This is a genomic window from Paenibacillus allorhizosphaerae, from assembly GCF_042659105.1.
GTDB lineage: Bacteria > Bacillota > Bacilli > Paenibacillales > NBRC-103111 > Paenibacillus_G > Paenibacillus_G allorhizosphaerae.
In genome coordinates, this window is sequence record NZ_JBHSRV010000013.1 from 1 (window position 1) to 57,671 (window position 57,671).

Annotated in this window: 51 protein-coding genes and 4 pseudogenes (1 of these 55 running past the window's edge); 8 read left to right on the forward strand and 47 right to left on the reverse strand. The window is 47.1% G+C overall.

All coding sequences use genetic code 11. The features are described 5' to 3' along the window. Positions 1-664 (reverse strand): annotated as a pseudogene (locus tag ACFQI7_RS29945) (hypothetical protein); the annotation flags it as partial. A gap of 399 nt (positions 665-1,063) precedes the next feature. Here ACFQI7_RS29945 and ACFQI7_RS29950 point away from each other — a divergent pair. Then, complete coding sequence (locus ACFQI7_RS29950; RefSeq protein WP_218098900.1) at positions 1,064-2,176, forward strand: Gfo/Idh/MocA family protein; 1,113 nt, start codon at positions 1,064-1,066, stop codon at positions 2,174-2,176. 90 nt (positions 2,177-2,266) lie between these two features. Here ACFQI7_RS29950 and ACFQI7_RS29955 read toward each other — a convergent pair whose 3' ends face one another. The 4 genes from ACFQI7_RS29955 to ACFQI7_RS29970 all read right to left on the reverse strand — a co-directional run bounded on the left by ACFQI7_RS29955 (position 2,267) and on the right by ACFQI7_RS29970 (position 5,169). Continuing rightward, positions 2,267-2,551 carry a nucleotidyltransferase domain-containing protein gene (locus tag ACFQI7_RS29955; RefSeq protein ID WP_218098901.1) on the reverse strand — a complete coding sequence of 95 codons (285 nt, stop codon included), beginning with the start codon at positions 2,549-2,551 and terminating at the stop codon, positions 2,267-2,269. Between the two features lie 202 nt (positions 2,552-2,753). Beyond that, entirely contained in the window at positions 2,754-3,848 is a 1,095-nt protein-coding gene (locus ACFQI7_RS29960) for an L-dopachrome tautomerase-related protein (RefSeq protein WP_218099034.1), read from the reverse strand. A gap of 283 nt (positions 3,849-4,131) precedes the next feature. After that, a complete protein-coding gene (locus tag ACFQI7_RS29965) occupies positions 4,132-4,491 on the reverse strand; it encodes a GIY-YIG nuclease family protein (RefSeq protein ID WP_268966822.1) in 360 nt (119 codons plus the stop codon). 396 nt (positions 4,492-4,887) lie between these two features. After that, on the reverse strand, positions 4,888-5,169 hold the full coding sequence (locus ACFQI7_RS29970; RefSeq protein ID WP_218098902.1) for a hypothetical protein: 282 nt from the start codon (positions 5,167-5,169) through the stop codon (positions 4,888-4,890). A 191-nt stretch (positions 5,170-5,360) separates the two neighbouring features. Between ACFQI7_RS29970 and ACFQI7_RS29975 the strand changes: the two genes are divergently transcribed. From ACFQI7_RS29975 to ACFQI7_RS29995, 5 genes are read left to right on the forward strand one after another with little or no spacing between them, the layout of a single operon-like run. Continuing rightward, positions 5,361-5,603, forward strand: coding sequence for a spore gernimation protein GerQ (locus ACFQI7_RS29975; RefSeq protein WP_218098903.1), 243 nt, complete (start codon positions 5,361-5,363; stop codon positions 5,601-5,603). Between the two features lie 12 nt (positions 5,604-5,615). Then, positions 5,616-6,002 (forward strand): spore coat protein, encoded by a 387-nt coding sequence (locus ACFQI7_RS29980; protein ID WP_218092929.1) that lies wholly within the window; start codon positions 5,616-5,618, stop codon positions 6,000-6,002. Further along, positions 5,999-7,135 carry a zinc-dependent alcohol dehydrogenase gene (locus ACFQI7_RS29985; RefSeq protein ID WP_218098904.1) on the forward strand — a complete coding sequence of 379 codons (1,137 nt, stop codon included), beginning with the start codon at positions 5,999-6,001 and terminating at the stop codon, positions 7,133-7,135. The genes ACFQI7_RS29980 and ACFQI7_RS29985 overlap by 4 nt, the downstream gene beginning before the upstream one ends. A gap of 31 nt (positions 7,136-7,166) precedes the next feature. Then, entirely contained in the window at positions 7,167-7,367 is a 201-nt protein-coding gene (locus tag ACFQI7_RS29990) for a hypothetical protein (RefSeq protein WP_218098905.1), read from the forward strand. 11 nt (positions 7,368-7,378) lie between these two features. Continuing rightward, complete coding sequence (locus ACFQI7_RS29995) at positions 7,379-7,675, forward strand: spore coat protein (protein WP_218098906.1); 297 nt, start codon at positions 7,379-7,381, stop codon at positions 7,673-7,675. A gap of 459 nt (positions 7,676-8,134) precedes the next feature. Here the strand turns inward: ACFQI7_RS29995 and ACFQI7_RS30000 are convergent, their stop codons facing one another. From ACFQI7_RS30000 to ACFQI7_RS30105, 23 genes and pseudogenes are all read right to left on the reverse strand, one after another. Further along, the gene (locus ACFQI7_RS30000; protein WP_268966823.1) at positions 8,135-8,500 is read right to left on the reverse strand and encodes a DUF5946 family protein; all 366 of its coding nucleotides are present in this window, start codon (positions 8,498-8,500) and stop codon (positions 8,135-8,137) included. A 638-nt stretch (positions 8,501-9,138) separates the two neighbouring features. Next, positions 9,139-9,417 (reverse strand): annotated as a pseudogene (locus ACFQI7_RS37940) (IS110 family transposase); the annotation flags it as partial. A 249-nt stretch (positions 9,418-9,666) separates the two neighbouring features. Next, entirely contained in the window at positions 9,667-14,871 is a 5,205-nt protein-coding gene (gene hepB, locus ACFQI7_RS30005) for a heparin/heparin-sulfate lyase HepB (RefSeq protein WP_218098908.1), read from the reverse strand. A gap of 110 nt (positions 14,872-14,981) precedes the next feature. After that, complete coding sequence (locus ACFQI7_RS30010) at positions 14,982-17,993, reverse strand: hypothetical protein (RefSeq protein WP_218098909.1); 3,012 nt, start codon at positions 17,991-17,993, stop codon at positions 14,982-14,984. Positions 17,994-18,734: 741 nt separating this feature from the next. Beyond that, positions 18,735-18,995 carry a metal-sensitive transcriptional regulator gene (locus ACFQI7_RS30015; RefSeq protein ID WP_218098910.1) on the reverse strand — a complete coding sequence of 87 codons (261 nt, stop codon included), beginning with the start codon at positions 18,993-18,995 and terminating at the stop codon, positions 18,735-18,737. A gap of 94 nt (positions 18,996-19,089) precedes the next feature. Continuing rightward, positions 19,090-19,569, reverse strand: a complete 480-nt coding sequence (locus tag ACFQI7_RS30020; RefSeq protein WP_377518091.1) for a DsrE/DsrF/DrsH-like family protein — start codon at positions 19,567-19,569, stop codon at positions 19,090-19,092. A gap of 273 nt (positions 19,570-19,842) precedes the next feature. Further along, positions 19,843-20,070: a sulfurtransferase TusA family protein gene (locus ACFQI7_RS30025; RefSeq protein WP_218098912.1), complete on the reverse strand. Its 228-nt coding sequence runs from the start codon at positions 20,068-20,070 to the stop codon at positions 19,843-19,845. Positions 20,071-20,083: 13 nt separating this feature from the next. Further along, the gene (locus tag ACFQI7_RS30030) at positions 20,084-21,229 is read right to left on the reverse strand and encodes an MBL fold metallo-hydrolase (RefSeq protein WP_218098913.1); all 1,146 of its coding nucleotides are present in this window, start codon (positions 21,227-21,229) and stop codon (positions 20,084-20,086) included. A 61-nt stretch (positions 21,230-21,290) separates the two neighbouring features. Further along, a complete protein-coding gene (locus ACFQI7_RS30035) occupies positions 21,291-21,863 on the reverse strand; it encodes a sulfurtransferase TusA family protein (RefSeq protein WP_218098914.1) in 573 nt (190 codons plus the stop codon). A gap of 26 nt (positions 21,864-21,889) precedes the next feature. After that, positions 21,890-22,195, reverse strand: coding sequence for a rhodanese-like domain-containing protein (locus tag ACFQI7_RS30040; protein ID WP_218098915.1), 306 nt, complete (start codon positions 22,193-22,195; stop codon positions 21,890-21,892). 13 nt (positions 22,196-22,208) lie between these two features. Continuing rightward, a pseudogene (locus ACFQI7_RS30045) lies at positions 22,209-22,984 on the reverse strand (sulfite exporter TauE/SafE family protein). 83 nt (positions 22,985-23,067) lie between these two features. After that, the gene (locus ACFQI7_RS30050) at positions 23,068-23,424 is read right to left on the reverse strand and encodes a thioredoxin family protein (RefSeq protein WP_230414918.1); all 357 of its coding nucleotides are present in this window, start codon (positions 23,422-23,424) and stop codon (positions 23,068-23,070) included. A 407-nt stretch (positions 23,425-23,831) separates the two neighbouring features. After that, positions 23,832-25,217, reverse strand: coding sequence for an FAD-dependent oxidoreductase (locus ACFQI7_RS30055; RefSeq protein WP_218098916.1), 1,386 nt, complete (start codon positions 25,215-25,217; stop codon positions 23,832-23,834). A gap of 16 nt (positions 25,218-25,233) precedes the next feature. Next, positions 25,234-26,589: an extracellular solute-binding protein gene (locus tag ACFQI7_RS30060; RefSeq protein WP_218098917.1), complete on the reverse strand. Its 1,356-nt coding sequence runs from the start codon at positions 26,587-26,589 to the stop codon at positions 25,234-25,236. 33 nt (positions 26,590-26,622) lie between these two features. Beyond that, positions 26,623-27,456 (reverse strand): carbohydrate ABC transporter permease, encoded by an 834-nt coding sequence (locus ACFQI7_RS30065; protein ID WP_218098918.1) that lies wholly within the window; start codon positions 27,454-27,456, stop codon positions 26,623-26,625. A gap of 15 nt (positions 27,457-27,471) precedes the next feature. Continuing rightward, positions 27,472-28,356 carry a carbohydrate ABC transporter permease gene (locus ACFQI7_RS30070; protein ID WP_218098919.1) on the reverse strand — a complete coding sequence of 295 codons (885 nt, stop codon included), beginning with the start codon at positions 28,354-28,356 and terminating at the stop codon, positions 27,472-27,474. A gap of 251 nt (positions 28,357-28,607) precedes the next feature. Continuing rightward, complete coding sequence (locus ACFQI7_RS30075) at positions 28,608-30,161, reverse strand: response regulator transcription factor (RefSeq protein WP_230414931.1); 1,554 nt, start codon at positions 30,159-30,161, stop codon at positions 28,608-28,610. Next, positions 30,148-31,950 carry a sensor histidine kinase gene (locus ACFQI7_RS30080; RefSeq protein WP_218098921.1) on the reverse strand — a complete coding sequence of 601 codons (1,803 nt, stop codon included), beginning with the start codon at positions 31,948-31,950 and terminating at the stop codon, positions 30,148-30,150. Before ACFQI7_RS30080 ends, ACFQI7_RS30075 begins: the two co-directional genes overlap by 14 nt. Positions 31,951-32,462: 512 nt before the next feature. After that, positions 32,463-32,768 (reverse strand): Dabb family protein, encoded by a 306-nt coding sequence (locus ACFQI7_RS30085; protein WP_218098922.1) that lies wholly within the window; start codon positions 32,766-32,768, stop codon positions 32,463-32,465. Between the two features lie 916 nt (positions 32,769-33,684). Continuing rightward, positions 33,685-34,152 (reverse strand): phage tail protein, encoded by a 468-nt coding sequence (locus tag ACFQI7_RS30090; RefSeq protein WP_218098923.1) that lies wholly within the window; start codon positions 34,150-34,152, stop codon positions 33,685-33,687. A 24-nt stretch (positions 34,153-34,176) separates the two neighbouring features. Further along, the gene (locus tag ACFQI7_RS30095; RefSeq protein WP_218099036.1) at positions 34,177-34,656 is read right to left on the reverse strand and encodes a GyrI-like domain-containing protein; all 480 of its coding nucleotides are present in this window, start codon (positions 34,654-34,656) and stop codon (positions 34,177-34,179) included. A gap of 205 nt (positions 34,657-34,861) precedes the next feature. Continuing rightward, complete coding sequence (locus ACFQI7_RS30100; protein ID WP_218098924.1) at positions 34,862-35,284, reverse strand: DoxX family protein; 423 nt, start codon at positions 35,282-35,284, stop codon at positions 34,862-34,864. Between the two features lie 23 nt (positions 35,285-35,307). Beyond that, positions 35,308-35,787 (reverse strand): GyrI-like domain-containing protein, encoded by a 480-nt coding sequence (locus ACFQI7_RS30105; protein ID WP_218098925.1) that lies wholly within the window; start codon positions 35,785-35,787, stop codon positions 35,308-35,310. Positions 35,788-35,884: 97 nt separating this feature from the next. Here ACFQI7_RS30105 and ACFQI7_RS30110 point away from each other — a divergent pair, with 97 nt between their 5' ends. Further along, positions 35,885-36,850, forward strand: coding sequence for a helix-turn-helix transcriptional regulator (locus ACFQI7_RS30110; protein ID WP_218098926.1), 966 nt, complete (start codon positions 35,885-35,887; stop codon positions 36,848-36,850). Positions 36,851-37,057: 207 nt separating this feature from the next. On the opposite strand, the gene ACFQI7_RS30115 is transcribed toward ACFQI7_RS30110, so the two are convergent. From ACFQI7_RS30115 to ACFQI7_RS30195, 17 genes and pseudogenes are all read right to left on the reverse strand, one after another. Next, positions 37,058-39,661, reverse strand: coding sequence for a right-handed parallel beta-helix repeat-containing protein (locus ACFQI7_RS30115; protein WP_218098927.1), 2,604 nt, complete (start codon positions 39,659-39,661; stop codon positions 37,058-37,060). Positions 39,662-40,079: 418 nt separating this feature from the next. Next, on the reverse strand, positions 40,080-40,847 hold the full coding sequence (locus ACFQI7_RS30120) for an ABC transporter permease (RefSeq protein WP_218098928.1): 768 nt from the start codon (positions 40,845-40,847) through the stop codon (positions 40,080-40,082). Further along, complete coding sequence (locus ACFQI7_RS30125) at positions 40,848-41,606, reverse strand: ABC transporter ATP-binding protein (RefSeq protein ID WP_218098929.1); 759 nt, start codon at positions 41,604-41,606, stop codon at positions 40,848-40,850. A 15-nt stretch (positions 41,607-41,621) separates the two neighbouring features. After that, positions 41,622-41,972 carry a DUF1048 domain-containing protein gene (locus ACFQI7_RS30130; protein WP_218098930.1) on the reverse strand — a complete coding sequence of 117 codons (351 nt, stop codon included), beginning with the start codon at positions 41,970-41,972 and terminating at the stop codon, positions 41,622-41,624. A 12-nt stretch (positions 41,973-41,984) separates the two neighbouring features. Continuing rightward, positions 41,985-42,332 (reverse strand): DUF1048 domain-containing protein, encoded by a 348-nt coding sequence (locus tag ACFQI7_RS30135; protein WP_218098931.1) that lies wholly within the window; start codon positions 42,330-42,332, stop codon positions 41,985-41,987. After that, entirely contained in the window at positions 42,329-42,658 is a 330-nt protein-coding gene (locus tag ACFQI7_RS30140) for a PadR family transcriptional regulator (protein ID WP_329958224.1), read from the reverse strand. Before ACFQI7_RS30140 ends, ACFQI7_RS30135 begins: the two co-directional genes overlap by 4 nt. A gap of 465 nt (positions 42,659-43,123) precedes the next feature. After that, positions 43,124-45,727 (reverse strand): phosphoenolpyruvate synthase, encoded by a 2,604-nt coding sequence (gene ppsA, locus ACFQI7_RS30145; RefSeq protein ID WP_218098932.1) that lies wholly within the window; start codon positions 45,725-45,727, stop codon positions 43,124-43,126. Positions 45,728-45,987: 260 nt separating this feature from the next. After that, positions 45,988-46,581, reverse strand: coding sequence for a YdeI/OmpD-associated family protein (locus ACFQI7_RS30150; RefSeq protein WP_218098933.1), 594 nt, complete (start codon positions 46,579-46,581; stop codon positions 45,988-45,990). A gap of 284 nt (positions 46,582-46,865) precedes the next feature. Next, on the reverse strand, positions 46,866-47,285 hold the full coding sequence (locus tag ACFQI7_RS30155) for an SRPBCC family protein (RefSeq protein WP_218098934.1): 420 nt from the start codon (positions 47,283-47,285) through the stop codon (positions 46,866-46,868). Then, positions 47,282-47,611: an ArsR/SmtB family transcription factor gene (locus ACFQI7_RS30160; protein WP_218098935.1), complete on the reverse strand. Its 330-nt coding sequence runs from the start codon at positions 47,609-47,611 to the stop codon at positions 47,282-47,284. Before ACFQI7_RS30160 ends, ACFQI7_RS30155 begins: the two co-directional genes overlap by 4 nt. Before the next feature lie 81 nt (positions 47,612-47,692). Beyond that, positions 47,693-48,114: pseudogene (locus tag ACFQI7_RS30165) on the reverse strand (DoxX family protein). A gap of 598 nt (positions 48,115-48,712) precedes the next feature. Next, positions 48,713-50,377: an ABC-ATPase domain-containing protein gene (locus ACFQI7_RS30170; protein ID WP_218098936.1), complete on the reverse strand. Its 1,665-nt coding sequence runs from the start codon at positions 50,375-50,377 to the stop codon at positions 48,713-48,715. A gap of 1,139 nt (positions 50,378-51,516) precedes the next feature. Then, entirely contained in the window at positions 51,517-52,377 is an 861-nt protein-coding gene (locus ACFQI7_RS30175) for a phosphotransferase family protein (protein ID WP_218098937.1), read from the reverse strand. A 237-nt stretch (positions 52,378-52,614) separates the two neighbouring features. Further along, positions 52,615-53,247, reverse strand: a complete 633-nt coding sequence (locus ACFQI7_RS30180; protein WP_377518101.1) for a GGDEF domain-containing protein — start codon at positions 53,245-53,247, stop codon at positions 52,615-52,617. Next, positions 53,244-53,606 carry a hypothetical protein gene (locus tag ACFQI7_RS30185; RefSeq protein WP_218098940.1) on the reverse strand — a complete coding sequence of 121 codons (363 nt, stop codon included), beginning with the start codon at positions 53,604-53,606 and terminating at the stop codon, positions 53,244-53,246. The genes ACFQI7_RS30180 and ACFQI7_RS30185 overlap by 4 nt, the downstream gene beginning before the upstream one ends. 426 nt (positions 53,607-54,032) lie before the next feature. Continuing rightward, entirely contained in the window at positions 54,033-54,521 is a 489-nt protein-coding gene (locus ACFQI7_RS30190) for a EutP/PduV family microcompartment system protein (protein WP_218098941.1), read from the reverse strand. Positions 54,522-54,571: 50 nt separating this feature from the next. Next, positions 54,572-54,916: a winged helix-turn-helix transcriptional regulator gene (locus ACFQI7_RS30195; protein WP_218098942.1), complete on the reverse strand. Its 345-nt coding sequence runs from the start codon at positions 54,914-54,916 to the stop codon at positions 54,572-54,574. Positions 54,917-55,035: 119 nt separating this feature from the next. Here ACFQI7_RS30195 and ACFQI7_RS30200 point away from each other — a divergent pair, with 119 nt between their 5' ends. Beyond that, positions 55,036-55,458: a YybH family protein gene (locus ACFQI7_RS30200; protein ID WP_218098943.1), complete on the forward strand. Its 423-nt coding sequence runs from the start codon at positions 55,036-55,038 to the stop codon at positions 55,456-55,458. 213 nt (positions 55,459-55,671) lie between these two features. On the opposite strand, the gene ACFQI7_RS30205 is transcribed toward ACFQI7_RS30200, so the two are convergent. Then, positions 55,672-56,535 (reverse strand): M15 family metallopeptidase, encoded by an 864-nt coding sequence (locus ACFQI7_RS30205; protein WP_218098944.1) that lies wholly within the window; start codon positions 56,533-56,535, stop codon positions 55,672-55,674. A 230-nt stretch (positions 56,536-56,765) separates the two neighbouring features. Continuing rightward, positions 56,766-57,671 carry the 3' portion of a sensor histidine kinase gene (locus tag ACFQI7_RS30210; RefSeq protein ID WP_218098945.1) on the reverse strand. Its footprint extends 195 nt past the window's final position, so the window shows 906 of its 1,101 coding nt (coding positions 196-1,101); the start codon falls outside the window, past its right edge — the gene reads right to left on this strand; it ends in the stop codon at positions 56,766-56,768.

Below are 57,671 nucleotides of genomic sequence, written 5' to 3' on the forward strand. Positions count from 1 at the left end.
CCAGCTCTTGCTGAAAATCGGCAAGCGTGCATAACCCTTCATACGCCCTGCAGGCCAAAGCTATGGCACGTTCCCGAGCTTCATCCGACAAATCCGCAAACAACCGATTCATCTCGAATGAATAGACGCTAATAGAGGATGTCGGGATATCTGTTTTGGCAGCCAGCTGGTACAATAGCAGTGCCAGCCCCGGTACACCGCGTCGTCCGTACTTTCCCTCCGCCCAAAAATTTATGATCCGCAACCGGCCATTATCTTCAATCCACAGATTTTCCGCGTCAACGGAGCATTCGGGCAGCCGTTTTCGGCGAGCTTCTCGAATTCCTTTGGCCAGCTCGTGCACATACATGAGAGCCTTGTGGCCCGTTATCTCCAAATCTATCAACCGATCAGACAACGGTCTTCCCGTTTCCGCCTGAAGAACGGCAAACAACGATCCGTTTTCCGAACGTGCATCCAGAACGTGCATGAAATGCTCGTCGGACATCTGGGATGCTTTTCTCATCCAACGTAAAGCTTCCTGATGCGCTAGTTCGTCTGTCTCTTGGAATGTATATAGAAGAACACTACGTTTGAAGGTCAGATCCATCCCTCTTAACAATAGCCCGTTTGTAATTTCTTTAATCGGTTGTTCGAGCATATATCGATTCCCAATGTTATCCATGGACGTGTTCCTCCTTATACGTATAGTCTATTCGCCTAACATCCAGTTTTTGCGTCATTAGTGGTTATATTTTCCACAAATAATCGTACAAGTTCTTGTCACAGGAAAGATGAAAAGATCCTGTCCCTATTAAAGAAATAAACCCGCATTTTGGCGGGTTCTAACTTAATATTGAAACAATCCGGTTCCAACTTATTGCCCATACTCCATTATCCTTCCCGTTACTTCCAATAAATGCGTTAAGCATGTTAACCGAACGGAATGACGACAAGTTCCTGTGGGACCTAACTTTACGCAGGAAACTAAGCATCGAATATTTCAGCGGTTTCCACCGGGGGCAAGGTCGCTTATAATTAAATTTATGAATGCACGAAATGCTACGTTAGGGGAGGAACCCGAATGAAGCCGATCAAGTTGGGAATGGTAGGTAGCGGAGATATCAGCAACCGTTTTTTTGAACAAGCGGCCAAGCTAGAGCAGGTCGAGTTTACGGCAACGTGCGCAAGAAGGCTAGAAAACGCCGAGAAAAAAGCCAAGATGTATAATGTGCCCCGATGGTATGACGACTACCACAAAATGATGGATACCGAGGAACTCGACGCCGTCGTCGTCACGACGCCTCATTCGGTGCATGCCGAGGTGGTGCTCGCTGCGCTTGAGCGGGGGCTGCACGTGCTTAACGAAAAGCCGATGGCGACCCGGTTCGAAGACTGCCGCAGCATGGTGGAACTGGCTGAAGAGAAGAGACTCATTTTCATGAGCTTGCCGTACGATTTGAATCCGGGATTAACAACTTCGCTGAACTATGTTAACGAAGAGACGATCGGCAAAATTACCGGGGCTGAGGCGCAGCTCAACATTCCCGGGCCAGGCCGTGACAATTGGTATTATCACAAGGAGATTTCGCATGGCGGCGCCGTCCTTGACTGCCTCGTCTATCCGGTCAGCCGGCTCATTACGCTGCTCGGACCTGCGCGAAGCGTGATGGCGGAGGTAGGGACGCTGATCCCTAACCGCATCGTGAACGGAGGTAAACGCGTACAAAGCGATGTGGACGACAACGCCACTCTCATTGTGGAGTTTGCCGGTGGACAGCATGCTGTGATCCGTACGTTGTGGGGCACGTCCTTCAATCAAAACAATACGCTGATCTACGGCCGCAAAGGAACCGTTGCGCTGAACGACAGCGGATTCCCTCTGGTCATTCACTCTCCGCACACGGCAATTGAGGATGCGAAGCAAGTAACATGGCGGGGCTACGCCAATTGCTACGCTCCGAAGCTACTAGAGCCGCTGGAGTCGGAACAGAACATCATGAGCCACTTTGTCCACTGCCTACGCGCCGATATGCAGCCCAAGCAGCACGGGCGTCAGCAGCTTCACGTGCACGAGGTGATGTTTGGCGCCTATGAATCCGCCGCCAGCGGACTGCGCTACATGATGACCACGACATTCGAAGCTTGGAACAAGCTGCCGGCTTCGATCTTTGATACAAAAAGCGAGTATATTTAAACGGCTGCAGCTTGCCCGGAGCTCCTCCAGGAGAGTTTCGGGCGGCCATCTTAAACCCGTTAGTGTAGTGATCGCCCTTGCTAGATTATATTATTGATAATCTGTCATTCCTTGAATTGGGAAACAGTGTTTGAATGGCATTAAAGAGCCATTAGTGTCTTCTGCGCGATTCTCGACTTGAATATTCCATTCCGTAAAGAATTCAATAAATTCTTTGACATTCTCCCGAAAAACACATATATCTACATCATCATGACGCCGTGTTAATCTTCCCAGTGCAAGGTCAATTGCCCAGCCACCAGAAAAAAACCACGGAAGTCGGTAACCTTCCATAATAGCGGAAACAAAATCCAACTCTTCAGACTCGATTGACATGCCCCCACCCCCAAGCATATGTATCAAGCTCCATAAGCCGATTACTAAGGCGGCCACTCTATTCCTCGCGGTAGCTCCACACTATCGTATCCCGTTAGTTGAACAGGCTGCCGAGCGGCAGCCTCCAAATTCTTAATAACCATAAAGTCATAAAATGCATTTTCTATGCAAATAGAGTCAACTTTGTAAAGTGAAATATTTATCAAAAGGTAGGAGCTGGTAATTCATCAATTTTTATACGAAGTAAACTATAAGGTTTTTGTCGCAGGTCTTTTCCATAATGAAATCTTGCCTGCCGATGTAATTGGTTCACAATAACATATAAGTGTTGATCCGGACCAATAGAAAAAGTATCCGGCCATAAAATTCTCGGATCATGTGCGATGGTTTCCATTATTCCATTCGGCAATATCTTTCGAATACTATCGTTTTCATAGTCTCCAGCGTAAACGTTTCCTTTTGCATCGGTTATCAATCCATCAGACGCACCTTTTTCTCCCCAATACTGCACATGATAACGTAAATTGAAATCCGGTATCGTTCTGTCTCTTAGGGCTTCTGTTGAGATCGAGTATAGATGACGACTGGTTAATGGACAAAAAAATATAATTTTACCATCAGGGGAAATCGCTATACCATCAGATGCCAATCGAAAGGGAGATGTCGAACCATCTGTGTTTCGATTCATCAAAATTTTACCTTCCACTTTCGGTAAAAAATACGGATCGGGTGAAGTTGAATTTGCTCCATTTAACCGTCTAAACGCATTTCCATTTTGTAAATTTACGACTATAATAGAGCCTGGACCTTTGGAAGAAGAATCCGTTATATATGCGTAACCTGATTTACCAACACGAAAATCAAATCGGACATCATTCAGATACGTTGTCGGCAAGACTACATCTTCTGCAAACGTATATACTTTTCTTATTGTATTTGTTTTTAAATCTACAGCGACTAATTTTGCCCCTCCTTTAATAGGCTCAGAAAAATTTGGTGCTGCCGTATCCAGTACCCACAGGGTTCCCCTTCCATCAGCAATTACACTTTGGACACTGATGAAGGACATAGTGATATTCAAAGGGTTTATCAAATTCGTTTCTAAATTAGGATAAGGCTGCAACCGACCCTCAACAATTTCCGCTACCGTAAATCTAACGTCATCTCCCCATTTCGGAAAGCAAATGAAGATACGGCCGGTTTCTGATACGCTAACGCCTGTAGGCATAGCCCCATAAAATGAATACACGAGTTCTAACTTACCGAAATATTCTTCAATAGGTAACATAGGTTTTATGATATCCTCCCCGACATATTAGAACGGATATTACCTATATATGTTTAAAACTTTTTCTAATGCCTCGCTCTTAATGATTCTTTTTCTAACCGAAACGTAGTTTCAATGGCTTGTTTTCGTTTTCAAATTAAAACTAACCGTGTTTACGCTAACGTTCCACGTTAGCGCAATGAGATACGATGCTCTCTGTGTTACGGTTCACCGTAACGGGGCCAACGGCGAAATGAAGGACACCCTTATTGGGCGTCCTTCTCAGTTGGATTAGAGATTTGAATCTGCATCTCTACCGAGCAAGGCCAACCAAACTGGCCGTCTTAGGATCATAAACCACATTGGTAATCGAGCCATCGCGAATACGACTCACCGCTTCGTCAATCACGTGCAGCGGTACAAGGAACCATTCCTGCGGCCGTACAGGGTGGACGAAGCGGTCATGGATGGTGAGGTCGAGCTGAGCCGGTGCAAAGATGCGATGGAATATCCCTTTCAGCTTCATCCAGTTGATGCCGGCCAGTTTGTAGCTGGCGACGACTTCAACATCCGCCAACAGGTAGGTGGCATCATGCGACGCATTGGCGATGCGGGCTTCCACTTTGCCGCCTGTAACGCCAATCTTGTGAATGAGTTCGCGGTGCTCCGACACGTGGATGAGTTAATTTTTGTCGATATTCAATTTCTAAAGTGAAGCAGGCTGTCTTCAGGGAGAGATCAAAGTCCGGCAAATTGTATAAATTGGGCTCCACTGCTTAATAATATCCGGATTCGATTAAGTTTTTTGAAAATGTCCGAGACATCTCAAAAAACAAAAAGCTTCGGCACAAGCCGAAGCCTTCTGACTGTGACTCTCCGTGTCTATGGCAAATACGTTCCTCCGAGCGCAACGCAGGTTATTTGCCCATGCGGAGAGTATCGGCGTAAATTCGGAAAACATCATCCGCAGCGTCTACTCGACATAGACAGACGGCCATGTGAGCCTGACTCCACTTGTATCCGAAAAAGAAGGAGAATCTCTGCCAAGCCTCTCTGCGCTAAGACCGTTTTATTGTTGGTTCGGCAGACGTAATGCGTTTGCTGAAGTTTGAGCTTGATCTAAAAATTCCTCTGCTTGGGTCAATTGCCGCCGGGCCGTCTCCAAACCTTGTGAATTTGTTGCCGCATTAGATTCACTTATCGAGCTTATCGCCTGATTTAAAGCCGTTTGCGCCTCAGAAACCGCGTTAGATGCATGCTGCTCCAGCGTATTGCTGCTCGAGTTAAGTGTACCTTCTGCCGGTTTTCTTGCATTTTCGGTGGCTAGATCAATTTTGTTTTCATTGGGCAAGGCGAGTCCTCCTCCCTTGAGCAAAGATCATTAATTTAAACAGAAATAAGTATGCGGTTGAGATTTTGTTTATATTCCTGCGACTGCATGGGAATATCCGGATCCCACATTTCCGGCAATCCATTTTAGTATAAGATCCGATGCGTCGGAAAATCTAACGTTGATGAAAAAATGGAGGTGATAATTTCTCAATGAATACGCCAACGCTAGCGCCGCACGAATCGATGGAACTGCATGAAGCGTTAAACTTTAAAACGCTCTGCCTCGCTAAGTCAAAACTTATGCAAGGCTTGGTCTTTGACCAAGAGCTAAAAGCGTTGATGCAGAAAGACGTAATTCAATCCACACTACAGATCGCCGAGCTGCAAGCAATCTACGCAAGAGCTCCTTTCCAGGCGCCTGTTCCGAATAGCCCGACACCTATAACACATTAAAGGGGAACGCAAATGAATACCGATTATTTAGACCCGATTAATTCATTAAATATGCCGGAAATGGCAGATATGACTTTTGCAATGGACTTCCTTCTTCGTGCCAAGGAGGGTGTGCGAAATTTGTCCATCGCCCTGACGGAAACGGCTTCTCCGGATGTAAGAGCGCTGCTGCGCAATCATCTTAAGCAGGGGATTGCAATGCACCAAGAAATCACGGAGCTCATGATTCGCAAAAAATGGTTCCATCCTTACGAGCTGAACGAACAGTACCAACTCGACCAGCTTTCGGCGAAAAATACGGTGATGATTGGGCAGATGAATTTGTTCCCGGATGATACGTCACGTAAAGGAATGTTTGATCGGACCCCAGATGAACATATTGGAGGACATAAAGCATGAAGGCGGTAACGTATCAAGGGATTAAAAATGTCGTGGTCAAAGAGGTGCCGGATCCGAAGATTGAGAAACCGGACGATATGATCGTAAAGATCACCAGTACCGCCATTTGCGGTTCTGACCTTCACCTTATTCACGGGATGATCCCTAACCTTCAGGAGAACTATGTCATCGGGCATGAACCGATGGGGATCGTAGAAGAGGTAGGCCCCGGCGTGACAAAGGTAAAGAAAGGCGACCGTGTGATCATCCCGTTCAACATCGCATGCGGAGAATGCTTTTTTTGCAAAAATCAGTTGGAAAGCCAATGTGACAAGTCAAACGAACACGGGGATATGGGAGCATATTTCGGCTACTCCGGAACGACAGGCGGATACCCTGGCGGGCAAGCCGAGTATCTACGAGTTCCGTTTGCAAATTTTACCCACTTTAAGATTCCCGAAAACTGCGAACAACCGGACGAAAAGCTAAGCTTGATCGCCGATGCCATGACGACGGCATTCTGGAGCGTAGATAACGCCGGCGTAAAGAATGGAGATACGGTCATCGTGCTCGGCTGCGGTCCGGTCGGACTTCTGGCCCAGAAATTCTGCTGGCTGAAAGGAGCAAAGCGGGTCATCGCCGTCGACTATGTCGATTACCGCTTACAGCATGCGAAGCGAACGAACAATGTGGAAATCGTAAACTTCGAACAGGATAAGAATATCGGCAACAATCTCAAGGAAATGACCAAAGGCGGCGCCGATGTCGTGATTGATGCGGTAGGAATGGACGGCAAGATGAGCGATCTCGAATTTCTAGCCAGCGGTTTGAAACTGCAAGGCGGCACCATGAGCGCATTTATCATTGCGTCTCAGGCTGTCCGCAAAGGCGGGACCATCCAAGTCACTGGGGTATACGGCGGACGCTATAACGGATTCCCGCTCGGCGACATCATGCAGCGCAACGTGAATATCCGTTCCGGACAAGCTCCGGTCATTCACTACATGCCGTATATGTACGAGTTGGTTACGTCGGGCAAAGTGGACCCTGGAGACATTGTTACGCACGTCATTCCGCTCAGCGAGGCCAAGCGCGGCTATGAAGTGTTCGATACGAAAACGGACGATTGCATCAAAGTCGTCTTAAAGCCTTGAATATGGATAGATACATGGGAGGACAATCCGAATGAATTCCAATTACGCTTTGCATGAGATGCTGGAGGTTCATGAAATGGCTGCGTTCAAGACGGTTTGCATGACCAAAACCAAAACCATGCAAGCTCTGGTAGCCGACCCGGAGCTCATGCAAATTTTGCAGCAAGACGTGCAATTATCACAGCAGCAGCTTCAGGAGCTCGGTGGAGTGCTGTCTAAAGTGACCCTATAGGAGATAAAAACATGAACACAATATTAGAACACATGACAGGGCTTCATACGCTGACCGATGACGTGATCGCAATGGATTTTTTGATGAACGCCAAGAGCGGAGTCAGAAACTACGCCATGGCCGTGACCGAATGTGCCACCCCCGAAATCAAGCAAATTTTGATGAAACAGCTCGACGAAGCCATAGACTCCCATGAAAAGATAACAATCTACATGATGCAGCGGGGCCTATACCATCCCTACCATATTCCAGAGCAAATTCAGCTCGATCTGAAAAACATTCAGACCGCTATGAACATTCCGTCCTGACACCGTATTTCGTCCCGGCAAAACGCGCAAAACCACAATGGTTCAGGCGCGTTTTTGATTAGACTTCAGAGAACAAAATGTTCCCCGTGTCAAGAATCCAACAATACAATAAGGGCGGATACGCTCCGCACTTATTGCCGCTGGCACCACAAACACACTTGAACAAGCGTTCCTTCGTTTGTTTTGCTTCTGATGGTCATCGCAACGCACTCTATGGATCGCCGCTCTCACGGCTACCCTTTTCTCTATAAGTATTCTTATGTTGCCAATCTTTTCAGATAACGTCTGATTTGTGATTTTAGTAATTACTCAATCCCCGCGGCATTCTGTAGAATTAATTGAACTATTCTGCCCGTTATTTTAATGATCAAGAGCAGGTCGCCGCGGCGCCTGCTCCAATTACACAATCGTATCCGTTACTTTAGTTATCTTTGAACCTTCGCTGTACTATAACCCATCCTATCGCCTTTTCAAAACAAGCGGTCCCATCTCTTGCAGCGTTGTATGTCCCCATTGTTCAATAAGCTTGCAATAACTTTCCGGATCCTGCATCTGCGCAGCCACATCGGCGATCGTCATGGACCAGGCAACCCTGGGAATAGGCGGGGCATCCGCCGGCCTTCGAATTCCCTTGGTGCGTCCGGGTCCTTGGGCGGCATCCTGACGAATCATCTCCGAGGTGTGGCCTTCCTCCAGGTATTTTCGCAGCGCGGTTTGCACCCAGACATACATTTCATCGCTGTAACCCTCATGTTGAACCATGTAACAGGCGACGGTGAGAAAATGAACCCGTCCGTAACCGGGATCTGTGAACTCAAGTCCCATTGATAATCTATTAGCTGGTTTAGCGTAACGCGGCTGCCGATCCACGCCGGCAGCTGCATTTTAGTTGTGATTAAGCTATCGTATCCGTTTATTAATCGGCGTTGCGTTGCATTTCATCAGAATTCCGGATAAAAGATAACAAAGTGAAGTAACTATAAATAACTTAAAAATACTGGGTGTCATAGCTAGGTAGATGCTTAAAGGGAGGGACCAAAAAAATGCGACGAGCATAGTGAAACGTTTCCTAAAAATCGAGCCTATAACTGCTACAAATGCAGGGGCTAAAAGAAATACCCCCGTTCTTATCAAAACGTCATTACTTAGAGATGCAGAATTATATGGGTTATTGAAGTTTAGAACTAGCCAAAGCACTATTGTTCCTAAAGATGAAAGGATGCCTAAATATCTCCAATATTTCACCTTATCCCTCCTATTCAAGAGTATCTTTATACATCATAAGGTACCACAAATTGGAAGTATCCTGCCCGTTAATTCAATGAAAACTTCAAAACGAGCTATTCCCACATGCCAGTGAGTTCCATGCCACAAGCTGGGAAATGGAACCACCTTGCATCCCCGAGGGGGTTATAACGCATATTTGTTTCGGCCTTGCGCTACTCCAAACGCAATCACAGCTTCAACCTGCTGGCCAGGTTGTTCCAATAGTGTACTGTCGGTTCCATGCCAATGATAAGGCTCTGTAACCTGTGCTTCTGCTGTAATCCCTCTATCCACCGTTTTAATTTTTCAAACCCTTCCTGTGTGTTTTTTAAACGAAAGGTGCCTATTCGTAAGAACTATACCTCGGAAGTTTGTAGCTTGCGCTACATGTTAGCCATGTCGATACCGACAACAAGATGAGAGGTGGTAATTCGTTCAATTCGTTGATTTTGTCCGTGTGATTGATTAAACTTCATAGCAAGAGCGCCTCCTTGATGGTGTTGGGTATCAAACCCGTCGACAAACCCATCATACCGAGACGCTCCTTTTTTTACAAAGCCCGCTTCTTAGGACTAACAGGAATGTTTATCAATGACGTAATGTTCACAAACTTAAATGGAGAAATCTGCATTCGACTTGCCTAAACCCGGGTAAGCTTATCCGGATTTCGTGCAACGAAGATTCTGGTAACTTTCCGCATTGAATCCGAACGAAAGAAGATCCCGTTATCTTCCCGACAACAGCCGGATCAATTCGCTCACGCCGCCGCGGAGTTGGTCCGCAGCCCGGAGCGACGCTTTGTCCGCTTGCTTGCGCAACGTTTCAAGGAAATTGTTCAAGTGCATAAGCGCCTGATCCGTATGTCCCTTCTCCCAATCTTTCTCCGCCTGCATCAGCCGATTGCCTAACTGGTTTTGAAGCGAAGGCAACACCTCGTCTAGTGCGGCATACTTGCGAAGCAGCTCCTCCACCGCAAGAAACGTAGCCGGCACGCGCTCACCTACGCCGACGACGGCCCAAGCAGTATGGCTCCCCAACGTAGCGGTGACGACTGTTCCGCCGCTCCCGGCCGCATTCACGATGCCGCTGCTCGCGACGGATGCGACGGTCGGCTTCTCCGATCCGTACGCCGCCAGCGCGGTCGCTTGCAGGCGGCGGCCGTCGCCGTAAACGGCGGTAACGACCGTTTGCCGCTGCGCGCCCGGCTCCATCACGTACATCGGCGAATCGAATTCGATTCTCGCGATGCCGGACGGATCGAGCACCTGCACGGTGCGCGAGACGGGCTGAGCGGCATTGCCGGCCGCATCGGCGACGTGGTACGTCAAGTAATACGTACCGGGCACCTTATCGTATAGTGCGCCGATAACGGAGATTCGTCCGGCGACGCTGGGATCGAGATTGTCCTCCGCCGTTGCACCGGGATCGGCGTAGGTGCTTCCAGCCAGCAGATTGATGACCGGGCTGCCGTTTAACCGCAGGACGGGAGCCGTTTTGTCAATGCCGATCACGGCTTGCTTCGGCGTCTCGATATTGCCTGCACCGTCGACGGACCGGTAATCGAGCGTATGCACCCCTTCCCCGGTCAAATAGACGGCGCCGGTGACGGTCGTCCAATTGCCGCCGTCCAGCCGGTATTCCGCCCGGTTCACGCCGGACAGCAGCTCATACGTGCTAAACGTCACCGTTACATCCCGGTCGTTGAACGTACCCGCGCCGCTTTTCCCGTCGATGCGAGCATTCGTCACCGGGGGGACGATGTCAGCGGCCCCCATGTACGTGAGCGTATACGCGCCGGGCTGTCCGTCGAAATACAGGACGCCGCCTTCCGCGCTTACTTCCCCGAGCGTTTCTTCCCCGCCGCGCGAGATTTTCCACGAGCCGGCAGCCAGATCGGTCACGACAAAATGAAGCTGCCGGTCGCCGTAAACGGAAAATGAGACGGATCCGCTTTCCCGGTCTCCCGATTTGCTGAACAAAGCGACCGCATCCGCAATCGCCGCGCCGGTCATCCGCTCCGATTCGACGGCGGTCGCCGCCAGCGGCACCGTACCGCCGTTATCCAGCACCTGCATGACGTTCAGGAAACGGTCGGTTTCCACCGGCGCCTTCGGCGAAATTTGCACCCGCCACGCCCCCGCCTCGACCGTCTGCTGTCCGGCCGGCTTCGCCGGCACCTGCATATAGTTCGTCCCGAATACATCGAATTCGTGTTCGGGGCCCCCGACCTTCTCGATCAATGCATTGCTTGCGGCGGGCAGCAGCGTTTCATTGACCAGCTTGCCGGAATATCCGCCTTCGCTGCGTACGATCGTCGTCGTATTGCCGCTGACCTCTGGCTCCTCCATGCTGTGCAGCAGCCAATACTTTTTGAAGTTCGGATCGGCGGACACGACTTTGTCGTATACGATCATGGCGGCGGGATGCTGCTCGTCCTGCAGCCGCAGGAACAAGAACGAGCGTTTGAACTGCTCTACCTTGTCCGAATATGCGCCCGTCAAATCGCCCTTCATGTAGCTGAACTCCGGCGCGACCGGGTCCGGTCCGTACTGATGACCGACGACAACGCCGCCGTAATAATTTTTCCCGAGCAAATCGTCGAGTTTATTCGCCTCCGGCAGCTTCCGCTGCCCGCCGTCGTTCGCCCAGTTGTTGTAGAACCGTTCCGCCGGGTCGTACACAAGCATCGCATTGTGCGCGATCGTGCGCTTATAGTAATTATTGTCGTGCTCGCTGCCGTAAGCGCCGTATACGCCCTGGTACATGCCGGAATCGACGGCCAGCCCGCCTTTGTAGTACAGCTGGAAGCTACCCATATCGAGGTGCTGGTGGTTGCCGTATTGATAATTGCCGATTTTCATTTCGGCCACGACATCGGAGACCCTGCCCGCATTGCCGTCCATTCCCCAGCCGGTGCGGGCGATCATCGTCCCGTACGGAAATCCGAAATAACGTGTTAACGGCAAATCGTCCACCGGTTTTGCGGACACATCGAGATCGGCGAATAATATTTCGACGAACAGATTGGACCCCATCGTATGCTCCCGCAAAAACTCGCCCTGCAAATACGGATCTTTGTAGTAAGAAGCGGCAAGCAGCGGAATGGGCGATGATATTTTCCAATATGCCCCTGGAGCGTAGGAGTTTTGCCATGACGAATCTCCGTCCCGCAGCAGCTGGCCGTCGGGCCTGCGCATGTAGAGGGCACGGTACAGCACGTCCCGTTGTTCATCCGCGAACACCCCGGGATACCCCATTCTGGCGAACATCCATTGCGCCCACAGCTCCGGCATGAGCCGCACGCCGAATCCGTACGAATCCCCTTGATGATGCATGCCCGACAAATACCAGAAGTTGCGGGCCGGAACGAACTCGCCGAAAAACCGTTTGGCCGACACGTTGTAAATTTCCGGGTCATCGCCGTACACCGCTATGCCGGCGGCCAGCAGGTCTTTCATCAGCATATTTTCCCCGGAATGTCCGGTAACCGCTCCGCCCTTGGTCGGAGGATAGCCCATCTCCATTTGGGCGGCCAGCGTTTTGATTTTGGCGATAAGGGCCGTTTTTTCCTCCGCCGACAGCAGGGGGTAACACCAGTCGTACGTGACGGAAGCGGCATGGATCGTATCCCCGATCGGCCGGAACGTATCGAGACCGGCATAGACGGCGGTGTCCATGAAGTTGAGCACGGCGCGGATCGCGAGTCGGCCGCTGGCCGCGTCGCCCAGCAGCAAATATTTCATCGCGTTGTACTCGATCGCGTTCTTCAGTGAGGCCGAATAGTTCGATTGGCCGGTCGGCGGCGGATCGAGCAAGCCCGGCGGCTTGCCCATGCCGAGATCGACGAGCCGCCAGCTCAATCCGTCGGCTGAGACATAAATGTCGAAATAGGAAGCGCGCGTATTGCCGCTGTACCAGGCGATCTTCAGATCGGTCACGGTCCTCGCGGCCCCGAGATCGTACGTTATCCACTCCGTCGTACCTTCCGCCGACCATCTCGATTCCGCATCCAGATTGCCGTCAATCGTGTTGTTTCCGTCGTACTGCCGATCCTGGCTGTTCCAGCTCGCACTTTGCACAGGCAGCTTCTCCAGTTGACCGCCGTCGGCGCGCGTATAGATTTCCGTCTCCGTAATCGAATTCCACTGGTTCGTCGAGTTTCCTCTGCCGAACAGCTTCACGTAACGTGCGTTTTCCGGCGCCGGGAATATGTACGTCTCGAAATCAAGCGTCTTGCCGCTGCTTCTCCCCGTATATTCCGAAATATAGCTTTGAGCGACGACTTTGCTCCAGATCGGCTGAAACGCCGGCGTCCCGATTTTCGCCTGCAGCTGCGGGATCAGCTCCGGCGTCACGTACAGGCGCGGATGGACAGACGGCGGCTTGGGCATATTTTGCTCCGTGACGCTGCTAAGCGGCGGCATTTGGAAATCGACTCCGGTAAAATGGCCGTCCTGCACCGCAACCGGGAATGTCGCCGTATAATAGCCCGCCTTTACGGCCCGCGCCAAATATCGGCCGTTTACGACCGGCCGGTCGAGCGTGAACGTCCCGTCCGCCGCGGAGACGGCTGCGCCGAGCGAAACCGAGTACGCAGCATCGTCGTCGTCGTACAAGGCGATATTCACGCCGGCCAGACGCTGGTCCTGGCCGGGTGTCCGCACTGTGCCGCTCACCGTATACACGGCGGCCGCCATATCTTTGGCCAGCGTCACGGCCGCGCTGCCGCTGCCACCGCCGCCGACTTGGACGGAGACCGTTCCGCGCAAATAGCCGTCCTTCGCCGCGCGCACAACATAGTTTCCATTCTGGACGCTGCCCGGGAACGTGAACTTCCCGCTGGCATCGGAAGTCGCTTTGTCCAGCGGCCTGGCAAAGCCCGTATCTTCCGCCGCATACAAATAGGCGGACGCCCAGGCGACAGGCGACCCGGTGGCGGCATCCGTTACGGTGCCGCGGGCGAGACTGATTTCCGAGATGCTCGCTTCATCGAAATATACGGTGCCTACCGTCGCTTGCGCGCTGTACAGCAAAATCGCCGCCTTCACGGTTCCTTCGGGGGCGATCGCCGTCACCGTGACGTTCCGCCATTGCCCTGAAGTAACGCCCGTACTGGCCGACTTTGAATCAAGCAGCTTGTTCGCGGAGTCGTAGAAGCGGATATAGATCGCCCCCGCCCCGCTGTCGACCCGCATTTTCACCTCGCCCGTATACTGCTTGCCGGCGGAAGCCGGGAATTTGTCACTTTCCATCCCGAACGAGGCCGTTGCCGAGTTATCGACGATTTTTAGGCTCTTGGAGCCGGTATAGGCGGCTTCGCTTGATGCGATCATCTGCGCCGCGCTGCCGAAGACCGCACTCCAGCCGGTCAAGCCCGATTCGAAGCCGCCGTTTGCAAGCGGCACGGTCGCCGTCAGGCTGACGCTGTCGAAATACGCTGTGCCTACGTTGACGATGTTCGTCGCCAGCACGACGCTGACATGCGTGGCGCCGGCCGGCGCCGTACCGGTGATGCTGGCGTCGATCCATTCGTTTTGCGGCGAGCTCTTGCTCGAAAACACGCTTTGAATCATCGTTCCGGCCGCATTATAAAAATACAAATAGACCGAACCGGAGCCTCCCGACAAATACAGCTTCGACGAAGCGGTAACCTGCTTGCCTTCGGACACAGGCAGCTTGTCGCTGATCATCGCGTAGGAGGCGTCGTTTTCCATGTCTTTAATTTTCAGGCTAAAGCCGCCCGAATATTTCAGCTCGCTTGTCACCGTCATATTCGCCTGGTTCCCGTGAAGCCTGCTCCAGCCAGTGAGCCCGGAATCGAACCCTCCGTTCGGAAGCGGCAGCGCCTCGGCTCTCGTTTCCGCGGCATACAGCGGCAGCATGCCGGCCAGAAGCACGCAAATCAGCATAATATGAGTCCATTTTTTCATCGCTTGCACCCTCTCCGTGTTCTTTATCATTGCGTTGCAGGTAACAAAGAAGCGGTAAGCGTTGTTGTGTCTGCTACTTTGGCTTCATATCCCATCGCCATTTGCGCCGTTCAATAGTTGACGTAGCTTACGTACAAATCGACCGTCGCATAAGTGGAGGCGGCGAGGCTTGAATCGACCGCTGCGATGCGGACCGAGAGTCGGTCGCCGGCTTGAAACGCCGCATTGTCCGTCGGCGCCGCCAGCTTCGGATTGGCGGAAGAGGACGGGCCGGCGATGCCGCTCACCCAGACGGAGCCGTTTTTCAACAGGTCGAACGTGAAAGCGGCGGAAGTTCCGGGCGCGTTGACATGAACGGCATAGCGGACGAGCGATCCGGCTTGCGGCAGCACGTATTCCTGGGACGGGTGGTTTTCCGCTCGCTTCATGACCGTCCCCGCCGAACTGGGCAAGCCTGGAGCATAAAAATGCAGCGTATCGCCCGCTTTGGCCGGACTAACCCAACGGGCGCCGTCCCATACGACCGGCTCCCCGAGATCGGTGTCGAAGTAGGCGTAGCCTTTCTCCGAATTGAACTTTGCCGGAGCCGGCCGCTCCGCCGTCGTTCCTTTGCGCTTCGCCATGGAGACGCTTTCCGATTCATGATGGCTCTTAAGCATCGCATAAAATTCCGGTTCGACCGGCGTGCCCGCATTCGCGAAATAGTCAACAAGCGATTTGGCCAGCTTCGTGCCGAGATGGTTGTACCGCAGCGTGTTGTTCATCTGAATAAAATCGTACCTTGCGAGCAAATCCGGCCGTTCGACGCCGCCCAGGACCGGAGCGTGGATCGTGCAATCGATGAACGAGACGCCGTGCGTCGCACTGAGCGAATACAGCTGCTTGCCATCGTCGACGGCATCGGCCCGTAAGCGGCAACTCGCGAAGACGAGTTTCCCGCGCATCGGACCGCCTTCGTAGGCGTCGATGCAATTGACGGTGCAATCGCTCATGTGGACGTCCGCAACCGCCCCCTTGAAATGGCCGAAAAAGTCGCCGCAGTCGACGATGTTGATTTTCGGATACAGCGCATTGGCGTCATCGTAAGAAGCGGTGCCGAGCGCGTTCAACAAAAAATTGACATGCGTCGTCGATTGCGATGTTTGTGGAGGCACCTTCTCGCCCTGAATATGAGCAAAGCGCATATAACAGTTCGGCGTAACCCGGTCCGCGTCGTAGCCCCCCGGCTTGCCGAGATCGTAGCTGAGCGGGTTCGCGATTTCAAGAATGCGCACCCCCTTCTCCCTGCCGACGACGATGACGTTGCTGAATTCGATCGAGCTCGGGAAAAACAGCCGGGCGTTCGTCGCCGTTATTTTGGAAAAGGAGGCGATCTTCATGATTCGGCATATACCGGTCGGGTTCGGAACGCCGGTATAATCGAAAATGAAGTCGTCTATTTTGATGGATCGGCCGTAGCCGATCGGGTATTTGTAGTCGAAGTTGGCGGGGACGCTGTACAGCGCGACCGCCTCCGCGGTACCGCTCGTCAAGACGAGCCGGCAGCCTGTTAAGCGGATGTTACCGTCCCACTTCGCCCCGTAGTCGTTGCGAAAATCGATGAAGCGCGTGCCGAACCGCCTCGTATTCTCGATGAACAGATCGCCGCCCCCGGTCAGCGTAAAGCCTTTGTAACCAATCTCGGAATCTTTCACGTACAGGTTCCAGCAGTGGAAATGGACGTCGACCCGGTTCAGCCGGCACCCTTCGATGCGGAAATTTTTAAACAAATTGGTGCCGAACACGCCCCAATGCACGTCGCTGCCTTCCGCCGTGACGTTGCGGAACGTGGCGTTCAGCACGCGCGAACCGCCGATGCCGTACGTGCCGGCCGGCACGTCTCGGTCCGTTCCTACGCGGTCCTGCTCCCAAGGGATGAGCCGCACGTTATCGAGCGTCACGTCGAACACGTTGCTGAAGAAATAAAACCCTTGCCGCGGATCAAGCGATACGTCGCTTGCCCCCGGTTCCAGGCCGACCCATTGGTTGCGGATCACAGTACGGCTCCGCCGCACCAGAATGCCATTGTGCAAATAAGCACCGCCCGCGCCCGGGCTTGTCCCCGACAAATAGAACGTTCCGCCGTCGATGATCAGGTAATTGTCGTCACACGGATAAGCGACCAAGGACGTGTAATCTTTAAATGTCCAGGCGATGTCTCCGATAAGGCGGCCGTGCTCTTCGACGTAAAAAAACTCCTCGCGATCCCAGCCGTTATGGTCATATCCGTAGCGGACGCCGATTTTATCGTTGCGGTCGACAACGAACACGAGGCAGTTTTTATACGGCGCCAGCTCGGAGATCAGTGTCGTTCCCGGCTTCAGCTTGGAGAGCATCGAAGCTTTCGCGGCGGCATCCAGGACGATCGCCGTTTCGCTTGTGCGGCTTGTAACCCGGAAACGGGGATTCGTTCGCGTATTGAAGCTTTCGTCGATATGGAATTTGGTGTGGCCCCAGTCCACGTTTGTCTTGATCGCGATTTCATTCGTCGCCTTGATCCAATACTCGCCGCTACGGTTGACGATCGATAGTCCCTTCTCGTTGGCATAGGCGTGCGCTTTCTTGATCTGCACCCCATCGTCGTTCGTACCGTCGCAGACCGCCCCGAACTGCTTGTACCGGATGCTGTCCCCCGGTAGCAAGAGGGCTTGCAGCCCGTTCGCCAGCGCGATGACGCCGCCGCCGTCCTCCGGCAGCGCGCTGGCGCCGATCGTGTAGTTCGCCCCGCCCCCGTCGCCCGGCTCATAATAGCCGGCCGTGCTCGCCAGGAGTCCGTCCGTCAAGCTCGTATCGGCCTGCATCGCCGCCACCGATTCGTACAGCAGATGCAGTACCCCTCCGCTGAGCGCTTGACCCGGAGGATAGCCGGGGCCGCCCCCGTTTGGGCCGTATGTGGCGCCGGCCACGCTAGCTCCTGTGCCGTAGACGCTGCCCGTAACGGACGACGACTGGGCGGCGATACTTTGAAAGGACAAGACGGACTGCGCAGCCAAGGCGGCACCGGCGATTCCGAAAGCCGACAGCAGCTGGCGCCGGGTGACGCCGGCCGGGGCATGGTTGTCATGCCGGTTTTGCTCGTTCATTATAAAATACCTCCCTCATCCATAAAAATGGGATCTATGTTGGATATCATGATGAACGATCGGAAAAGACAGCGAACGATCATAGTGCAACGTGGAAGGTAGGATGTATGAAGCTCGATCCCGCCGGAATCGGAACGCTTGATCCGCGCGTTATCTCTATGCCTCCATGAATATATTATTGCATATAAATGGTAGCGCTTCCATATATAACGCTACACAACCTCTGTCTTAAATACGACAAAAAATGGGAAAGCAAAATATGAGGCAAAATTGAAGCTGCTCTTCCGAAAAATATGAAACGGCGAAATGCAAAAGGCCATTTGCGCGTGCTTCACCCGTAAGGGATCATAATCAACCATAGGTTGCTTGTGCTCGCGTCAAATGGCAATAGTTCGCATAAAATTTTTAGCTTCGGTATAACAGAAACCATCTGCCTGGACAATTTTCGATTAACCGAAGAATATTTGAACAACGTTATTTCGTTTTCCCAAAATAATTTTATATGCTGGAGGTTTAGCACCGGGTTAACGTCCTTGAGCGATATTCCCAACGCAGACGGATCCGCCTTCGCTCCACGGTAAAATCGCCGCCTACCTTGTGTTGTCTATTCGCTGCCGTACAACTGGCCGCAGGCCGCTTGAATGTCAGACCCTTAAATTCTCTTCTAATGTATGGATCGCTTCTTCGACGGTTTTATTTGTACCAACGGTATAGTATCCACTTCCCACGCTCCCCATGTTGTTATCTGCTTTTCACTAAGAGCTCCATGGCTTCTTTGACTACCTGGCTTGTATCTTTTCCTGCCTCTTTTTGCTCTAGAATACATTGCTCCAAGTTGACAGCTACAATATACGCAATGGCTTTATCGGCCGCGCTGCGAATGGCGGAGAGCTGACTTACAACATCCTTGCAGTTCTTGCCCTCCTCCATCATGTTAAGAACACCTCGAACTTGGCCTTCCATTCGTTTCAATCTTCTTTTCACATCATCATCATATATCATTTACATTCACCCTTCCTTTTTCTTATACATGTATGGGTATATTATAGCCTTGAATATTCGCAGCTAACAATAAGGAGTGAATTATTGTTTGGCCTTAAATAAACAAGTTTACTTTCCCTTCAGAAGCATCCCCAAAGTAAGCAGCAACTCCGGCATATTCGATTCCATCGAGCAGCTCCTCTTTTTGCAAACCCAAAAGGTCCATGGTCATAGTACAAGCCACAAGTTTAACTCCTTGTTCCTGCGCAAGCTCGATCAATTGAGGCAAGCTCAGCGCATTATGCTTCTTCATTACGTGCTTAATCATCTGTGGGCCCATTCCGGCAAAGTTCATCTTCGACAGACCAAGCTTATTGGCACCACGCGGCATCATTTTGCCGAACATTCTTTCCAGGAAGCCCTTCTTTACAGCAATCGGTTCGTCTTTTCTAAGAGCATTCAAGCCCCAGAAGGTAAAAAAGATCGTCACCTCATGATCATAGGCGGCAGCCCCGTTCGCGATAATAAAGGCGGCGATTGCCTTATCCAATTCTCCGCTAAAAAGTACAATCGTAGATTTTTCTTTCTGTGTCACGTAACATCTCTCCATTGTTTTATTTTTGATTTATATACATATACTTGTATAGGTATCGTTTATTTGAAAAATAAAAGGACATTAACGTCCTGTATTGTCGATCCATACAAAGCTAGATAAATCAGCTCTTTCTTCCTTACGTGCGGCAATCTATCTATATAAATGTTGATGGCACCGACATAGGAAAAGGCCCCCTATCAATGCAGGAAAATTAACTATTGGGAAGCATTTCTAAAAAAAGAATGACACTTTGATGTCATTCCTTTTTCCCTATTAGGCCTTTTTAATCCAAAATTTAAATACTCCATCTTCTTCAGTATCTTGGACTAATTCATGTCCCGTACTTTTAACCCATGCGGCCAAATCATTTTTAGCCCCTTTATCTGTGGCATGTACTTCCAAAACCTGCCCCGATTCCAATTCGTCAATTGTCTTTTTTGTCCTTACAATGGGCATAGGACAAGCCAACCCTTTGGCATCCAATACTTTATTACTGTTCATTTTGATTTCCTCCTTATTTATCATGAACGGCACAGCGGTTCGGACCAATTTCCATCTCACGCTGCTCCTCTTCATTCGGGTTGATTTTACCCATATTGGTTTGACGGATTTCTTGATACGCATTAGGCTGAGGAGGCAGGTTTTCCGTAACGGTCTTACGGAACTCTCCCTCATCTTGCATGTTTAAGCCTGGGTTATTTCTGTAAAGATCACCTAGACGACCGGATACAAGTCCGCCTGCTCCAAGCTCCGTTACTTTACCGAAATGGGCAGGGAGAACGATGAGATCGTCAGATAAATTCTTATAACGGCTGTAAAGCGTCTCACGAAGATCACCGATCCAATCCTGAGCAAGGCCTGCCAGGTCCGGGCGTCCAATCGATTCCACAAATAAAATATCTCCGGAAAGCAGGTACTTGTTATCAACGATGAAAGACGTAGAACCAATCGTATGGCCTGGAGAATAGATAGGCTGAACTACGATTGCTTCATTGCCCACATAAATATTGTTTCCCTCTTCCAATGGTGTATAGCTAAACGTAACTTCATTCGCATCCTTAGGAGGCAAATGATAGGTTGCTCCGTATTTCTCTGCCAAAGCACGTCCTCCGGAGATATGGTCGGCATGAAGATGCGTATCGATGGTGTGAATAAGCTTAGCGTTTTTTTCTTTCAGAAAGCTTTCATATTGATCAATCATCCGGTTCGTGTCGATAATCGCTGCTTCTCCATTTGAGAGCAACATATAGGACAAACAGCCTTTGCCGATGCGAACAAATTGATAAAACTCTCCCCCGCCGGACAGGTCGGCTACCTTCACCGGCTCAAGATATTCACTCCATGATTTCATGCCGCCTTCAAGATAAGACACATTGCTTCTCCCTGCTTCCGCAATTTGTTCGGCAACAAATATGGAAGAACCCTCTTTGGCACAAACTACCAGTACATCTTTACCATTCGGAATTTTTTCAAGTGCCGGATCCACTCCATCGATCAGATCAAAGTACGGGATGTTGATGATTTCAACACTTTGTCCTTCGATTTTCCAATCCATAAAATCCGTTTCATTGCGCACATCCAGGATAAATAATTGTTCATTGTTAAGAATTTTTCTTGTCACTTCTTTGGCATTCATTTTTCGAATCATGCTGGTCGTCATCTTGAACTCTCCTATCTCAATATGCTCTTTGCCTGCAGGCATCTTTTTCGAATGATCTAGATTAATCCTTTTCCACTTCGCCTGTCCACTCCCTCATTCCGGGCAGCACATTTTTGACTTTTGTAAAGCCTTTTTCAGCTAAGGTTTGACAAGCCATATCACTACGGCTACCGGTACGGCATACGATGAAATACTCCTCATCGGGGTTCAACTCTTGCATTCGTTGCTCTAGCTCTCCTGCAGGAATGGATTTCGCTCCTGGCAGACGACCGAATGCATACTCTGCCGGTTCACGGACATCCAAAATGTTTATTTTCTCTCCACCAGCCAATTTCGACTTGATCTCATCAAGTGAAGCCGTATGGGGATACTTGGCTTCCGTCTTCACTTCAGACGGGTCAGCCTTACGGATAAAATGACGATACACTTCGCCTTCTTCCTTTAATCCGATATACTGATGCCCTGTGCGCTTGGCCCAGCTTTGAAGATCAGCAACGGAGCCTTTATCTGTTGCTCTTACCTCCAGAACCTCTCCTGTGTTTAACTCTTCCATGGCTTTTTTGGTACGAACCACTGGCATGGGACATGCCAAGCCTTCACATTCCAAAGTTCGATCTGCTTGAAGTGTGCTCATGTTACGCCACCCTTTCTAGGGTATCATTATTTTCGAAATTTCACTTGTCCAGGCCACACGGACATACCACCCGGCATATTGACCACTTTGTAACCCAAAGCCGAGAGATAATCGCAAGCCATCCTGCTGCGGTTCCCGCTGCGACAGACAACAATGGTTTCTTCGTCTTTACTCAGCTCGTTGTGTCTTGCTTCCAACTCGCCCAAAGGGATGTGCTTAGCTTCGGGAATGTGACCGGATTCCCATTCTTCATGCTCCCGAACATCGAGAATTTCGAATTTTTCTCCCCTTTTTTTTCTTTCCGCTACTTCATGAGGCAATTGTTCACGCATGGTATCTCCTCCGTTAGGTTAAAATATCAATCCATATTTTTATGACAGTAGCCATAATAAGAGCGGCCAATATCCATTGAAGAACTTTCGTATTCAGCTTCTTACTAATTTTCGCTCCGATCGGTGAAGCAATTGTACTGGCCACGACCATAACGATGGACGGGATCAGAAGCATATGGCCACCCATCAATTTCCCTACCGTGGATCCGATAGAAGAAATGAAGGTAATAGCGAGCGATGAAGCAATGGCCACACGAGTCGGTATTTTCAAAATGACTAACATGACCGGAACCGTAATAAACGCTCCTGCCGCTCCGACGATTCCGGAAAGAATCCCGATAACGGCAGCCAATATGGCAGCGAGCGGCTTATTAAACTGCAGTTTTTTATAATCAGCATCCTCGTTGGCTTTCTTGGGCAGAAACATCATAATTCCGGCAACGAGCGCAAGGATGGCATAAACAAGATTGATTGCATCATCCGGCAGGAATTTAGACCCGTATCCCCGAAGCTTCCAACAACAATCGCGATACCCATGGATAAAACCAGGGATTTATTAATGTAACCGCCTTTGCGGAAAGCGAACATACCTGCTAATGTTGTGAAAAATACTTGAACTGCGCTGATGGCTGATACCTCTTGAGCCGTGAAGGCTAGAAATCCTAAAGCCGGCGGGATATAGAGCAGCATCGGATACTTGATAATGGACCCGCCGATACCGACCATCCCTGAAATTAAAGAACCGACAAAACCGATTACGAAGAGCGTGATAATCCAACCGATATCCATAGCGACTCCTTTCCTGGGATAGTTTGTTCATTTATTGGTACCCCTAATACCCAACGGGGTATTATTTTAAGTAAAAAAAATTGTTATGGTTTAAGGATGGTTCTTACCAAATTGTTAAGCTGGACCTTTGATTCAAATCCTGTAATTGTCCCCACCTCTTTACCATGTTTAAAAAATTTTAGAGTTGGAATACTCATAACCTGATAGCTTCTGGCTGCCTTCCGATTTAAATCGACGTTTGCCTTTACTATCGTGATCTTATCACCAAATTCGTCATCAAGTTCGTTTAAAACAGGAGATAGCATTAGGCAAGGTCCGTACCACTCGGCATAAAAATTAACAATCTCCAACTTGTTGGGATCTAGAACAACTAGGTTGAAGGTTTGATTACTTACATTTCTAGATGGCCATAATAAAAGCATTCCTTTCATTATTTTCATTAAATACTTATACCCGTATGGGTATGTTGATACTATAACTCATTTTGATTTCTTCGTCAACACTAAGCATTAAGGAGAATATCTTGATTTTTCGTCGCTTATGGTGCGAGTTATGTCCTCATTCACTTCAAGACTTGTAGGGAATGAGTCAAGTTCTTGTCAATTTCGGGAATAGGATCAGGTTCACACAAAATCCGCGATTTACGCGGCAATGAATGAGATAATGTTCTTGTCACCCGACAAATTAAAAAGATGACTCCTGATAAATTCAGAAGTCATCGATTGACACTTAGATCTAAGGTCTTTTTTGATAGATAGTCCATACCGGGCCCTAGTTCGAGTTCAAGGACTGGGCGTACGGCCTTTTCTTACTCGATTGCAATCATCGTTTTATGGCTCGAACCGGTTCAAGTGATTGCTTTTTGAGCATGCAGTCTTTCCCTCAGCTGATCTACATTAATGCCGCGTGTCGCTACATTCTGTTCCGCTGCCATGGCAGCGGCGACACCTGCAGCTTGCCCGATTGCCATGCAGTGGGATTGTACCCGCGTGGAAGCGAGCGCTTCATGAGTTGCCGAGATGCAGCGTCCTGCAACGAGGAGATTTTCCAAATCAACCGGGAGCAAGCACCGGTACGGAATATCATAAGCATCGTCGAGTTCCGTCCAGACGTTCGTATGGTCGTGTGGGCTATGAATGTCGACCGGGAAGCAGCCCTTGGCAATGCTGTCAGCGAATTTGACACCGTGGAGTACATCGTCCTGGGTCAGGACATAATCGCCGATGATCCGTCGCGTCTCGCGTACCCCTACCCGGGAAGCTGCGCTTGACAACGAAGCCCGCTCGAATCCAGGCAAGTATTTGCGGGCAAACGCGACTACCGACATGACTTGCTGACGCAGGTCGATCTCCGCACGAATCAGCTCCTGATTATTCGTTCCGTCGATGCGGTTGACGCGGGTTGCGTTAAAGAGCACATCGCCGTCCCGATAGTCGGAGAACAGGGTCAGCCGTTCGCGGCCAACGTTCAGCTCTCCTCTTTCTTTGGCTTCGGCAACCGCCCGGTTGAAGCCGCTAAGCGCTACCATGCGCCCCGCAAAGTGAGCCGGCAAGTTCGACGGGAGAATAGGATACGTTACCCAGACCAGCTCATCGCGGTGCTCCAGCGTGTAGTCGATGAACTTGTCCAGATCGACATAGCTCATTTTGAAAAGCGAAGACACCGGCTGTGCCAACCCGTCTTGTCTGCGCCCGTACTCATAGCGCGCCCCGGCCGATACCGCGATATCCCCATCGCCGGTCGCATCGATATACTGCTTGGCACGGATGATATCCTTGGACGACTTACTGCGGATGCCGATCCCTTCCACCTTGCCATATTTGGCGTAAACCTCATCCACATACGTATTGAGCAGCAGCTTGACGCCGGCCTCCAGGACGAGCTTGTTCAGAACAAATTTTAATATCTCCGGGTCAAACGGAGTGATATAACCGCCGGTTCCCTGCGTGGAACCCGGCTTGTCGTACGGACACTTGACTGTGCCCGTTGAGCCCTCATATGCAACCAATTCATCCACAACATCCTGAAATACGCCGCGGATAACTTGACGGTCCTGAAAATAATTCGTCATCCATGGACCAACCAAACTGCCGGTCCCGGCTCCTCCAAGAAAGGAGCTAGGCTCAATCAGAACCGTGCTGGCACCGGTGCGAGCCGAGGCGATTGCCGCTGCGATTCCCGCAGGACCTCCGCCGATAACAGCGACTTCATAGTCGAAAACTGAAGCATTCATACTGAATACACCTCCATTAATTTTTAGCCAAAATGTCATCGGCGCGCTTCTTCATATTTCCAACCGCATCCGAGGTGCTTTTTTCACCGATCAGCGCACGTTCGCCTTCCTCATCAACAATTTTCTGAATTTCGGCAAGGTTCTTGAACTGCGTATCGTTGACATACTCTACGTCCGCGAAAGCTACCCGTTTGAACGACTCAACGTCGAACAGTTTTTCGGGATTGTCGCCGAGCACAAGCTTGGCTACTTTTTCTTTGTCTACTTTTTTCCATGCCGGGACGCGTCCGCTGGAAATGAGCGGTTCATTCCCTTCCGTCACGTACCATTTTAGGAATTTCCATGCCGCTTCTTTATTCGCGGAGTTGGCGTTGATCGTGACAAAGTCCAGGTAACCTGTGCCCCCGCCGATGTATTTGCTGTTCGCCGTCATTTTTGGCGTTGGAGCAAACGCAGTGACAAAATCATGCGGGAAGTCCTTCGTATTTTTGATGCTGCGGATGCCTGCCGTACCGTTCCAAACCATCGCGGTTTTACCGGAAAGGAATAGGCTTGTGCCTTGCAGCTTGGACGTTTTGGCTTCTGCGTAAGGAGGCTGCACTTTTAAGTTGCGCTCCATATCGACCATTGTGTCTAAGTACGACTTGAAAACCGGATTGTCGAGATTGCTCGTTTGGGCATCTTTGTAAAACGCGTTTGGACCGAGCTCGGTTTTTACCGTTTTGTCCATCCATTCATAGATTTTCGGCTCCAGGTTGCCCACGAAGGAACCCCATCGCTTATCGTTGCCCTGGCCTTTGGTCAGTTTCACCGCATAATCTTTATATTGGTCCCAGGTCCAGTCCGTAGGAATCGGCAGCTTCGCTTCATCCAAGTAAGATTTATTGATGGAAACAAAATCGTTCAAAATGATCGCCGGGATATAATAGGATTTGTTATTAAACTTTGTAATCGCTTTATCGCCGAAGTTATCCTTAATGTCAAACTGATCTTTGGCAATATACGAATCCAGCGGCTCCACCAAATTGGCGTTGATCCGCTTCACCAGTTTGTCCATTCGGTAGTTTACGTACAAGTCGACTTCGCCGCCTGCTATTAGCGATGTTTCGAGCTTGGTGTTACCGGCTTCGTCATTGACGAACCGAACATATTCGACTTGAATGTCAGGATGAGCTTTATTCCAGTTCTCAACAGCCTGTTTCGGTCCGCTCTCTTCCGGAACCGCTCCCCAAAACTTCAGCTTCACGACTTTGCCTGAAGCCCCAGTACTGCCGGCGTTGTCAGCCGCTGGGTCCGAGCCGCAACCGGCTAGCCCCATTGCCGCGAGACTTGCCGTTAGAACAATACCCATCATACGTTGATGATTCATCATTTTGTTATACCCTGCCTCTCTGTATGTGTAAAATTACCCTTTCACTCCGGAGGATGCCACACCTTGAATAAACCAGCGCTGACCGAATAAAAATACCGCGATGACGGGTAAAATAGAGCTGACTGCGGCAGCCATCATTTGCGGATAGTTTGTGCCGGAATCATCGACAAAATTAGTTAGGCCAAGCGGAACAGTAAACAATTTCTTGCTTGTTATAAAAACAAGCGGATTAACAAACTCATTCCAGTTCCATGTGAAGCTAAGGATGACCAAGGAAACCAGCGCAGGCTTGGACAAAGGGATGAAAATACGCGTCCAGATTTGAAAATGGTTGGCGCCTTCCATTTTTGCCGCCTCGGAGAAATCGCCGGGTATCGTCAAATAAGTTTGGCGAAGCAGGAAAATGCCGATCGCCGTAAAGATTCCTGGCAATATCAAGGCCCAGTGCGAATTATAGATACCGAGATAATTGAATAAAATAAATCTCGGAATGAGCGTCACTTGATCAGGAACCATCATCGTTGCCAAGAAAATGAGAAAAACAAAGTTCTTGCCTTTGAATTCAAAGCGGGCAAAGCCGTAAGCGGTGGCAGAGCTGATCAGTACGGCGCCGATCACCGAAAGCACCGTTACTTTAATTGAATTGAAATAGTAGAGACCGAATGGATGGGACCCGAACCAAATTTCCTTATAGTTATTCCATTGAATCTTGGCGGGTATCCAAATCATCGGATCATGAAATACGTCGATTTGCTTTTTCAACGATGTCGACAGCATCCAGAGAAACGGCAACAGCATCGTAGCCGCCACGGCCGCCAGCAATATTGTCACGAACAGCTTTAGCCCATTGTTTTTGAGCCACGTCATGCTTGTGTCCTCCTTCTAGTAATTCACCCAACGTTTTTGCCCAATCCACTGTACGATCGTGACCAGGAAAATAATCAGCGTCAAGATCCAAGCCATCGCGGACGCATAACCCATTTTGTAAAAGCTAAAGCCGGTCTGGTAAATATAAAAAGTTAATACGGAAGTGGAAGTACCCGGTCCCCCCTGCGTCATCATGAAGATGGCGGCAAATACCTGGAAGGAATGAATGATGCAAGTAATCAGGACAAAAAACGTTGTCGGCGACAAAAGCGGGATCGTCACACTAAAAAATTGTCTGACTTTACCGGCTCCGTCAATGCTGGACGCCTCATACAAATCTTTCGGAATGCTTTGCAGTCCGGCCAAATAAATGACCATGTTATAGCCGATTGCCGCCCATACGCTCATGATGATAATCGCGGCCAAAGCCCATTTCGGATCGGAGAGCCAGCCGGGCGGATGTTCGATGCCGAATCTACGGAGTGCTTGGTTAATCGGCCCTTGACTTGGAGAGTACAAGAGCGCCCATACCAGCGACACGGCAACAATACTCGAGACATACGGCATGAAAATAATCATACGCAGCGGCGTTTTGAAGAATGCGCCATGATTCAGCCCTACGGCGGTCAGCAGTGAAAATATCATAATTAACGGAACGGTCGTTACGGCAAAAATTAAATTGTTTTTAAGACTGTCCGTAAACCATTGATCAGACCACATCTGTGTATAATTATGAAAGCCGGTAAACCGGATGCCTTTGAGTCCCTCCATAAAGTTCCAGTCCGTAAAGGAGATGACTAAGGAAAATATAATCGGAATCACTGTCAATAGCCCGAATCCGATGATTGCTGGCATAATAAACAGCCATCCTGTAAACGCTTCCTTTTTGTACGCGTTCATAAATTGCCCCCTTTCTGCTTACTCGTGCTGTGGTCTTGACGCCTATTATCGTAAACCATGGGGCGGATGGGTTAAACCAACAATCACACGAAAAAAGGATACGAAAATTGGAAAGTTAACCGTTTTCAAATCATCTCATTTGTAAACGGATACAAATCTTTGAAGCCAAGACACGATTCTACGAAAACAAAAAAATCACATAGAACTCTTCACAGCAGTTCAAGTGATTTTTACATGTTCCATAAGTGAAATTATTTGCGGGAAGCCGTGTATTGAATCGGTGTGCAGCCTGTGTATTTTTTGAAAATTTTGGAGAAGTACTTTGGATTGTCCATGCCGACACGCTCCCCTACTTCAAACCAATCCAATTTTCTGCCGCGGAGCAGCTCTTTCGCCTTCTCAACGCGAATTTCCTGAATATATTGGGAGAATGTTTTGCCGACTTCCTTTGTAAACAGATTGCTGAAATAGTTCTCGCTGAGGTTGACAACATGCGCTACGTCCTGTACCCGAATCTGTTCGGCATAATGCATTTTGATATAATCGATGGCCCGCTGTACTTCGGGCCGATGATAAGCGTTTTTTTTAAACACAACCAGCATTTCCCTAGCGAGCTGATGCAGATGGTAGCACCAAGTGCGAAGCTCGAGGTAGGTTCCGCGGGTGTTCACATGCTCAAACATGGATTCCGACAGCATGCTGGCCGGAACTTGTCCGCCCCAATCCTTGAGGAGCAGAATGACAGACGATACCCATGCGTGAACCGCATCAACGACTTCGGTGACATTTACATCCTCTGTTACGGTTGCAGGAAAAAGCGTCTGAAACGCTTTCTCGGCCGCTTCATCGTCATGCCCTTCCAAACAAATCAAATACTTTTTGAAATCTCCCATTTCCATAAACTGCGAGTGCCGATCGGAAAATGCGGATTGTTCCGAATCATACGCATACACGCCATAGCCTCGGTAAAATACGAGTCGGAGCGCAGCTTGCGCCTCTCGGTACGCTTCCATCCGTTCTCCCGCTAGATGAAAAGCCTGGCTGACACCGCAGCTAAAGGTGTCGCCGCATGCATGCCGCATGGCCGTCATGCGTTCGAGAAGCACGCAAGTGATTTCAAAATCCGAAGAAGCATCTTTCGGCATGCGAAAGAAAAGAGTCCATCCGGAGGAGCTTTCATATATAAACATACAATCGATAGCTTCGACCTGTTCTTTGAACGCTTCCAGCTGTACATGCAGCTCGTTGTACTTGATGCTTGTCCCTGCATGACCTTGGTTTCCTTCCAGTACAACGACGGCATACCTGCTCCCGGATTTTATCGCTCCATCATACACGTCATTCGGCGTCCCCTGCAGCCAATCAAGCCAATCTTCCCGCATCACCTTCCACGGCGATTCCGCATCGGCTTTTTCGGCCGTCATGGCGGATTCCTTCGGTACGAGTGCCTCTTTGATTTTGAGCACCGATTGGAGCAGCTCGTCTGGATCCATGCGAAATTTATTCATATAGTCCACGGCACCCAGCTTCAACGCTTCTCGAACGGTTGGGAAATCCTCCAGTACGCTCAGAATGACAAACCGAATATGCGGAAATTGTTCTCGCACTTCTTTCATCATTTGCAAGCCGTCCATATGAGGCATCCGAATATCTGTCAAAACCAACTCCGGCTGTACGGTGCGGATTAGCTCCAGACCGCTTCGGCCATCCGCCGCTTCGCCGGCAATTTCAATTTCGTGGCTTTCCCAGTCTACACTGGAGATGACGCCCTTGCGCACAAGAACTTCATCATCAATTACGACCATCTTCACCTTCATGGCCCCCCTTCTCGCGGTATGGCAGCGTAATCGTGACGCGGGTCAGCTGCTCTTTCGAGTCTCTTTCGATCTTCAGTCCATAAGGCCCCTCATACATCAGCTTGATTCGCTTATTCACATTGGCAAGGCCGATGCTGGGACCGATTTGTTCCTGCGCTAACTGCGCTTGCAGTTCCTCCAGCCGCTCTTCGGTCAGCCCGCTGCCGGTATCCTCAACGATCAGTAGAAGCAGACCTTCCTTACGATAAGCGCGGATATGCATTTCTCCGCTTTTTTCCATAAATAGCCCATGCTGATATACGTTTTCCACAAGCGGCTGCAGCGATAATTTGGGCACGAGCGCGTCCAGGCAGCTCTTGTCAATGTCGTAATGAACTTGAATCGTGTCGCCGAATCTGTATTTTTGAATCGTAAGGAAATACTGCACATTCTCCATCTCGTCGCGCAGCGGGATAACCTCTTGTCCCCGGTGAATGCTCGTATTCAGCAAATGACCGAGCGCCATCAGCATCTCCGTAATCTGTTTGTTCCCGGACATGAGGGACATCCATTTGATGGTGTTCATCGTATTGTACAGAAAATGCGGGGTAATTTGCGCCTGCAGCGCCTCCAGTTTTGCTTGTTCCTTCTTTTTCTCCAAAATAATTTCATTCTGAATCCGGCCCCGCAAATCGGACAGCATACTGTTGAAGCTTTGCCCCAAAAATCCGATTTCATCGCGCGTCTTAACCGTATAGACGACGTCGAGTGCGCCGCTTTCGACCTTCTTCATGACCCTTCTAAGCTCGCTTAGCGGTTTGATCAGCATGGAGGTCAGGCCGATAATCAAGCCTGCGAACAGCGCTAAGCAGACAATGAGAATCACAATCGCGATATTTCGGTTATGAAGAACTGTTTTTAACATATCCCGGTAAGGAACAACCTGCACGACACGCCAGCCCGTGACCGGAACTACGTAACTCCCTACGATAAACTTAGTATCGCCGATACGTGTCTGAAATGTGTCTCCGTTGCTGTCAAGAAGCGGCTGAATCGATTTGTATATATTCTCCGATTGGGCAGCGTCATCGCTTAATATGGCCCCGTCCCGATCAACAATAAACCCCAGACTCGACGAATAGGCCGCATCGGGATTCAATATGTCCAAATATGGCGTAACCGGCTCACTGATTGCGAGCATTCCAAGATTGTCGATGAGATTATCTGCCTTGACAAGCATGGATAACGTCATCAGCTTGGCGCTTGACGGGGAGACAAAGTTATCCTGCTGCAGCGTCCAAACCATGAAGCCGTTCTTTTCGACCGTTTTGGCATACCAAGGCGCCTGCCGGATCGCCTCTTTCGTCGTGACAAAGCTGCTCCAATTCGTATATAAACTGCCCGAATTATCCATCAGGGTCAAGTAGACGGAGTCCGATGCGATCGAGGTCGTAACCTCCAAATATTTCTTATCCATGAAGTGGGACAACCCCAGCTTTGCTTTGTCCGTTGCCGGCGGCGAAACGAGCATTTCCCTCAGCCGTTCGTCCAGCACAATCGCCCGGGAGATGTTGGAGAGCTCATTCAAGCGGCGTTCGATGTTCCGGTTAACCTGCTGCAGCCGATCGGACGTCATTTTGGCGATTTGCGAAGTCATCTCCTGCTCAAAGCTCTGGTAGACGTAGATGCCAACCCCGGTAATCGGCACCAGAATAAACAGAATAAACGCTGTAATCAGTTTGGTTCGTAGACTGACAAAGCCGAAATAGGATTGCCATTTTCGCTGAAATGCCTTCAATCCTTGCCGCCACCTCTTTTACTGCACATATACGTTTCAATTGATACTTACTCTAACATAGTTCAATGCAAAACAAAAAAAGACCGTTAAGCTTCCGAGTGGAAAAGTCCCGATCGATGCAACACGCGGAGATGTAGCAGATTCCTGCCGCAGAAGATGACGGCGAAGATGATATGCTTCTGAATATACCAGTCAATTTTTGTTTAGAAATTGTTCAACGAGAGTGTCCATTCCGTAGTATTTTCTAGACATATGTATAAAATACGTGTTTTTTTGTGCAATAGTATATTAAAGCATTAGACATCCCCTTCTCTTGCAGGGTCATCCGGTTCCGCCAGTCGTCAGGGTTATGCACCTCACAGTGAACGGGAGACTTTCACTCCCTAGTCGAATGCGCTGCCAAGCACACAAGAGGGCGGCCACAAATGAACTTAAGTGCGGCCGGCGCGTCTCGGCCCGGAGGATGACGATGCTGGCTAGCAGCCTTTCGTTCAAGCTTCATCGCTCCCCGATCAATCCAAAGCCTCAAAATCGATCTCCTGGAAATGTAGCACTTCTTTCTCCCATACCTGCTTCACGTAATCCATATGGGCAGGATGCTCGTTGTACGCTAGATAAGCCCCCCTGTCGGCGAACACCATCGAAAATCCGAAATGGTAATCGGTTTTCACGCTCACTTGGCGAAACACTTCGAACTGTTGCACCTGCGGTATAGCGGACAAAATCTCCGCGCTTTTATCCAGAAACGCCCTGGTCTCAGCCGTATCGAGTTCGTATTTCAACGTAAATACGACCATATGCTTAACAGGCTTGGTCATCGTACACACCTCCCGGAATCAATTGGAATATCGTTTCAATCCATTACTATTATACCCGATGTCGCGGCGATGCCAAAGCTATTGTTCATCGTTGGCCTTTACTTCGACATTTTCATTTCTTTGCCATAACGTGTGATTCTTCCGATTTTTTTTGGAATTATTGAATATGGAGGTGTAAAAATGGCCGCCTCTTCCGCTTGCGAGTCGAACCACAGGTTGGGCGTAATCTTTTGTATTTTGTTTTGCGTCCTTCACCCTCTTAACTTGCCTTCATCTCTCTTATCACTCTTAAGCGACCTGCGGCTTCTTTTCGATTGCTCTTTTCCTTGCCGTTATTTGCGATCGGGTACTCACTATTCTACCTGTTTCGCCAAGTGCGGCCCATCCCAACCCGATGCCAGTCAACGCGCTTTTGAAGGCTCTTGAGAGTTTTTCCCTAAAAAACTTGCCTTCACTTATGAAAAGGTTCACCGCAAATGATCTTAAATTATCTTGCCGTTAGCGAAGCGAGGCTAACGATCGTTTACGCGGTATCCTCGTCATGTAATTTGTTTTTCTCGTAGATCGGCGAATTTTATCGCAAAATAAAGACACCCAAACGGGTGCCTTACTTAAGTTTTATTCAACAATGTATTTCTTTAAAATATTGAACCGTTGTTCCCTATGCAACTTCTTGCCTGTACCCTCGATACGGTTCTCCGCGCCGCCTGTAACGGCAAGTTTAAGGACCATCCTTCAGCAGATGGCCCATTCTTTCTTGTGTTTGCTGCAATGTAATTCTTTGTCTCGACATTGATCCAGTATAATACCCGTAACCGTACATCAGATGATATTGAGTAAATAATTGCACCCCTTAGAATAGATATTGGACTAACCCTCTAGGTAAGCCGATCCATTCTAAGGGGCGTTGATTGCTTCAATATTCTTCTTTAATGACGAAGAAAGAACCTCGAATTGTCCCAGCCAGTTTGGACTTCTGTCTTGCAAATTTGAACTTCTTCTCTTCCAACTCCTTAGGTACTTCCATCCCCTCAGATAGCTTAAATCCAACGGCCCGCTTCTTAGGATCATCCACCGTATACATGACGTTAACCGCTAGACCATCCTCATAAAAGACGAAGGCCCATTTGATATTTTCTACTTGAAAACGCGATGTTTCTAGAGGTTGGGCCGCAAACTCAATACCACGTTCTTCTTTCAAAACTCGTTTCACATAATCAAGCGTCTCCTGGCTTTCGCTGGCTGGTACGGCCGTAAATTCGTGCTTGTATTTGTTCATGAAGTAACGGGCTTCATTCGCACGCATGCCAGCTAGCGCTTCTGCTACTGGTGAAGACTCCAGACCAACCGTAGACACATTTTTAAAATCAACGATAGGGGACATCCTCATTCCTCCTGCTGATCTCGTTTACTTCTTCACAACCGGAATCCACATTTCACCATATACGAAGCCGTCTCGCTGCCCCATCTCAACCGTTGCATTGGGCCCGCCAACATAGGCATAATTATCGGCTGCCGGCAAGACTTGACCAAAGGCAATGCCAGTAAGCATACTACTCAACTCATCAGCCGACTTCCCTTCACCTTTAACGACGAGGTATTGTCCCTTAGGGAATTGGATCACTCTGTGTTCTTCCGGTATCGATGAATCTGTCATGACGCCAGCATAATACATCATCTTGTGATTTATCGCTTCGTTTACGGCAAAAATATAGTCGTTCGCAGCAATAACCTTTAACGTGTCAAGCCTTCCATCCTGCTCCACTGCCCGCCAAAAGTTTTCCTTCTCCTTGTTCATGCCGGCATAATCCGTGTAATCGCTCTTCAGCTCCGTTCCAATACCAAGAACGATAAAGCTGTCTTTTTCCTCAAAGGTATACGTTGCCATCATTCCAGCTCCTTTTTTGAATTGATCAATTGATTTGTTTATTCACTTGATGGGTTTATAATAACCATAAATCATGTCAAAATATGATACAGTTTAGAGGTCAACCGATTGTTCTCTCCCACAGCGCTCCCTACCTAATATTAGTGCTTTAGGTAGTAGAAGTCTATCGTAGTCACGAATGGGCTGGCGTTAATTTCACTCCTCATTAGAGTCTGCGGCTTTGCGGACGCAGCGCCCAGGAGGCGATGCCAAGCGCGGCATAGAAAAGCGGAAGAATAATATGGAATCCATAATCGCCGTAATCATTAGCGAACGCATGAGATAAGGCCGCACCCGTCATTAGAAAAAAGATACCGCTATAAGCCCATTCCTTGAGCCGGGGGAAACCTGGCATTACGATCGCAATGACTCCAAGCAATTTCCAAGCTCCGAGAATGTTCGTGATATATAACGGGAAACCAATATCGGTCACTAAATCGACATTACCACCATATCGCATCAATTGCCCGATACCGCTTAATGCAATAGAGAATGCGAGAAATATTGTGACGGTCCAATAAGCGGCCATCCTTCCAATGGGGCGGGATTCTACCTTCGCGATATTTTCATTACCGATAACCGTACTCATTCCCATTCCTCCTTTGATCTCATTTACTTCTTCACAACCGGAATCCACATTTCCCCATATACAAGGCCGTCTCGCTGCCCCATCTCAACCGTTGCATTGGGCCCGCCGACATAGGCGAAGTTATCGGCTTCCGGCAAGACTTGACCAAAGGCAATGCCGGTAAGCATACTACTCAACTCATCAGCCGTCTTCCCTTCGCCTTTAATGACGAGGTATTGTCCCTTAGGGAATTGGATCACTCTGTGTTCTTCCGGTACCGATGCTTCTGTCATGACGCCGGCATAATACATCCTCTTGCGGTTTACCGCTTCGTTCACAGCAAAGATGTAGTCGTTCGCAGCGACAGCCTTTAAAGCGTCAAGCCTTCCATCCTGCTCCACTGTCCGCCAAAAGTTTTCCTTCTCCTTGTTCATGCCGGCATAGTCCGTGTAATCGCTCTTCAGTTCCGTTCCAATACCTAGAACGATAAAGCTGTCTTTTTCCTCAAGGGTATACGTTGCCATCATCCCAGCTCCTTTTTTTAAGTCATTTGTTTTTTCACTTGATGGGTTTATAATAACTATAAATCATGTCAAAATATGATACTGTTTAGAGGGCCTTATGAAAAAAGTAGAACGGATTAACATCATCATGCGGTACATCAATAACCGCGCCCATTTTACCATTTCGGAAATCATGCATGAGTTTAACATCTCCCGTTCGACGGCGATTAGAGATATCAGGGAAATTGAAGCGATGGGAATGCCTCTAGTCGCCGAAGTCGGGAGGGACGGGGGTTATTTTGTGATGCACAACTCCGTCCTGCCCACTGTCCGCTTTACCGATAATGAGATTAAAGCTCTTTTTATCGCCTTCATGGCCACACGAAATCTACAACTCCCTTATCTCAAGAGTCGCCAATCTTTAGCGGAAAAATTGCTCGGCCTCATCTCTGAAAACCAGCAAGATGATCTTGTTCTGTTAAATCAAATCTTGCTCTTCGAAGGTACCAACCCCCACAATCCTGACCTGCTTGATCTATCAGATCTGCCCCATCCTATGTTAGAACAACTCATCCAACTCCTTCTTATGGACAGCTACTTAGTGGTTTCAGTTGAAAAAGGAAGGGAAATAAAGTCATGTCCCATCTATCTCATGCACCTATATCGTGAAAAAAGCTCTTGGCAAATTGAAGGCTTCGACCTAGAGGAGGAAAAGAGGCTGATTATTCCTGTCGACAATATCACCGATATCAAACCATACCCCGAGAAAAAAAGAATAAGCAAGAAGAAGATTGTAGAACAACTAAGCAAACAGGAAGAAGCCATCAACCTAGTCCTCGAACTTGGTCCCAAGGCGATTGCTCAGTTCAAAAAGTACCATCCATTAAAAATTACAATTTCATACACGAATCCTTATCAAACTACGGCTATTTTAAAGACTTTCATCAATGTTCATCATCCGGATGAATTGGCCGAAATAACAAATTGGCTACTTTTCTTAGGTGGAGATATCAAGGTCAGGGAAATACCGAAAGAAGTTGGAGAAGGATTACAGGAAAGAGTGGGTGTTTTAGGGAACAAGTAATTGACCATAACTACCTGAACTGGCATACAGGCCGATCGGCTGAATATTCCGCTCCGATATTCCGCTGCTGGATCGGTACTCGATGTTGACTGCAGCACTACCGATCATAATATTCGCCCTATTTATGGTACGGTTCGGCATATCACTCTAAAAGCGAAATAATTAGGGCGCCCTACTGGACGCCCTTCATTTCTGGTGATGCCCGAATTAATTGCCGTCGGCAATAATGATCTCGTCCAGATAAAGACTATCACCCGGGTTGCCCATCGGACTGTATAACTCGACATAGACATTTGCTGTCCCTTCCGGAGCGACTAACTTAGCGGTAGCCTGCAGCCAGTTGGTCGATAAACCACTCAGCGGTATAAGATCGGTTTGCAGTAGAGTCTGGCTTCTATCAAACCATTTAACCCTGAGCGTCACCCCAGAAATTGAACCGGTACCTTGCTTGGCCCAATAACTCACCCGCTTATGGCCGGCACTTGCCGTAAACCCTGGCCAATTTGCGGCTTGTACGCCCCAACCCCATGGATCCGTTACGTCTACTCGAAGGCTGCCACTCCCACGATGCGCTTCGTATGTCGATGCCGTAACAGTAGCTGAATACCAGGATTGCCACTGACCAGACGAGGTTTCACCGCCAGCTGTGCCGGCATCAAGCGCATTCGGTGCATCGCCTACCACCATGTCATCCAGGTAAAGATAATCTCCCGGATCTCCCACTCCGATAAGTGAAACGAGCACGGTTGATGCTCCTTCAGGTGCATCAACCAATGCAGACACTTGTTGCCACGCGGTCGTCAGAGCAGGTGATTTCACTTCGTTCGTTTGCAGAACCTTCTTGTTACTATCCAGCCATTTTACAACCATCCTGGGTTGTATGTTTGCCCCCGAACCAAGCTTTCCCCAGAAGCTAAGTTTCTTCACACCTGCTGTCGTGGAAAAACCGGGCCAATTAGCAAGCTGCACTCCCCAGCCCCATGGGGCGATAATATCGACACGAAGACTGTGCGTTCCGCTATGCGCCTCTCGTGTAGTCTGCGAGATTGTTTCAGAATACCAGTTTTGCCACTTGCCGATAGAACTCTCAAGAGCAGCCGTATCTGCGTCCAGATCATTTGCAGCAGTTGCAGGCGGCGGCGTGCCGCCACTTGAACCGCCATAGTCAGGATCACCGGCGAACGTGCTGTTTGCATCTTGGCTGAATGGTGCAGATCTCCAAGTGTTAAACGACACAGCCTCTCCGTATCCCTTAGCGAAGCGCCAGCTGCCAAAGTATTGATTATCATGGAAGCTGTTATTGTTCTTGAACATCACGTCATTTTGAATACCGGCAACGGTATAGGGTGACCAGGATATATTATCGGCACCTGTAGCAAGCAAAGCCTGAACACCGCAATAAGTACCCGCGCAAGGTACAACATTCTTATCAAAGTGAAATTCATTGTTATTTACTTCAATATTGTTGGCATGCCAGCGGCAGTCGGTTTTGTATGGTTCGTTGGCAATATCGGTATAGCAAGGATGTGCAGCGCTAATCGGATTCGGGTAATCATAGTTGTGTTGGGAGTCGGGAATCAGCGTTGGAACCACGAATGGCGTACAGTACCCCTTGCTTGTATTGCCGTTTGAATTACAGAATCGGTTTGCATTTTCGTAGATAGAAACGCCCGAGAAATTATTGACGAACGAATTGTTGTAGATTCGGATCTTTGGCGCGCCGCTTACAGTCGAAGCAAGACGGGAATCACCGCCCGATTCGGAAAGGTAAATGGCTGGGCCGGGCGATCCTTGATTGCTATTACCGCTTGCCCATGCATTGCGGCTGATCGTGTTGTTTCGGATCGTAGCGTTGTAACTAATTTCATACCAGATGCCTTCACCGTCGTTATGGTCAATCCAATTGCCTTCAATCAGGAAATCGATGTTATTCGTATCTGCCCACAGGCCGGGTCCTTTATTATCGTGAATGTAGTTGTTGGTTACCTTCGCGCCTTTCACATCCCAAAATTTGCCGCCCCCTGTACAGCCGCAGCCGGGAATCTGAGCCTCCCAGTTGTCGGTATTGTTGCCGGCAATTTCGTTATGGTCGAGCAAGATATTTTTAATGGCCGAATCACCTTCAATCGGAGGTTTAAACATGCTAAAGCCATACTGACCGTTATCCTTCAGGCAATTGTAACGGACAACATTATCCGTGCTTAGAAATACACCTGCTCCGTCATTATCGGAAATCGTATTGTATTGAATGATCCAACCGGTACCGGCATCGTGATTGACGACGCCTTCGTTATTGTTGTCATTGCCTCGGCCAAAGTTTTTGATGGTGAGATACTGGATGGTTACGTTCGGCTCGTTGCCCGTGAATGCATACAAATTGATATTCCGTCCATCGAGAATCGCGCCCGGAGCTCCAATATAGGTCGTACCCGCCTTTGCATTAATCTGGCCATACATATCATTTGCAAGCGTGTGTGTTCCCGACTCAAACCAAAACGTAGCTCCTGGCCGATTGAAATCGAAGCTGCTGTTATCCCCTGCCGGCACCGTCACGGCTCCATCGGGAGCGATGCTTGGACCGCTTAATAATCTCGTATCGCTACATACAGCCGCTGGCGGAGAAGTGGGCCAGGAAACATCTGCATAGGCGTAATTGTCGAGGGACGGCGTAATGGTTCCGGCGATAAGAAGTGTCATCAGCACGAAAATGAAAATAGTGCTATGACGATGGCGAATTGCTCGCATTTGGCACTCTACCCTTTCCTGGTGATATTTTCCTTCATAGTGCCTTTCTTTGACATAATTCGTCAATGGTTATAAAGACCCATTCATTGGGCTGACATTTCGGCCTCCCGAACTATGAAAATTTAGTTGTATCATTCGGACATCTGAATGTATTGCCCCATAGGGACGTTAGCAAGCCTATAAATTTGCATAAAAAATCCTCCAAATGAAATACTATCTTTCATTGGAGGGGGAATATGATGGGATTCGTGTTCGCTTATAGTTCATTTGCAATCGCTTCGATCGTTATTTAGTTCATGCCGATCCATCGCTGGCATTCTGGTATTATCCATCGCCACGCTATCGTTCTCCGTCAGCCTAACGGCATCCACGATTTGACGCCTACTTCAATAAAAAAGAGAACAGACCACCCGCAGTCTGCTCCCCCTGGTTATCTTTAATGCCCCTTATTTCGATATAAAAGGAGTAATAGAACATCACTTCGCTAAGCTGCATTCCGTTTGTATGCGCGCACCGCAAATAGATATGCGACGATCATTATCCCTAAGCACCACGCTAAAGCGACCCAGATATCATTGCCTACCGGTTGACTTGATAATAGTGCACGGATGGTCTCTACGATAGACGTCACCGGCTGGTTTTCGGCAAAGGCGCGTACGACTGACGGCATCGTTTCGGTAGGCACAAAGGCAGAACTGATGAATGGCAGGAAGATCAACGGATAGGAAAAGGCGCTTGCCCCTTCCACCGTTTTTGCGGATAGTCCGGCAATGGCCGCGACCCAAGTCAAAGCCAGCGTAAACAGCACGAGTATACCTGCTACGGCAAACCAAGACAGTACCCCTGCCGACGAGCGAAAGCCCATAATGAGCGCTACGAGAATGATGACGACAATAGAAACGATGTTGGATACCACCGAGGTCAGCACGTGCCCCCACAGCACAGTGGAACGCGCAATCGGCATGGAGTGGAACCGCTCAATGATGCCCCGTTGTTTATCCAAAAACAGGCGGTATGCTACGTAGGCCACCCCGCTGGCAATCGCCATAAGCAGTATACCAGGTAACAGGAAGTTCACATAATTATCCGTACCGGTTTCGATTGCGCCGCCAAACACATAAACGAACAGCAGCATCATTGCAATCGGAGTGATGCAGACGGTGAAGATGGTGTCCATACTGCGGAAAATATGGCGCAAGGAACGTCCAAGCATTACGCTCATGTCGCTGAAAAAATGATTTTTTGCCTCCATTTACATGGCCTCCTTTTTACCGATGATTGCGAGAAATATTTCCTCCAATGTCGGCTGTTTTTCAACATACTCTACCTTCGCTTTCGGGAACAGCTTTTTCAGCTCCGCGAGCGTACCGCCGGCGATAATCATGCCTTCGTGCAGAATGGCAATTCGGTCGGCAAGCTGCTCGGCTTCCTCTAAATACTGCGTGGTCAGGAATACCGTCGTGCCGCCGTCGGCAAGCTCCTTTACAATCTTCCAAGTCTCAATGCGTGCCTCTGGGTCAAGCCCTGTGGTTGGCTCGTCGAGGAAAATGATCTGCGGTTTGCCCACAAGGCTCAAGGCGATGTCGAGCCTGCGGCGCATACCACCCGAATAAGTAGATGGCTTACGGTCGGCCGCGTCAGTTAAGCCGAAACGTTTCAGCAAATCGTCCGCAACTTGCCGCGGGTGATCCAGATGCCGCAGCTTGGCAATCATGATCAGATTTTCCCGCCCGGTCAAAACCTCATCCACCGCCGCAAATTGCCCGGTCAGACTGATCGCACGCCGCACATTCTCGGGTCTTGACGCGACGTCAAATCCGTTTACGACGGCGGTGCCTCCGTCCTGTTTGAGCAGCGTGGTGAGGATTCTGACAATCGTCGTCTTGCCCGCGCCGTTGGAGCCAAGCAAGGCGTAAATCTCACCTCGCTTCACTTCAAAATCGACGCCCTTTAGGACTTCTGTGTCCTTGAAAGATTTTCGCAGACCTTTCACTTCAATTGCTTTTTCCATCCCGACATCCCCCTTTTACTTTTCTTTATCCGTAACCTTTTTCATGGCCTTGTAAACTTCTTGGCCAGCAGATTCTTGATAGATGTCAGCGTACGTTTTTGAATCTTTGATTAGATCATCGCAGAAAGCCGCTACGTCACGGCCCGTCACTTCGAGCACGCCTTTCCCCAAGGCCGCGCCCTCTTCAAAAAGATCGACAATTCCCGAGAGCAAACCCGTCCCGTCGGTTAGCTCAACAGGGCCGACCTTAAAAAGATATTTTTGAATCTCTTTATAAACAATCTGATAATCCTGCGGGAGCGCTTTGACACGCGCCACGTGCGCTCGCCACTCTTTTTTGCCTTCGATGATATCTCGTATTTTCATTGTATCCTCCTCCTATTTACCTAATTTTTTAGCGATATTATTGTTGAGTTGCTCGCGCCACTTGTCGCGAACAGATTTAGCCCCTTCTTCGCCGGCAAGGGCTGAACAGAACCCTTTGATATCGTCACCCAAAACCTCTTGGACACTCTGACCGTCCGCAGCCGATTCTTCCAGCAGTCCTAGCACACCGTCAAGAATGGGCATAAGGTTACGCCCGGTGAAATCGGAATACGTCCAAATATTTACATTTATTTCTTTCCATGCCGCTTGATAATCGGCTGGCAGCTTTTTGACTCGTGATTCAAAAGCTTTCATTTCTTTAGTCATGTCGCTGCCGGTGATCTTTTCCCAAAAATTCATAGTTCTCTCTCCTTTAACTCGTGCATTTTCGATGAGATGAACTCCCATTTTTTCCAGAACCTCCGAAGCTCCTCGCGGCCCGCGTCGTTGATCGCGAAAAACTTCCGCGGCGGTCCCATGTCGGAGGGCTTCTTGGTGATCTCTACCAACTTGTTTTTTTCAAGCCGGATCAGGATGGTGTACACCGTTCCCTCTACAACATCTGAGAAGCCGAGGGCGTTTAGTCGACGCGTGATATCGTAGCCGTAGGTTTCTTTGCGGCTTATAATTTCAAGGACACAGCCCTCAAGCACGCCTTTGAGCATTTCCGTTAGGTTTTCCAGCATAATCACCCCTTGCTATTCTGTATGACTGGTATCAAGTGTTACTTACTACTGCTATAGAGTAACACGTAGTAGTTGGTCTGTCAATAGCATATGCTCTGACACGGATTTTACATTTACACTATCCTGCCATTTAGCGTAACGAGGCTGCCGAATCATCGCGGCAGCCTCGTCGTAGGAGCGCTTTATTGCGCTATCGTATTCGTTACTTCAATCATTATGGATTACTACACACATTGAAGCCTTATCTCTTGAGGAACAAGCTCAAAGAATCAATGAATATACGAAAATGGGAAATGTATGATCCCGAAAGTGGCAGCAAAGTGGCCATCCATCTGTGCAATTGCTATCAGTCTCGCCTCTCCTTATCATTCCACCAAGTATCCTTATCTCTGCTCAAAAAGCAGATAAAAGAATGAACAGGGTAACCGTCCTTTTATCCATGACAGATTGTGACGTATTCAGCCATTACAATATTTCAATAAACCCTTCTGTTCCGTGCACGCGAATTCGTTGCCCGTCTTTTATCAGTTTGGTAGCATTCTCCACTCCGACAACTGCTGGTAAGCCATATTCACGCGCGATAACCGCTCCATGGGTCATCAGTCCGCCAACTTCGGTGACTAGACCTTTAATGGATACAAACAATGGTGTCCAGCCAGGGTCAGTAAAGGAGGTGACTAATATATCTCCATCTTCCAGATCAGCATCTTCCATGTTTAAGATGACACGTGCTCGACCTTCTATAACTCCGGAAGAAACAGGTAGACCTACAATCGCTTTGGCTGGCAGATTTTCTCGTTTGTACTCACCTGCAATGATTTCACCATCAGACGTGATTACACGTGGAGGAGTTAGTTTTTTAAAAAAGTTGTAATCGTCTTTTCGTTTGCTGATGATCTGATAATCAAGTTTGTTTGTGCGTACGACTTCGTGAAGTTCTTCAAAAGTGAGATAGTATATATCTTCTTTTTCATGAATAACGTTGGCCTTTACGAGTTGTTCGGCTTCTTTCAGTAAAGCCTGCTTATAAACGAAGTAACGATGAATCATGCCGTATTTTGGATATTCACGATAACCGATGAAATTCCGGACTAAGCTGATCATTCGTTTTGTTTCTTTGGCTTTTTGTTCACCATCAGGTAATTGCATCAATCGATCTAATAACTCATGTTCTTTTTCCAAAGCTTCCTGTCGCCCTTGCTCAAATTTCCGTTTGCCGGCATTAGGCTCAAAGCTTTTGATGTTACCCAGAATCAATGGGACAAGTGTAATTGGTTTTTCACTCCAACGAGTTCTAGTAATATCGATTTCTCCGGCACATCGCATTCCGTATTTGTTGAGATAAGCATAGATAGCGTCTTGGGTTTCCTTTCCACCATCAAACTTAACCAGTTCATCCAAAAAGTTGTCATCTTTTACATGTTGTAAATATTCAATTACTTCCGGATAAGGACGAACCACATCTGCGACATCCATTAGCGCCAGACCCATTTCCGAAGTAATATTGTTTGGTACAGATTGGGAAAGCGTGTCTGCTGCGTTTTTTTCACCTAACCACTCGTTCATTTTTTCATTGATCCATGATGAAGCATTCATAGCAGCCATAAACACCGCCGAACTTTGTGGGTCAAATAAGATTTTCTTTAATCGCTGCCCAATATCTTCCAGGATAAAATCGAACAAATCCGATCCTGATTTCGTTTGAATGTTTTGTTTTAACTCTTCTATCGATGTTTGACTACGCTCAATCAATTCAGAAACGATTGTCGGATCGTTTTCGATTGGTGCCGGTGTAACTGAATTGCTTCTGCTGGGATTCGGCGCTTTTCCATCATCCGGTATTGATTTAATAAAATCTCCTCGCTCGATTATGGTCATAAGTGCGTCTTTCATGAGCGGATCGTGTTGTCCCATGGTATTTAATAAAGTTTCTCTGCTGACAGGTGAAGCCAGCATTTGTGCAACATCAACAAATAACCTTCCACCTGCTTTACGCATGGGTGCAGGAGTAATTAACAGGTAAAAAGACAATCCTAATGGTTTTATGGGGTCGGTCATCATTTGTTGATGACCGACAGATACATAAACGTGATTTTCTTGATCATTTGCTTCAGGGACGGGGTATAAAGTCGTGATTGGACGACTCTGGACAATATAAAATGTATCTTGGGCCAAACACCATTCGATATCTTGTGGGTAACCAAAATAAACTTCGATCTGTCTTCCGATACGTGCTAATTGCAAAATTTGTTCTTCAGTAAGTGTTTGAGTCTTTTGCTGATCAGGATCGATCTGTTGTATCTCTGTTCCGCCTTCTTTTCGTCCATAGATAGCCAATTTTTTGGTTGCTATCCTCTTATCGACGATTTGCCCATCGCGAACTTTATAACAATCGGCTGATACCAAGCCGGAGACAAGTAGCTCACCAAGTCCAAAACTGGCATCGATGGATAGCAACTTTCGGTTGGAAGTAATTGGGTCAGCGGTAAATAAAATCCCTGAAGCCTGTGGAAAAACCATCCTTTGAACGATAACGGATAAATAAACTTGACTGTGGTCAAATCCATTTTGCATACGGTAGATGACCGCGCGATCCGTAAATAGGGAAGCCCAACATTTGCTGATGTGCTGCAAGATCGCTTCTTTGCCGATGATATTTAAATAGGTATCTTGTTGACCGGCAAAAGAGGCATGTGGTAAATCTTCAGCAGTCGCACTAGAACGCACTGCATAAGCATGTTCCTCGCCAAACCGGGAGAGATAGTGAGCAACTGCTTTCACCACATCGGAAGGAATTTCTGCTTCCATAATAATTTGCCTGATCATCCTGCTGATTTCACCAATTTGATCTCGATCTTCTGCTTTTAGCATGGTTAGTCGATTGAGCAAAGCATGATACGTTTCGTTTTGTTCGATGGCTTTTTGATATCCCACTGTTGTAACACAAAATCCTTCTGGTACTTGTATTCCTTGAATTTTTGATAATTCCCCTAAATGTAACCCTTTTCCGCCAACGAGCAATAGCTGCGTTTTCTCCATTTCCTGAAAACCGAGAACCAAAGAACTCATTCAACATCTCTCCTAACCATTAAATTAAGAAAAAACATTTGACAAGAGTTTACCGGCATGGTACACTTAAAATGTAAGATACGATAACTTTGACGTTATAAATCGCAAAGTCGTAGTCTGATTATATCATCGTGTCTGTTTATATGCAATATAAAAGAACCTGATAAACTACCCAGGTTCTTTTTTTGATTTTCCACTACCATTAGTCACATCAAAAAACTTAGTTCAAGCCGATTCCGCTACTGCTGTCATTGACAAGCCTAATCATCTAATCCCTTTCCATTGAGAATATGCGGCAAATATTTTTCAACCCTTGATTCTCGAGTTTTGGATTGTTTAGGTTGAGAAAAATGAAGAATGTACGCTCTTTGCCGTCCCGGCGTCAATGCTTCAAAAGCAGTTTTCAAGTCAGGGATTTCAACGAATTTATTTTGTAATTCTTCAGGAATGACGTATTCCGTATTCTTTTTATAGTTCACTTCCAAACCGGCTTTTTCAACTTCAATGGCTTCATCAATATAAGCTTTCAAAATAAGCTGCATCTCATCTATTTGTTGAACGTCGGTGAACCGAATCTGGCGCGCCGCCTGTACATTCTCCGTTTGTTGGACGAGGATCCCATGGGGGTCTTTTAACAAGGCGCCTTTGTGAAACAGAAGCGCGCAGTATTCTTTAAATCCATGTATTAAAACGATGTTTTTATTCTCAAACGTGTAACAAGGATGCATCCACTTAAATTCTTCGGTTAACTCACAGTCAAGAACGATATTTCTCAACATCTCAAATTCTTCCTTCCACTTTTTAACCTTGCTAAAAAATGGGTCAATCTTAGGATTCCTTTCACCTATTGACATCAAGGTACACCCCTCTTCAATTTTTCGACTGACAGCCAAGAATGATCATTCTCAAATTCTTTCTGTAACTTTGTGGCTTTACTTGAATTTCTTAACCTTGAATCATTTATTTCCATTGACCACTTGGTAAGGTTGTTTATTCGGTTAAGCGAACCAAACTTCTCGATCGTATCAAAGCTTGTACAAAAGAGCAAACGGCTAAGTCCAATACCGAGCCGTTTGCTTTTATCTTATACGTTAACGCACTGTAAAATTAGAAGGTGATGTTTTTGTACCGAATGCGGTTACTGTTCCAACACCTTTTCAAGCTCGCTGCACCATTTACTCCAGCCATACTTAGCTCCACCCAGTGCTTGAGCGTTTGAAATTCCGGTTTGTTCGAGATGAAGGTTAACCTTTCCATCCCCTAAATCCTGCAGCGTCCAGGTGACCGTGTGCTTCTCTCCGCTGGCCCAAGTGTAGGACAACCGGTTAGGCTCCTCCACGATAAGCACTTCGCCTTCAATAATCCCATTCCAATATTCGGTCGGCTGAGTGCGAAACTGAAAACGGTGTCCTACGAGGGGCTTAAAATCATTATCCATCGCCTGACCGGTTTGGATGTTAGCCACCCATTTGGCAAGCTTGCTTGAATCGGTTAAGGCGGACCAAAGCTTCTCGATCGATGTCGTGAACTGAAAATCCATAGATAACGTTAAACTCATTCTTCTTCCTCCTCCAATAGTTGTTTCAAGCGCAACATATTCGTACTCCAAAACTTGCTGTAGAAAGCCACCCAATCTTGAATTTCTCTGAGTGGAGCGGCGTTTAGCCTAAATCGCGTTTCTCTGCCGACTTTTCGGTCAAGTACCAGTCCCGCCTCTTTAAGGATTGTCAAATGCTTGGATACCGCTGTACGGCCCATTGGAAACTGTGCCGTTAATTCATGAAGCGGTATCTCCTCTGCCTCTGCTAGCAGACGAATCAGTCGGCGCCTAGTTGGATCTGCAATCGCGTCAAACACATCCCGCAACCGGTTGTTTTCGCTCACAATACCGTCTCCAATATATTATTTTCTGTAGTAGAAATTTATTGGTGGTACGAAGGGTCAGCCTTTGTTTTCACCACCTCCTTAAAGTTTGCGGCCCTTCGGACGCAGCGCCCACGAGGCGATATTGAGTGCAGCATATGAAAGCGGAAGGATAATATAAACCCGTAATCACCATAATCTTTAGCAAACGTATGAGATAAAGCTGCGCCTGTCATTAAAAAGAAGATGCCAGCGTGAACCCATTCTTTAATCCTGGGGAAACCTGGTACGACGAGAGTGATGACTCCAAGCACTTTCCAAATCCCGAGAATGGTCAAGATGTATAATGGATAAACAAGATTCTTCACTAACTCGGCGTTTCCCCCATATTGCATCAGTTGTCCGATACCACTTAACATAACAGCTGCTGCGAGTAGTAAAGTGACTGTCCAATAAGCAATCAATTTTTCTCGAGGCCGAGTATATACTTTCGCGGTTGTTTCCGTACCAATGATCGTACTCATTTTGTTCCTCCTCATAATTGTTGATTCAAGTGATCTATATTCTTGCTCCAAACTTTCCAAATGATTAACCACTAATCAGACACCATTTAGTGACATTTTGATTATAGGACACCATTTGGTGTCGTGTCAACAACCCACAATGATTCCCCCCAGATAATGCCAAATGTATTAACCATGATTTTCTATAATATGATTGTCATTATCCTGCCATTTAGCTTAACGACAGAAGGAGCAGCTGCCGCGGCGGCAAACTGCTCCTGGATCGCTGAACTATTGTGTCCGTTAACAAACTGATGTAGGGTTGTCTATTTCCTTCGCTCATCGTATTGACATCCTGGATCCATCGTAGGCAGTTTGTCACACAGGCGGCTCAGCGGAGGAAAAATCTGTCTGTCGACACAATAGGCGGTTCTTCGTGCAAATCATTAATTCATATCATTATATGGAAGACTAATCCATATTTTCTTGATTTCCTTCTTTATCACGGACAAGGCCCTGCTCAATATCGAGCGGGGCCTTTGTTTAGGTTAGCACAGATACAGCCATCCCTCCACTTCAATCCGTCTCCTAATTGGATAAACGTATATTTATGTCGTAATTAGTGGTATTCAGAGGGCTCAGGCTGAATAAAATTCAAATGTTTCATTCGGTTTATGACAGATAATACTTCATTAATTCTTGGTAATTCAAGCCATCTTTCGAAACCAGGAAAAAAGGAAGAAAATACAATATCCACTCCTTCTCTCTCCATATCTTCGAGAGCTTTTTTGATCTTTTCGTGAAGAAAGATGAGGCGATCCTGATTACTTATAGCGATTTTTCGAATTAAAAAGGCAATAGCTGCAAGCTGGGCGTGTGATGTGATATTGTAAAGCCCTCTGATATCAATTTGTTCATCACCTATCATCATGTATCCCATGGTTGAAACCATCAGCTTTTCTGTACCACTGCCCTGTGGATAGCTCGAAAAATGATCGGTGGTTATTTTTCTTTCTATCTCCCATTTTGTAAGGGGGATACGTTCGCGTGGTTTGTCGTGTTCACATAATTTTTTTGCTTCCTGGGTTACGTTTTTTGGCACAAACTTGTCCATCAGGATGATTTGATCGGCAACGGATAAAAATTCACCGCTACCTCCAATAACAAGAACGGAAGATACGTGAGCAGCCTCATAAAGCTCCCTGACACGTTCCGTAAAAGGTGTAATGGGTTCATGCTTAATTAATGAACGCATTTTGATGTCTTGAATCATAAAATTCGTCGCACTTCTGTCTTCATCAATAAGAAGAAGCTTACACCCGAAGTTGATTGCCTCCATAATATTTGCGGCTTGAGATGTGGAACCTGAGGCGTAGTCAGTCGAAAACTGTTCAGCCGAACTATTGGGTATCCATTTTATGAAAGGCGTAATATTGATATTTTTTATGGAACGGCCTTCCTCTGCAGATATTTCCATTGCACTTTGATCTGTAATCACAAATTCTCGTCCGTCACCTATGATGTGATTGTAAATCGCCGAATTTAGTGCATCCAGCAATGTGCTTTTACCCGAATAACCACCGCCGGTGATGACCGTCACACCATGTTTTATTCCCATTCCTCGCAAACCACAAATTTCAACTTCAACATCTTCCGGGGATGTAAAAGGCAAGGCACCCTCCAGCGGCCCGCTGTTGTCTTTATTTCTTGGCAAAATGCTGCCATTCGCAATAAACGCACAATAATCACTGGATTTCAGCCATTCGCGAATCATATTTTGTTTTTTTACCAATTCATAGGCAGCATTTAATTTGATGAGATCAAAATTGGCAATTAACTCCTCCACTTCTTTTGGAAGCATTTTGCAGAGCATGCGCATAGCTTTATCATTATTCTTAAATGGAAGTTGAACGGTAATCATTAAGCATAGATACCATTTTTCCGAGATGACTTCGACAAAGGATGCATTACGTTGCAACACCACATTGGTTGGACGAAAACAATAAAAAGCACCATTTTCTTTATCAGAACGTGACCGGTTATAAATCAATTTATTTAATGCCTCAATATGATCAACCCATTCTCTTAATGCAAAATCTGAGAGAACAACTTGATCCATATTTTCATCTAAGCCGAGACGGTCAAAAGGTATTTTTATGGTGATACATGGTTTATCCAGTGTGAGTTTATGTGTCCGTTCAATGTAATAGGCAACATCATTATTCCAATAGGTTGGGTCACTTATCGTCCCCCCTTGATCATAGTATGAACCTTCATAAATCAAACTGTAAGATGACTGTCCGGATTGTAATGAGCGAAAATATTGAGCGAGTCTTTTAATAAAGCATCATCCTTTCATATTTGGAAAGCGGTGAATAACGGGAAACGATGCCGAAGTTGAAACGTTATCTCAAGAAGGGGGTCCCTTATCCTTTGGAACAAGGTAACGACGAAACGGATCGGCCCCTAATCTCCAGGTATGAGCCTGCTCAAACATAAACCGGCACTGTTTGAAATTTTTCCGCGAAAAATGAATTCCATCCTAAGTAATTCAAGTTCAATACATTTCCCCCTAATAGAGTTCAGATCAACTTGTAAGACAACCGATTAAATCCTAACCAATTTCAAAATAAAACCACTATTGTTGCCTTGACCAACCTTTTGTCCTAAAAAAAATAACAGCCACTCCGTAAGTGGCTGTCATAGACCGGCAAGAAAGCTTAAACGTTCCTTCTGCCTAAATATAAAAGCCCTGAGAGTGAATCCTACCCTCAGAGCCTAATGTATTCGTAAAAAAAATAACTAAAAAGCAACATGAGGATAAGACGTATATTTTTTTGTTTTCATTGTCCTCACCTCGTTACGATATATTTTTATAGCAACACAATCATAACATTAAGATCATCCTCAATATAGGGAAAGATTAATTATAATTAACTCAAACCCTGAAATAGGTAAAAGATGCCCCCATAGAATGAAAACACAGGACACGATAAATAAGTTATACTAAGAACGTGGAGAAAAGAGGCCGATATGTCAGCAGAAAATAAAGTATTAGACTGTCGCTGTTTTATTGAACTAACGTACCCGTAACGTAGTAAAAACGCTGTAAGGATACATACAGATTGCCGCCGTTAGCTTTCCTTTTTTCAAGAACTCTTGATGTATTTTTAATCGCTTTTTTCTTCTCATGATATTAAACATGAGCACAAAAATTATGAACGCCGCAACAGAAGCAAGTAGGTACCAGTATTCAATAAAAAAAACTATGCTCACTCCAATTTGCCACATTTAGCTCACCTCAATCGCATTACTGCCAGTTAGCTTAACGCCAAGCAGTACAGATGTTCAAATCTCCTATTTTTATGAACATGTAAAAGAAGCTGCGCGGTCGGCAGCTCCATCGTGTCTAGTAACAGTACTTTACATGACAGTTCTCTTTTCAAAAAATCTTTTATACCCTTTTTGAAAATCAGGTTTCCGAGGATTATTTTGGATAGTTTCAACCATATCATACAATCCATAAATCCTATCATATAGTTGGCTTCTTTCATATAAATTGCTTTCTTTTGAATCATACTCTTCGAACACCGCATGACGGAATTCTTCGGGATAATAACACATATACATGAAGTCCAGGGCCGGATCTTCGATTCCGGCTTCATTGAAATCTATAACCCCAAGGCGACCGTTCTTCTCATCCCAAAAAATGTTATCATAATGAAAATCTCCATGCACAACACATGTCTGAATCGATGCGGAAATTTTATAATACAAATTCAGGAAATTCATAACTTGACTCATTTCCGATTCGGAAAGTTTAGTCTCCAGAAGCTTAATCCCTTCTTCCATGTCGTTTCGAACATCCTGCGCAAAACCGGTTTTCAAGTCCAAGCCTTGTTTTGATTTCATATGGAGTTGTCTTAAAAACCTTCCTATTGATCTTCCTATATGTTTTGCATTTTCCAGATGTTCCTTTACATACTCAGGTGAAATTCGATATCCAGGCACATATGTTTCTACCACGAAATCCTTGGTTGGAGAAATATATAAACATTCTGGCAAGGCTGCCTCTGTGTTCCCTAATCTGCGAATCAGCTCCTGTCTTATACCATAAGGATCTAACTGAAGCCCATTACGATAGAATGAAATAACTGTTTTTTTGTCCAAGACTAAAACATCTTTCTCACAACCTGTGGTGATGAACTCAAATGTTTGATAAGGTAATTCTCCCATTTCGGCTTTCACAAATTCCAGCTTTAGTTCAAGCAACTTCTCATTCATTTTGAGTCCCCCGACATTAGACTGATATAGTTCCATATTTTAACACAAGTTATTAAACACATCGACTTTCTAACAGAACGAACATTGAGAAACAGTTTCCTAGTGCGGCTGTATGTTCTTGGGCAGCATTAGTTCCTGGGCATAATGAAAATGCCGGTAAACGAAATTCGAGCAGGTGCCGCGACACCTGCTCGTAACTATTTAATGATGTTATTTTAACGATGCCCTCGTTCATGTTCAATGATGATCTTCTTTATCGGCATAGATCGTCACTTTGTTTTTGCCCATTCGTTTGGAAATGTAGAGCGCGTCGTCCGCTCCTTTAAACAGCTTTTCTTTTCCTTGACCGCTTCGAAACATATTTAGTCCTATGCTGACGGTAACGGTTTCGGTGCGCAGTTCGGGATGTATGAGCTTTTCAACTTGTGAACGGATCTTCTCCGTTATCCGGTAAGCGTCTTCTATTGTTTTGTCTAGAAAAATCAATGTAAACTCTTCTCCGCCATAGCGAGATACAACATCATCCGGTCCGACCGTCTCCTTAATCGTTTGGGCCACGCTTTTCAAAACAAGGTCTCCGACCCAATGTCCGTAGGAGTCGTTAACTTGTTTGAAATCATCGATATCAATGATCGCAAGACACAATGAAAACCGGTTCTTTTCGCTTCTCTCGATCAACTCGTCCAAATATCCGTGAAAAGCTTTATGATTAAAGCATTCTGTCAACGCGTCCGTCTTGCTGAGCATGTCCATCAAAAGGTTTTTGATAAGCAAATCTTGTTTCGATTTCGAAATGTCTTTTAAATCTTCAATAAGTTCAGTCCCCCGAGAAACAATTCCGATTGCAATAAAATAACCGCTAACAATCATGAAAAGTAGAACATGCTGATTATAAAAGGAAGAAACAGCATACCGTGAATGGGAGGGACGGAAACGTGCACCCATATTAATATCGAAGCCAAGGCCAGTGCTGTAATGATATTAATAAAATCGTGTACTTTCACAAACAAACGGACGGCCGACTCGGCTACGATCATTACGGCAAACATCAAAGCGGAAGGAACGATGATGCTGCCTACCATATGTTTTACAGGATTTGTAGTGGTAACAAAGGTTAGCAAAATCTCGATCATCATGGACAGAAATAATGTGAGCCAGCATGAGTTCATGATTTTCCGGTTCCACCGATGAATATGAATATTTAATCCATAATTGTTTAAATGATCCACGCAGATCCCCTTAGGCATATTTATGTAAGCATACACCTACTCGACACGAATCTACATTTTTCCTCCGTGGTTTTTATAGGGGAAACGCAACTATAATATGAAACCAGGGTGCAGATTCACGCTGAATAGCTTTATTTATGTTTATCGTCATATCCCCATCGTTCCAATATCCACTTGTTTTCAACAATATCATCCTCAGTTAATCGTCCCATTTTCATTTTAGCAAGTAGAAGAAGATCTTTGCGATCGGTGTACGCGAAATCCTTGTAGATCTCCTAGTTCTTCTTATGGAAATAATGAATTAATTCAGTTAGTTCGAAATACGGTAACCTCGCTTAAAATCATAATAAAACCTCCCGCTGTTCAACTCGGCAGCCGTGTCATGCTGTGAATTATTCCACTAACATTCTCGTTAGCTTAGTCTCGTTACGGAAAGTTCAAGTTGTTATTATCACTTAATCTGATTACTTTCTCATTGTATAGTTTTAAGTTGACTTCAAGACGGCTTCTATTTTGTTCAAAATCCCGTGTCCATTTATACATCATCTTTAACATCAAAAAGTCTGGCTTGTAATGACACTGTTCAATACCGAGTTTTTGCTTAAGGAGTCGAGTTAGAATTCTTATTCTACGCTTCCACAATGGAGTATCAAGAAATATAATTGTGTCTGCCATTTGATACAAACAATTATAGGATTTTCTATCTGTTCCTTCGAATATCCATGCACCAGCTTTATCAATTTCCTTTAGTACTTCAATTTGTTCTTCAGCTGTACGCTTATACCGCCCCGTTGGTGTCTGATGATGGACAATGGAATCAAGCTCATACCATGGTATATTAATTTTCTTTGATAAGCGTTTTGCCAGTGTCGTCTTGCCACTAGCTACACTTCCAATAATGAGGATCTTGTTCATTTACAACTTGGCTCCCTGTATTAGCGTCAGACATATCCGGTAAGCAACATTCAGTTCTCTGAAACTTCATTTTTTTGAAGTGAAATGTAATGCTCCCCCACCTTTATGATTTGCTCCAGAATGGGTTCCAGACTTTTCCCAAAATCGGTTAAGCTGTATTCAACTTTCGGAGGGATGGTCAAAAAAGCGGTGCGTTTAACGATATTGCATTCCTCCAGCTCCCGCAGCTGCGTAGTAAGAACATGCCTGGATATGCCGGATATTAACCGTTGAAGCTCACCAAAACGTCTGGTTTGCTGAAGCAGTTCAAATATGATTCTAGGTTTCCACTTCCCACTAATCATTTGTAGCCCCACTTCTACAGGGCAACCAAAAGTCCCATCCTGATAAGGCATTTTTCCCTCCACATAGGTCAGTTTTTTATGACTTTGTCATCTTATTCTGCGTACTTAATTTATTTATCGTATTGCGATAAGCTAACATACATAACCATCATATAGAAAGAGGCGATTCTATGAAATCCCCCATTCGCAATAAAGCTGTCTTCAATCCGGAAGATATGAATGCTGCGTTTGCAGAAGCCTACAACACAGGCGACATAGACAAACTGCTTGCTTTGTACGAACCGGAAGGTATTCTGGTTAATCCTAACGGAGGCCATGATAAAGGAATCGAACAAATTCGCAAAACACTAAAGGACCTATTGCGACTGCAAGGCAGCATGATATCCAAGAACATATACTGTATCCCTTTTGAGAATATCGCTTTACTTCGCGCACATTTTATCCTTCAAACAGTAGGTGCGGATGGAAATCCAATCCAAATCCTAGGACACACTTCGGAGATTGTTAGAAAACAGCAGGACGGCAGCTGGCTCTATATCGTAGATCACCCATACGGGGCAGAACTATTAAGAGAAGTAGATTCGGCAGATTAGTATCGCTCTGCTTTTTAAGCAATTTTTGATTTGAACACGTCTAAGCCGGTGAAACCATTCCTAGATCATATTTGTTTTTACCTTTGATTTACGGGTAGTTTCAGCATATTGCATAACTTTTGATGGGGTTACCGTAAACATAGCGATTAATTTATATGCGATATAGCCGAATTCATTTCTCACCCTCCCCTGCTTAAAACTCGTTTGTCCTCATTAGAATTGCACGGTTACAATGACACCGTTCATATTATCGCCCGAAATCTCATAGCGGCCATTGGCCGGTACGCGGATGGTTGTGTTTTGAGCTACGGGATAATAAGAGATTTCATAAGTCCGATGATCTATCGTAGTTGTAACGGTCTTCTGTTCCTTCAAGAAATCCAAATATTGCTCCAGCACAAAATCCTTTTCCTGCATAATGGCGCTGTGCGGCAAACCGACATAACGAAAATGCCAAGGCTCGTACTGTATGCCTGTGATTGTCGTTTTATCCTTTGGGTAACGCAAAATAAAACCGTATCTCCATGCATTTGCTTTCAGCCACTTTCCTTCTGCCGCTTGATTCATCTCCGTTTGCGTAGATCCAATATCAAGCGATAAGCCTAAGTTATGTTCGCTATAGCCAGCCGGCATCGCATATTCGGCACCCATTTGCCGGTAGAGCTGACTTTGCTCTTTGGTGTCCCGATAACCGCTGCTTATTAAAAAATGGCGTACCCCTTCTTTTTGCGCCGCCTCGATCATGGTTGAAAATCGTTGCAACATGGTTGGCGACAACCGAATTGTGTTATCCAGCAAACCGAATCCTTTTACCAATCTCTTATGCTGAAACAGATTGACCGCTTCGGACTCCCCTGTCCCTTTGGGTACGGGATGATCCTTATTGACCAACAGCAAATCGCCTTTGTTTATCTGATCCTTTGTTACCTTCAATGCATGCATGTTCTTCTGCGAGGCAGCCACAGGGGCTTGATATTCTATTTCCGGCAGGTTCTCGTTTACGACGATCGGTTTGAGTTGATAAACTCCATAGCCGAGGGCAACGAGTATACCAATCCGCAAAATCCATTTCTTCATCCCTTCGTTTCCTCCTAACCTCTCACTCACTTCAGGATAAGGAAAACTGTTTAAAAAGAAATGAGGTTAAAAATAAAATTTTCCTTAAATGCATTCTTAAATGTTCTATTCATGGCTTCCTCTCCTGTAACGAAAACCACTTTACCGGCCATCTTATACATTTTTTCTTCATTTCGAAGCCATGCCAAAAACCCCACTTTCTCATAAGTGGGGTTAATATAAAATTTTTCTTAAACGGATGGATTTTCTTGCGGCAAACGGACTTCGAAGATCGTTCGAATTAAATCGCTTTGCACCGAAATGGTGCCTTGATGCTGCGTCACAATATTTTTTGCAATGAACAAGCCGAGTCCTGTGCTTCCTTCTCGATGGGCACGTGCCTTGTCCCCGGTAAAAAACATATCAAACACATGCGGCAGTTCTTCCGGGGGAATACAATCGCCATAATTGACTACTTGAATCACTGCATCATCTGCTTCCTGACGGCAATGAATATCGATAAACCGGCCGTCTTGTCCATAACGAACGGCATTTGAGAGCAGATTTTCAAATACGCGCGCCAGCAACTCTCCATCACCCCAAATTATCAAATGCGGAGCCATATTCAATCGGGCGATCAGGTTGTGTTTTTCAAAAATAGGATATGATTCCTCATTTAATTGGGTGAGCAGCTCGCTCAGATCGATCATTTTTTTATCGATGGTAAGCTTGCCGTAGTTCATTCGGGTGATTTCGAACATTTCGTCAATCAGTTTCTCCAGCCGCTGCGACTTGGTAAAAGCAATGCTCGTATAGTGTCTCACTTGTTCCGAGGTCAGTTTATCGTCCTGAAGAATGAAGTCCAAATAACCTATAACGGAAGTCAGCGGCGTACGCAAATCATGAGCCAAGTTCAACACCAGCTGTTCTTTGCTGTTCTCCGCAAAATCCCCTCTTTCCAAAGCTTGCTGCAATTTTACACTCGCAAGATTGATGTCTCTGGCGATATCTCCGAACTCATCGTTGGATGAAATACGTATGCGACTGTCGAAGTCACCGTTTGCAAGCTGGTTAATCCCCTTGGAGATTTCATGAAAATACGCCGCGTAGCGTTTGGTGAAGAAAAAGAAAAACAAAACCGAGAGAGGAATGAATAG

Coding starts and splice junctions, on each gene's coding strand:
- ACFQI7_RS30065 (WP_218098918.1), bottom strand. CDS start 27,456: ATGACGTGGCTCAAAAACAATGGGCTAAAGCTGTTCGTGACAATATTG.
- ACFQI7_RS30180 (WP_377518101.1), bottom strand. CDS start 53,247: ATGATTGTTAGCGGTTATTTTATTGCAATCGGAATTGTTTCTCGGGGG.
- ACFQI7_RS30025 (WP_218098912.1), bottom strand. CDS start 20,070: ATGAACAGTAATAAAGTATTGGATGCCAAAGGGTTGGCTTGTCCTATG.
- ACFQI7_RS29980 (WP_218092929.1), top strand. CDS start 5,616: ATGAATACCGATTATTTAGACCCGATTAATTCATTAAATATGCCGGAA.
- ACFQI7_RS30095 (WP_218099036.1), bottom strand. CDS start 34,656: ATGGCAACGTATACCTTTGAGGAAAAAGACAGCTTTATCGTTCTTGGT.
- ACFQI7_RS30195 (WP_218098942.1), bottom strand. CDS start 54,916: ATGCCTTATCAGGATGGGACTTTTGGTTGCCCTGTAGAAGTGGGGCTA.
- ACFQI7_RS30035 (WP_218098914.1), bottom strand. CDS start 21,863: ATGAGCACACTTCAAGCAGATCGAACTTTGGAATGTGAAGGCTTGGCA.
- ACFQI7_RS30040 (WP_218098915.1), bottom strand. CDS start 22,195: ATGCGTGAACAATTGCCTCATGAAGTAGCGGAAAGAAAAAAAAGGGGA.
- ACFQI7_RS30010 (WP_218098909.1), bottom strand. CDS start 17,993: ATGAACGAGCAAAACCGGCATGACAACCATGCCCCGGCCGGCGTCACC.
- ACFQI7_RS30110 (WP_218098926.1), top strand. CDS start 35,885: ATGAAAAAAGTAGAACGGATTAACATCATCATGCGGTACATCAATAAC.
- ACFQI7_RS30205 (WP_218098944.1), bottom strand. CDS start 56,535: ATGAAGAAATGGATTTTGCGGATTGGTATACTCGTTGCCCTCGGCTAT.
- ACFQI7_RS30000 (WP_268966823.1), bottom strand. CDS start 8,500: ATGGGACTTGAGTTCACAGATCCCGGTTACGGACGGGTTCATTTTCTC.
- ACFQI7_RS30105 (WP_218098925.1), bottom strand. CDS start 35,787: ATGGCAACGTATACCCTTGAGGAAAAAGACAGCTTTATCGTTCTAGGT.
- ACFQI7_RS30190 (WP_218098941.1), bottom strand. CDS start 54,521: ATGAACAAGATCCTCATTATTGGAAGTGTAGCTAGTGGCAAGACGACA.
- ACFQI7_RS30085 (WP_218098922.1), bottom strand. CDS start 32,768: ATGACCAAGCCTGTTAAGCATATGGTCGTATTTACGTTGAAATACGAA.
- ACFQI7_RS30075 (WP_230414931.1), bottom strand. CDS start 30,161: ATGGTCGTAATTGATGATGAAGTTCTTGTGCGCAAGGGCGTCATCTCC.
- ACFQI7_RS30030 (WP_218098913.1), bottom strand. CDS start 21,229: ATGACGACCAGCATGATTCGAAAAATGAATGCCAAAGAAGTGACAAGA.
- ACFQI7_RS30140 (WP_329958224.1), bottom strand. CDS start 42,658: ATGCTGGAAAACCTAACGGAAATGCTCAAAGGCGTGCTTGAGGGCTGT.
- ACFQI7_RS30055 (WP_218098916.1), bottom strand. CDS start 25,217: ATGAATGCTTCAGTTTTCGACTATGAAGTCGCTGTTATCGGCGGAGGT.
- ACFQI7_RS29985 (WP_218098904.1), top strand. CDS start 5,999: ATGAAGGCGGTAACGTATCAAGGGATTAAAAATGTCGTGGTCAAAGAG.
- ACFQI7_RS29950 (WP_218098900.1), top strand. CDS start 1,064: ATGAAGCCGATCAAGTTGGGAATGGTAGGTAGCGGAGATATCAGCAAC.
- ACFQI7_RS30125 (WP_218098929.1), bottom strand. CDS start 41,606: ATGGAAAAAGCAATTGAAGTGAAAGGTCTGCGAAAATCTTTCAAGGAC.
- ACFQI7_RS30090 (WP_218098923.1), bottom strand. CDS start 34,152: ATGTCCCCTATCGTTGATTTTAAAAATGTGTCTACGGTTGGTCTGGAG.
- ACFQI7_RS30130 (WP_218098930.1), bottom strand. CDS start 41,972: ATGAAAATACGAGATATCATCGAAGGCAAAAAAGAGTGGCGAGCGCAC.
- ACFQI7_RS29990 (WP_218098905.1), top strand. CDS start 7,167: ATGAATTCCAATTACGCTTTGCATGAGATGCTGGAGGTTCATGAAATG.
- ACFQI7_RS30070 (WP_218098919.1), bottom strand. CDS start 28,356: ATGAACGCGTACAAAAAGGAAGCGTTTACAGGATGGCTGTTTATTATG.
- ACFQI7_RS30120 (WP_218098928.1), bottom strand. CDS start 40,847: ATGGAGGCAAAAAATCATTTTTTCAGCGACATGAGCGTAATGCTTGGA.
- ACFQI7_RS30150 (WP_218098933.1), bottom strand. CDS start 46,581: ATGTCAATAGGTGAAAGGAATCCTAAGATTGACCCATTTTTTAGCAAG.
- ACFQI7_RS30200 (WP_218098943.1), top strand. CDS start 55,036: ATGAAATCCCCCATTCGCAATAAAGCTGTCTTCAATCCGGAAGATATG.
- ACFQI7_RS30015 (WP_218098910.1), bottom strand. CDS start 18,995: ATGATATATGATGATGATGTGAAAAGAAGATTGAAACGAATGGAAGGC.
- ACFQI7_RS29955 (WP_218098901.1), bottom strand. CDS start 2,551: ATGTCAATCGAGTCTGAAGAGTTGGATTTTGTTTCCGCTATTATGGAA.
- ppsA (WP_218098932.1), bottom strand. CDS start 45,727: ATGAGTTCTTTGGTTCTCGGTTTTCAGGAAATGGAGAAAACGCAGCTA.
- ACFQI7_RS30155 (WP_218098934.1), bottom strand. CDS start 47,285: ATGAGTTTAACGTTATCTATGGATTTTCAGTTCACGACATCGATCGAG.
- ACFQI7_RS30050 (WP_230414918.1), bottom strand. CDS start 23,424: ATGAAAATAATGAAAGGAATGCTTTTATTATGGCCATCTAGAAATGTA.
- ACFQI7_RS29975 (WP_218098903.1), top strand. CDS start 5,361: ATGAATACGCCAACGCTAGCGCCGCACGAATCGATGGAACTGCATGAA.
- ACFQI7_RS30135 (WP_218098931.1), bottom strand. CDS start 42,332: ATGAATTTTTGGGAAAAGATCACCGGCAGCGACATGACTAAAGAAATG.
- ACFQI7_RS30100 (WP_218098924.1), bottom strand. CDS start 35,284: ATGAGTACGGTTATCGGTAATGAAAATATCGCGAAGGTAGAATCCCGC.
- ACFQI7_RS30060 (WP_218098917.1), bottom strand. CDS start 26,589: ATGATGAATCATCAACGTATGATGGGTATTGTTCTAACGGCAAGTCTC.
- ACFQI7_RS29995 (WP_218098906.1), top strand. CDS start 7,379: ATGAACACAATATTAGAACACATGACAGGGCTTCATACGCTGACCGAT.
- hepB (WP_218098908.1), bottom strand. CDS start 14,871: ATGAAAAAATGGACTCATATTATGCTGATTTGCGTGCTTCTGGCCGGC.
- ACFQI7_RS30175 (WP_218098937.1), bottom strand. CDS start 52,377: ATGAATGAGAAGTTGCTTGAACTAAAGCTGGAATTTGTGAAAGCCGAA.